The following is a 57,671-nucleotide window of genomic DNA, read 5'->3' on the forward strand; positions in this document are numbered from 1 at the left end:
CGCCACGGGGTCTGCCTTTACCGCCAAAATGCTGGGCCGCGATGACGTCACCGTCTGTTTCTTTGGTGACGGCGCCACCGCACAGGGCCTGATGTACGAGGTCATGAATATGGCGGCCCTCTGGAACCTGCCCGTCATCTATGCCTGTGAAAACAACGGCTATTCCGAATACACCAAAACCGAAGAAATCGCCGCCGGTTCCATCACCGCCCGCGCCGAGGCCTTCGGGATCGAAGCGCATCAGGTGGATGGGCAGGATGTTCTGGCCGTCAACAAGCTGGCCAACGATCTGGTTGCCCGTGCCCGCAAGGGCGAAGGCCCGTTCTTTATCGAACTGATGACCTACCGCTACCACGGCCACCATGTGGGCGACATCAACCGCGAGTATTACCGGTCCAAGGACGAAGAGAAGGACTGGAAAGACAACCGCGACCCAATCATCCGGTTCCGCGCGCATCTGGTCAGCGAAGGCCTTGCCACCGAGGAAGAGATCGACGCGCTCAACGCCGAGATCGCCAAAGACGCCGAAGAGGCCGTCAAATATGCGCTTGATGCGAAATATCCCGATGTCTCCGAAGTCGACATGCACGTCTTTTCCGACATCAAACACGCGCTGGCATAAGGAGAATTTGCGATGCGAGAGATCACCCTATCCCAAGCCGTGAACGAAGCACTGGCCGAAGAAATGCGCCGCGACGAGACCGTGTTCATCATCGGTGAGGACGTGGCCGAAGCCGGCACACCGTTCAAAGTCCTTTCCGGTCTGGTCGAGGAATTCGGCACAGGTCGCGTGGTCGACACCCCGATCGCCGAACCCGGCTTTATGGGGCTTGCCGTCGGCGCGGCTATGACCGGCACGCGCCCTGTGGTCGATCTGATGTTTGGCGATTTCATCTTCCTGATCATGGACCAGCTCTGCAATCAGGCGGCCAAGACGCACTATATGTCCGGTGGCAAACTCAGCGTGCCACTTGTCTTGCGCACCAATATGGGGGCGACGCGCCGCTCTGCGGCACAGCATAGCCAGTCGCTCCATGCGCTTGTTGCCCATATTCCCGGCCTCAAGGTTGCAATGCCGTCTTCAGCCTATGAGGCGAAGGGCCTGATGAAAACCGCGATCCGCGACAATAATCCGGTCGTCATTTTCGAAGACAAGCTGATGTATCAGGATAAGGCCCCAGTGCCCGAAGAAGAATACCTGATCCCCTTTGGCGAGGCGAATATCAAGCGCGAAGGCAGCGACATCACATTGATCGGCACATCTTCTATGGTGCAGGTTTGCGAGAAAGCCGCCGAAATTCTGGCCGCTGAAGGTATCAGCGCCGAGGTGATCGACCCGCGCACGATCGTGCCGCTGGATGAAAAGACCTTGCTGGAATCTGCGCGCAAGACCAGCCGCGTGATCGTGGTGGACGAGGGCCACCAGAGCTTTGGTGTGACCAGCGAAATCGCAAGCCGGATCAATGAAAAGGCGTTCTATCACCTTGATGCCCCTGTGCTCCGCATGGGCGCGATGGATGTGCCGATCCCTTTCAGCCCCACGCTTGAAGACATCACAGTGCCCACGCCCGAAGGTGTCGCCGCCAAGGCGCGGCTGCTGGTCGGCGGGGAGATGATCCATGCCGCTTGACGTCATCATGCCCGCGCTCGGTATGGCCCAGGAAACGGGCCTGATCGTCGCGTGGCACAAACAACCCGGCGATGCGGTCACCAAGGGTGACATTCTGTTCGAGGTCGAAACCGACAAGGCCACGATGGAGATCGAGGCCGCCGCTGACGGTTTTCTAACCGACGTCGCCGCCGGCGAAGGGACCGACGTGCCGGTAGGCAACGTCATCGCAAAAATCTCTGACAGTGCCGAAAGCGCAGCCTCCGCCCCTGCCGAGGAGGCGGCCCCTGCCCCATCAGACGATCTGCCCGAAGGCAAGGAAGTTATCATGCCCACGCTGGGCATGGCGCAGGATTCGGGTCTGCTGGTCGCATGGCATAAAAACCCCGGCGATGCGGTTAGCGTCGATCACATTTTGTTCGAAGTCGAAACCGACAAAAGCGTCAACGAAGTCAACGCAGGCTTTGACGGCTACCTTGGTGCAACACTCGCCGAAGCAGGCGAAGACGTGCCCACCGGCCAGACCATCGCGATCATTACTGCTGAAAAGCCCGCCAACCCTGTCGCACGCAAAAGTGCTGCGGCCCCTGCACCGCAAGCCGCCGTTGTAGAGGAAAAACCCGCACCCGTCGCCAAGGCGCAACCGGCGAAAGTGGCCCCTGCCCCCGCAACCCACGGGCGCATCCTTGCGTCACCCAAACTGCGGCGGCTGGCGCTCGAGCAAGGGCTGGATTTGCAGCGACTGGTCGACGCGGGGCATCCGCAACCGTTCCATGTCAAAGACCTCGACGCGCTACGCGCATTGCCGCAAACCTCTGGCGCAACGCAAACGACCGCAGCGCAGGTCTCTGGCCGTTTGACGGCCGAGATTGCAAGCGAAGGTTTCACCGATTTCGCCGACTGGGCCGCGAAATCCGCACAACTGACCGATACCGCGGCTCTGCTCGCAGGTCTCTGCGCCGCGAGCCACGGCAGCGATACGACAATAGCCGTCGAAAGCTTTGGCATGACCAAGACCTACGCGGCCTCCGCCCAACTCAGCGCCACAGACCCGACCGAGGACGCCGCCCGACTGCGGGTCCGCGACTTGCGCTTCAGCGCGATTACAAGCGTGGCTGTCGGGGCCGAGGACGTGCCGACACTGACGCTCACGCGCACCGGCACTGGCCTCACGATCACGCTTGAATTTGCGCCTGCGCAACTGGCGCCAAGTGACGCGATCACCCTTCTTTCCAACTTCGCAGGCCGGATGGAGCAACCGCTCCGCCACCTGCTCTGACCACATCGGAGACCAAAATGGACTTTACCGATCTTTACATCGACGGCGCATGGCACAAAGGCGCATCTGGGGAACGCTTTGACGTGATCAACCCCGCCACAGAACAGGTGATCGCCTCGGTCGCCTCGGCCGAGATTGCCGACGCTGACGCCGCCCTTGATGCCGCCCAAGCCGCAATGAAGGAATGGGCCGCCAAAACACCGCGCCACCGCTCTGAAGTGCTGCGCAAGGCGTGGGAGTTGATGACAGCGAGGCTCGAAGATTTTGCCCATCTGATCACGCTGGAAAACGGCAAGGCCCGCACCGATGCCATGGGCGAAGCGACCTATGCCGCCGAATTTTTCCGCTGGTTTGCCGAAGAAGCCGTGCGCGCCGACGGGATGCTGACCCATGCCCCCGCATCCGGCGCGCGGATTATGGTGCAGCATAAACCCGCAGGGCTTGCCGTGCTGGTGACCCCGTGGAACTACCCCGCCGCGATGGGGACGCGCAAAATCGCGCCCGCGCTGGCAGCTGGTTGTGCGGTCATCATCAAACCCGCCTCGGAAACGCCGCTGACAATGCTCGCGCTTATGCCACTTCTGGAAGAGGCCGGCGTGCCTAAGGGCCTTGTCAACGTGCTGCCGTCCAAGCGCACCGGTGCTTTGGTCGATCACATGCTGCATGACCCGCGCGTGCGGGTCGTGTCCTTTACCGGATCTACCGGCGTGGGCCGCAAACTGCTGCATTCAGCGGCGGATCAGGTCCTGAAACCTGCGATGGAACTGGGCGGCAACGCACCCTTGCTGGTGTTTGAAGATGCCGATCTTGATGTCGCCGTCGAAGGCGCGATGCTGGCAAAGATGCGCAATCTGGGCGAGGCCTGTACCGCCGCCAACCGCATCTACGTGCACGCGGATGTGGCTGAAGCCTTCACTGCCAAATTCACCGCCGCAATGGCCGCCTTGAAGGTCGGCGACGGCACAGACCCATCCGTTGATGTGGGCCCTTTGGTGAATGCAGACACCCGCGACAAGGTCGCCGCTTTCGTGGCGGATGCCGTCGCCAAGGGTGCCAAAATCGAATGTGGCGGCACCACGCCCAACGGAAAGGGCTTTTTCTACCCGCCGACCGTCATGTCCAATGTCTCGCAGGACGCGGATTGCGTGCATGACGAAATCTTCGGCCCTGTCGCCGCGATCCAGACATTCACCGATCAGGAAGACGTGATCCGCCGCGCCAATGACACCGAATACGGGCTTGTGGCCTATGTCTTTTCCGAAGATATGAAGCGCGCCTTGCAGGTCTGCGAACGGCTGGAATACGGGATGGTCGGCCTGAACCGCGGTTTGGTCTCTGATCCCGCAGCACCCTTTGGCGGCGTGAAACAGTCAGGCCTCGGCCGTGAAGGCGGGCACGAGGGCATGCTCGAATTCATGGAAACGCAATACATCTCGGCCAGCTGGTGAATGTGATGACAGATGTAATCGCCTCTCCTTCCGTCCGCACCCTTGCAGGTCAAAAAGGCATTGATCTGGAAAAACTGGCCCGCGATCTGGGCCGGACCACCATCGCCCGTGAGGATCTGACGGGCGATGCCAAGCCCGGTGCCGCCCCGAGCGACCACAGCAAGTATTGGGACGTCGATCACAGTCAGTTCGGCCCCGTGACCGAAGAACCGCTCAGCCGCTTTGCGCAAGTGGCCGCTGGCAATCTGGGTGCGGCGAACGCAATGATCCCGCAGGTCACCCACCACGACCGCGCCGATGTCTCGGCGATTGAGGCACTGCGCAAAGAGTTGAAACCGGAGGCGCAAGCGCGCGGTGTCAAGCTCACCACGTTGGCGTTTCAGGTCAAGGCGCTGGCACGGGCCCTGCGTGAATTCCCGCGTTTCAATGCGTCGCTGACACCGGATGGCAGGACACTGATCCTCAAGGACTATGTCCATATCGGGATCGCCGTTGATACCGCCCACGGCCTGATGGTGCCCGTGATCCGTGATGCGGACCGCAAGGGGCTTTGGCAGATCGCAAGCGAGATCACCGATCTGGCGGCGCGCGCACAAGCCCGCAAGGTGGGCCCCGATGAAATGGGTGGCGCGTCTATGTCGATCAGTAATCTGGGCGGGATCGGCGGCACAGCCTTCACCCCCATCGTGAACCCGCCCGAGGTGGCAATCCTTGGCCTGACGCGCACCGAAATCACCCCCGTCTGGGATGGCGCGGCCTTTCAGCCCAAACCGATGGTACCGCTTGACCTGAGCTATGATCACCGCGTGATCAATGGGGCCGAGGCCGCACGCTTTGTCAGCTATCTGGCCGGTCTGTTGGGCGATCCCCGCAGGATGATGATCTAACGGACAAGCCACCGATCCTTTAGCCGTCAGGTGCAAGCAAATGATCCCGCTGGTGGCGCAAAGTGGCATTTCCACTTTGATCAAAGCGCTCTAGGGTGCGGCCATGCAGGATCAACTGACACAGATATTTGTACTCCTTGGCATCGTCTTCGCGCTGCTTGTCTGGGGGCGTATCCGATACGATCTGGTCGCGTTCGGCGCTCTGATCATTGGGGCAACAATCGGCCTTGTGCCCACCGAAGATGTCTTTTCGGGGTTCGGGCACGCGGCCGTGGCGATTATTGCCCTGGTTCTGATTGTCAGCCGCGGGCTGTCATCATCCGGGGCGGTGGAACTGATTGCATCGCGGCTGATCAACCCTGACCGGCCCGTCCAGTTGCATATCGCTGTTATCGGCGCGCTGGCTGCGGGATTGTCGGCCATCGTCAATAATGTGGCCGCGCTCGCACTTCTTATGCCGCTTGACGTTGAAGCCGCAAAGAAGGCCAAGCGTGCAGCGGGGCAAACGCTGATGCCGCTGTCTTTTGCGACCATTCTGGGCGGGATGATTACATTGATCGGGACGCCACCCAATATTGTCATATCCGAATACCGGCAAACTGCCTTGGGCGAACCTTACGGGATGTTTGATTTTGCCCCTGTCGGCCTTGCTGTGGCGATAACGGGCATTGCGTTTGTATCGCTGTTCGGGTGGCGGCTCTTGCCGTCGCGTACCTCGGTCATGGACCAGAAAAAGGACGTCGGCCAGGGACGTTATGTGGCGGAACTGCGGATCGGCGAACAATCCTTGGAAGAGGGAATGTTGGTCGCTGATCTTTACCCCAAAGCGAATGACGCTGACGTCAATATTCTTGGCCTGATCCGGCGCGGCAAACGCATCCGCGGTCTTGCGCGACGTGTTGAATTACAGGCGGGTGATTTTCTTGTGGTCGAAGGGGACCCAAAGGCAATCGAGGCCTTCATGGGTCAGGCTGGGCTTGATTTTGCAGGATCCGAAAAGCACGAAGGCGGCGTGGTTGCACCCGGTCTCACGCTGACCGAGGCCATCGTGCCCGAAGGGGCGCGGATTGACGGGCGCACGGCACGCAGCCTGAATTTATTGCAACGTCACGCGGTTACCCTGTTGGGTGTGGCGCGGGGCGGGCGGAATTTTCAGGACCGTGTGCGCCTTTTGCCGATCCGTGCGGGTGATGTGCTGCTGCTTCTGGGGCCACCGGACCGCGTGGCGGACGCCATTGACTGGCTTGGCGTATTCCCTCTTGAAGGACGCCAGACCGAGGTTGTCCAGCGCAGCAAAGCGGGCCTGTCCATTGGGGTCTTTCTGGCCGCTGTCGGATTGGCGGTTTTGGGACTCGTGCCTTTATCGGTCGCGCTGGGGGGCGCTGTGATCGCCTATGTCGCGTTCGGCCTTGTCAGCGCGCGCGAGGTCTATGCGTCGGTCGAGTGGAAAGTCATCGTCCTGCTGGCCAGCCTGATCCCGCTGGCAGAGGCGTTCGACCATTTCGGTGGTGCCGATCTGATCGCAAGAGAGATCGTCAGCCTGAGCGCAGGATACCCCGCGTGGGTGTCGCTTGTCGCGCTGATGATCGTGACCATGACCCTGTCTGATTTCCTGAACAATGTCGCAACCACTTTGATTGCCGCCCCGATCTCGATGTCAATCGCGACGGCGACGGACACAAACCCTGATACATACTTGATGACCGTTGCGGTGGCTGCGTCCTGCGCGTTCCTCACACCCATCGGGCACAAGAACAACACCCTTATTCTGGGCCCGGGCGGGTATCGTTTCGGCGACTACTGGCGCCTCGGCCTGCCGCTGGAAATCATAGTAATCTGCGTTGCGGTGCCGACGATCCTTGTCGTCTGGCCTTTGTGATCAAGGGCAATTTCCGGTCGTGCCGATCACCCTGCTCCCCGCAGGTTCGCGGATCGTTATTGCGCCGACCTAACGCTTGCGGTCCGGACGTTTGGGATCAAGCCGGAAAATTAGCGGAACAATAGCGATGACGCAGACCGCCGCCACAAGGAAGGGCGCACCCGGCAGATAGAGCCCCTCCTCATTGACTGATCGTTCAAACACACCTGTCAGAAACAGCGGCGCCGTGACGGCCGCGACAGATGACAAAGAGGCGATCACACCCTGCACCAGCCCTTGCTGGTCCTCGTCCACCCGATTGGCAGCGAAAGCGGTAATCAAAGGGGGAGCCATATCCGACAAAGCGGCAATGGGCAGGAACAAGAACACAGCCCAGACCGCCGTTGTTGCGCCGAACCCCACCAGTCCGATGATGGCGGCGGCTGTTGCGATCAGCAGTGTCTGGTAGTCACCATAGCGTCCCGTCAGACGCGGCAGAATACCCGCCTGCACGAGTGCGATCAGAATACCATATCCCGACAGCGTCAGCCCGATGGTGAAACCGTCCCAGCTGAACACCTCGCGCCCCCAGAACGCCCAGAGCGTCGGGTAGACCATATTGGCAAACTCGAACACAAAGATACAAACCAGTGGCACGGCGAGCCCCGGAATAAGAAAGGCACGCGTAATGGTGCCGAAGGGGTTCAGATCACGCCGCCCGAAGGGACGCCGGTTTTCGGGCTTGAGCGATTCTGGCAACAGGAAGAACCCAAACGCCACATTGAGTGCCGACAAACCGGCTGCGATCCAGAACGGCGCAGTGATGTGCCACCCCGATGCCAAACCGCCCAGTGCGGGGCCCATGACAAACCCCACACCGAAAGCGGCGCCGATCATCCCAAAGGCCGCCCCCCGCTCCTCGGGTTTTGCAATATCCGCGATATAGGCTGTGGCCGTGATATAGGTCGCACCCGCCATCCCAGCGAGGACACGCCCCACAAGCAAAACCCAATAGGTCCCTGCCAGCGCCATGATCACGTAATCGATGGTCAGCGTCACCAATGCGAAAATCAGGACCGGCCTGCGGCCATAAGCATCTGACAAGCTGCCGACAATGGGGCCGAAAAGAAACATGGCAGCCGCATAGGCCGACATCATGACACCGCCCAATACCGCGCCCTCGGCAGTGCTGGTGGCGCCGACACGGTCCATCAGGTCGGGCAAAATGGGAAAAACGATACCCACCCCGATGGCATCAATCACAAGCGTCATCAGAATGAAAAGAAAGGGGCCGTTCAACTTCATGCCATACCGGACACGTTAAACGCGAGTGAGGCAACCCGTAAAACGTAAATCTGCCAAAAAGAGAGGGATGTTCCGGTCACGCTGTGGCGGGGGACACATCCGAAATCAGGATATACCCTGCGCCATAGATCGTCTTGATGATCTTGGGGTCTTTGGTGCTGTCCTTGAGCTTGGCGCGCAGGCGGGACAGGCGCACATCAATCGCACGGTCAAAGGATTCCGCGTCGCTTTTTTCGTTCAACTCGTCACGCAATTGATCGCGGGTGATTAACCTGTTGGGACGGGTCAGGAAGATGCGTAGCAGCATCGCCTCGCTGGCCGACACCCGCGTGCTGTTGCCGTCTGCGTCGATCAGATTGAATTGCGCAAAATCTATCGTCCAACCTGAAAACGTCAGCTTCTCGGCCTCATTCTTGGCGGTTGTCGGGGCCTTGCGCCGCAAGAGTGCACGCACCCTTGCGATAACTTCACGTATCTCGAAAGGCTTGGCGAGATAATCATCCGCCCCCAGTTCAAGGCCGACGATTTTGTCTTGCAGGGTCGAACGGCCCGAAATCACCAAGGTGGCCGTCGCGCTGTTGGCCAAAGCCGCAACTATGCTCAGGCCATCCTTGTCCGGCAGGCCCAGATCGACGACGCAGACTTCGGGCTGCTTGGTGGCGAGCGCGCGTTCAAAATCCGCAGCGCGGGCAAAGCTTTGTGTGGTGAAACCCGCATCGGTCAACGCCGCCGACAACATATGCCGGATATCGGGGTTGTCGTCGATGATGGCGACATAGCCTTGCGTGCTCATGTACTTGCCCTCAAAAATGCGGCCTCGAATGTGGCGAAATCGAACGGTTTTGGCAGGACGGGATGCGCGGCTTTGGCCTTTTGATGCAGGGCGTCTGACGGCGGCAATCCGGTTACGATCAGCACCGGCACTCCGGACGGCACGGTCGCCGCAACATCAAGCCCTGATCCCTCACCGATCGCAAGGTCGGTCACGACATGTGTCAGACCCTCAAGCGACATCAGCTTTTGCGCCTCTTCCACCGAGGCAGCCTCAACCACCGCATGCCCAGAGCGGCGCAGGAAATTGCGCATGGTCTGGCGCACATCAAGCGTGTCGTCCACCAAAAGCACCAGTCCCGCCTCAACAGTGCGGGCGGGTGTGTAGGGAATCCGCAACGTCACGACAGCGCCACCCGAGGCATGATTGCGCAGGCGCACAGTGCCACCACTCGATTTGGCGAAATCAAATGCGGTTGTCAGACCCAGACCGCGCCCGATCTTGCCGCTTTTGGTGGAATAGAACGGGGCCAGCGCATTGGCGAGCGCGTCTTCGGAAAACCCCGGACCATTATCTGCAACAATGATTTCCAGCATCCCGTCCGCTGCCCGATGCATGCGCGTGGTGATCATCGCGGGCCCATCCTGCGCCTCGGCGGCATTGAGAACAAGGTTCAGAATGGCATCCTGCGCAAAGCCGGGATCAAAGGTCAGGCGCGCATCGGGAATATCATAAGTGATCTTCAGCACCGCATCATCAGGCACGGCCGCGCGTGCCAATTGCAGCACATCAGCGACAAAATCGGCAACCTTGACGGACACCGGATTGAGGCTGCGATGTGCTTCGATCCTTGAGAGATTTTCAATCAACTCACCGCCGCGCTTCGCCGCAGAATTGATCGTCGCAGAGACCTCGGCCAGGGCCGGATGCAGTGACGCCAACTCATCCAGCTTGGCCTGTTGCCCCAGAATGATCGTCAGAAGGTTGGCAAAATCATGGGCCATCCCGCTGGTCAGCTGGGTGGCCAGTTCCTTGCGCCGCGCATGGGCAAGGGCCGCACGGGCCGAGACTTCTTCGGTCACATCAACTGTCAGAATATAGGCCCCCTGAACAGAGCCATCCCCTGCCATGTCGGGGGTCATCGCAAGACGCATGAAACGTCCCGAGGCCTCGTCACGAATTTCCGATGTGGTCGGTTTGCCTTGCAAGACTCGCGCAAATTGCGGGGCAACCTGCGCCCAGACAAAGGGGCCTAGCACATTTTCAAACGACTGCCCGACAATCTTGCGCTCGCCCACAGGCAGGATCGTGGGCAGATTGCCGTTGGAGTGCGTATAGACCCCTGCCGCATTCACATGCGCGATATGGCCCGGTGTCATCGTGTTCATCAGTGCCAGATGTTCGCGACTGTCCGTGACCTCTTGCTTGGCCACTTCCAGCGCATTCACTGTGGCCGACAAGGCCCTGTTGGCCAGCGCAAGATCCTCGGAGCGTTGCAATAGTTTTTCGGAAAGCGTTTCGGTATGTGAGCGAAAGAAATCCTCTTGCCGTTTGGTTTCGGTGATATCCGTGTAGACGGAAATCCAGCCACCCTGCTGGAATGGGCTGCCCTCGACCGAGATGGCCGTGCCGTTTGAACGCGTGCGTTCGAAATAATGCGGCTCGAACGTAAAGGCGAGACGGACCTTCTCATCAACAAAAGCGTCTACATCGTCGACAGTGCCATACTCGCCCTGTTCCGTCAGATACCTGACAATGTCACGAAACTCCGCACCGGGTGCTACGAGGCGATCGGGCAAGGAAAACATCTGCTGAAATCGGCGGTTGGCGACAACAAGGCGCAGTTCCTCGTCATGCAAGGAAATCGCCTGTTTGATCAGGTTCAGCCCCGACAGGATCATGTCGTGGCGCGATATGTCGGTCACTCCCATGGCGGAATTTCTAGCAGCAAAGCCTTGCAATGTGACAGCGGAAAGCGCGCTGTAAGAATTCGTTAGGATTAAGAAGAAAACTAGCAAGGATCACAGATTACCCCTAGTCTCGTCAGAAGGGGGGAATTTCATGACAACAGACGTGTCGCGTGATGCACCACAGTCCGTGCCGGCCTTGCTGGCCCGTAACGTTGCCCGGTTTCCCGACAAACCCGCCTTTCGTGAAAAAGAATTCGGTATCTGGCAAAGCTGGACATGGGCCGAAACAGCTAAAGAAATTGATGCCTTTGCCCTTGGGCTTCTGACCCTAGGGGCCAGCGAGGGTGACCATATCGCCATCGTCGGGCGCAACCGCCCTGCCCTTTACTGGGCGATGGTCGCAGCACAAAAAGTGGGCTGCATTCCTGTTCCCCTCTACCAAGATGCCGCCGCAGAAGAAATCGCCTATGCTCTGAACCACTGCGGCGCGCGCTATGCTGTGGTCGGTGATCAGGAACAGGTGGACAAGATCGCCGATGTCCGCGCCGAGGTGGCAGCGCTTGAGCATGTGATCTATCTCGATGGGCGCGGACTGCGCAAATACGACCACAGCCATATGACATCTTACGCCGAGATTGCCGCCAAAGGCGGTGATCGCGCCGAGATGGCGCGCCGGACAGATGCCCTGACCTACGATCATACCAGCGTGATGCTTTATACCTCTGGCACCACGGGGCGCCCGAAGGGGGTGGTGCTGTCCAATCGCAATGTGATTGAGACCGCCAAGAATTCCTCCGAGTTTGATCATCTCCTGCCCACAGACGAAGTTCTCGCTTATTTACCAATGGCTTGGGTCGGGGATTTCATCTTTTCGGTCGGGCAGGCCATGTGGACCGGTTTCTGCGTCAACTGCCCCGAGAGCGAGCACACCATGCTGACCGATCTGCGCGAAATCGGGCCCACTTATTTCTTTGCTCCGCCCCGTGTGTTCGAGAACCAGCTGACCTCGGTCATGATCCGGATGGAGGACGCGGGCCGGTTCAAAAAGTGGTTGTTTGATCATTTTATGCGCGTTGCGCGGCGGGTTGGGCCCGCCTTGCTGGATGGCAAACCTGTCAGCCTTGCCGACAGGGTCTCCTATGCGCTTGGCAACATTCTGGTCTATGGCCCGCTGAAGAACACGCTGGGTCTGAGCCGTATTCGCATCGGGTATACCGCTGGCGAGGCGATTGGCCCCGAAATTTTCGATTTCTATCGCGCGTTGGGGATCAACCTCAAACAGCTTTACGGCCAGACCGAAGCGACCGTCTATATCACCCAGCAACCCGATGGCGAGGTGCGCTCGGATACCGTTGGCGTGCCCTCACCCGGTGTCGAGTTGAAGATCGCGGACAATGGCGAGGTATTTTACCGCTCACCCGGTGTATTCGTGGAATACTACAAGAACGCGGAAAGCACCGCATCAACCAAAGATGCCGAAGGTTGGGTCGCCACAGGCGATGCGGGCTTTATCGAGGAAGGCACAGGGCATCTGCGCATCATCGACCGCGCCAAGGACGTGGGCAAGATGGCGGATGGATCACTTTTCGCGCCCAAGTATGTTGAAAATAAATTGAAATTCTATCCCAACATCCTTGAAGCCGTGGTCTTTGGCGCTGGCCGCGACCGCTGCTGCGCCTTTATCAACATTGACCTGACGGCGGTCGGCAACTGGGCCGAGCGCAACAATATCGCCTATTCCTCTTATCAGGAATTGTCCCAGCACCCGCGTGTGTTGGAGATGATCGACGGGCACGTGGCCGAGGTGAATGCCTCAGTGGCGCAGGATGAAATGCTGGCAGGTTGCCAGGTTCATCGGTTTTTGGTGCTGCACAAGGAACTGGACGCCGACGATGGCGAAATGACCCGCACCCGCAAAGTGCGCCGTGCCGTTGTGGGGCAGAAATTCGATGATCTTGTGAACGCCCTCTATAGCGATGCCGCCGAGATCTATACCGAGACCGAGGTCACCTATGAGGACGGCCGCAAAGGCAAGATCAAAGCGACGCTGAACATCCGCAATGCCATCGTCGCCCCGACAATGAAGGTGGCAGCGGAATGAAAGATATGCTGACACCTTATGTGACCGAAGATGGCCGCCAGATTGGCGAAACCTTGATGGATATGCGCAATATCACCCTGCGTTTCGGCGGGGTTGAGGCGATAAAAGATATTTCTTTCAATATCCAAGAAGGCGAAATTCGCGCGATTATTGGCCCCAACGGGGCTGGCAAATCATCCATGCTGAATGTGATCTCGGGCTTTTATAACCCGCAGGAAGGCGAGGTATGGTTCCGCGGCAAGAAACGCCCGCCGATGAAACCGTTTCAGGTCGCCCGCCTTGGCATCGCCCGCACCTTCCAGAATATCGCACTGTTCGAGGGCATGTCTGTGCTGGACAACGTGATGACGGGCCGGCTGAACCACATGAACGCGGGCCTGTTTTCGCAGGCGCTCTGGAAGGGCCGCGCGGAACGTGAAGAGACCGAGAACCGCGAAGCCGTGGAACGGGTCATTGATTTTCTGGAAATTCAGGCGATCCGCAAGACACCCGTCGGCCGCCTGCCCTATGGTTTGAAAAAACGGGTCGAACTGGCCCGCGCGCTTGCGGCGGAACCCAAGCTGTTGCTGCTGGATGAGCCGATGGCCGGCATGAACGTTGAGGAAAAAGAAGACATGAGCCGCTTTATTCTGGACGTGAACGATGAATTCGGCACCACGATTGCGCTGATCGAACATGACATGGGTGTTGTGATGGACCTGTCAGACCGCGTCATCGTGATGGATTACGGCCGCAAGATCGGCGACGGCACACCCGACGAGGTGCGCAACAATCAAGAGGTGATTGATGCTTATCTGGGGGTGGCACATGACTAAGGGGGGCGGTCGCGATGTCAGCTGATTTTCTTTACGGCATAGAAGTTATCATCAACGGGCTGATGGCCGGTGTGCTTTATGCGCTGGTGGCGCTCGGCTTCGTTCTGATCTTCAAGGCATCCGGAATTTTCAACTATGCCCAAGGGGTTATGGCGCTTTTCGCAGCGCTCACGCTGGTCGGCATCATGGAAGGCGAAGTGCCTTTTTCGCATCTGATCAACGCAGTCTTTGGCACGGACATTCATCATTTCGGGTGGGAGGTCCCCGCCCTTTTGGCGATCCTGTTGACGCTGGTGGTGATGATCTTCTTTGCCTGGGCTGTGCAGCATTTCGTGTTCCGGCATCTCGTCGGGCAGGAACCGATCATCCTGTTCATGGCAACCATCGGTCTGGCCTATTTCCTTGAAGGTGTGGGCGATCTGATGTGGGGCTCTGACATCAAGACGCTGGCGCTTGGCCTGCCACAGGGCGGATCGCTCTGGGTCGAGGATATGACCTCGGGCCTGGGCGGCGATGATTTCTACGGCTTCTTTATCGACAAGCTCGACATGGTGGCGACGGTCGTGGCGATTGTGCTGGTGACCGGCCTGATCCTCTTTGCGCAATACACCAAACAAGGCCGTGCGATGCGTGCGGTGGCCGATGATCATCAGGCGGCATTGTCGGTGGGCATTTCACTCAACTTCATCTGGGTGCTGGTCTGGTCGCTCGCGGGGCTTGTGGCGCTTGTCGCTGGTGTCATGTGGGGTGCGAAATCCGGCGTGCAGTTCTCGCTGTCCCTGATCGCGCTGAAGGCGCTGCCGGTGCTGATGCTGGGCGGGTTCACCTCGATCCCCGGCGCGATTGTCGGCGGCCTGATTATCGGGGTCGGCGAGAAGCTCTTTGAATACATGATCGGCCCGATGGTGGGTGGTGCGACCGAGAACTGGTTCGCCTACGTGCTTGCGCTGATCTTTCTGGTGTTCCGCCCGCAAGGCCTGTTCGGGGAGAAGATCATTGAGAGGGTTTGATCCACGCATGGCCCACAAGCCAAATTTGACCAAACGGGAGGCCCAGCATGCTTTATCGTGAGGCCGGAGATTTCAAGACGTCCTATCAGGAAGACAGCCAGACCTTCCCGATTGCCTTTGACCGGTACCGGTATTGGGCCGTCTTGGCCTTTGCCTTTCTGGTCGTCCCCTTCGTGATCAACGACTATTGGGCCAATGCCATTCTGGTGCCCTTTCTGATCTACGCGATTGCCGCGATCGGGCTGAATATCCTGACGGGCTATTGCGGACAGGTCAGCCTTGGGACCGGCGGTTTTATGGCCGTGGGGGCCTATGCCTGCTACAAGCTGATGACCTCTTTTCCCGATGTCAGCATCGTCATTCACATCATTCTGTCAGGCGGGATCACCGCGGCGGTCGGTGCGGCCTTTGGCCTGCCCTCTTTGCGGATCAAGGGGTTTTATCTGGCTGTGGCCACGCTCGCGGCACAGTTCTTTCTGGTCTGGCTCTTCAACAAGGTGAGCTGGTTCTACAACTATTCCGCCTCGGGCCAGATCAACGCGCCGGAACGCACCGTCTTTGGCGTGCCTGTCACAGGTCCCAATACCGAAGCCTGGGCGCAATACCTGATCTGTCTGGTTTTCGTGACCGCCTGCGCCATCATCGCACGCAATCTGACACGCGGGTCATTGGGGCGCACATGGATGTCGATCCGCGATATGGATATCGCCGCCGAGATCATCGGGGTGAACCCGCTCAAGGCCAAGCTGACAGCTTTTGCCGTGTCGTCGTTCTTTATCGGGATCGCCGGCGCGCTGTTCTTTGCCGTCTATCTGGGCGCTGTCGAAGTGGGCGAAGCCTTTGGCATCCAGAAATCATTCCTTGTGCTCTTCATGATCATTATCGGCGGTCTTGGGTCAATCTTCGGCAGCTTTGCAGGGGCCGCGTTTCTGGTGGTCCTGCCTGTTGTGCTGAAACTGATCGGTGTCGACCTTTTGGGCTGGCCCACCGATCTGGTGGCGCATTTCCAACTGGTGATCGTGGGCGCGTTGATCATGTTCTTTTTGATCAAGGAACCCCACGGGCTGGCCCAGCTATGGCGGCTGGCCAAAGAGAAACTGCGGCTTTGGCCGTTCCCTTATTAAATGCGGTGCGCGCCCTGCGCGCGCCCAAAGATCGGGGCACACCCCGGCGTGACAATCGGACCAACCATGGGAGGAGAAACCCGATGAAACTGAAACAACTGGCCGTAATGGCCGTGACCGCAACACTCGCCGCAGGCGTGGCCAGCGCGGAACTGGTGATCCCTGATCTGAGCTACCGCACCGGCCCTTATGCGGCAGGTGGTACGCCGTTCTCGGATGGCTATCAGGATTATTTCAACATGCTGAACGCCCGTGACGGCGGGATCGGCGGCGAAAGCATCCGCATTCTCGAATGCGAAACCGGCTATAACACCGAAAAAGGTGTGGAATGCTATGAAGCCACCAAGGGCGAAGGCGCGTTGATCTATCAACCGCTGTCCACTGGTATCACCTATCAGCTGATCCCCAAAGCGACCGCCGACGGCATCCCGATCCACACGATGGGCTATGGCCGCACATCTGCTGCCAATGGTGAGGTGTTCAACTGGGTGTTCAACTACCCTGCGAACTATTGGGATGCCGCATCGGTGATGGTGAACTACCTTCTGGAGGAGAATAGTGGCGATCTGTCGGGCAAAAAGATTGCGCTGATCTACCACAACTCTGCCTACGGCAAGGAACCGATCCGCACACTCGAAGAGCTGTCGGCAATGCACGGCTTTGAATTCACCCAACTGGCTGTTGACCACCCCGGACAAGAGCAGAAATCACAGTGGCTGCAAATCCGCCGTGAACGCCCTGACTATGTCCTGATGTGGGGCTGGGGCGTGATGAACCAGGTTGCCGTGCAGGAAGCCGCCAACATCGGTTTCCCGATGGAAAACTTTATCGGTAACTGGTGGGCCGGTGCTGAACATGACGTTACCCCTGCAGGGGCTGCGGCAAACGGCTATAAGTCACTGAACATGAACCGGATCGACGCCAACCTGCCTGTCTTTGATGACATCCGCACATTGGTCCACGACGCGGGTAATGCGGCCGGTGACGGCTCGAACATGGGATCAGTGCTTTATACGCGGGGCATGTACGCCGCGATGCTGGCCGCCGAAGCCATCGCCAAAGCGCAGGAAATTCACGGCGTGTCCGCTGTGACCCCTGCGATGGTGCGTGACGGGATGGAAGCGCTGGAAATCACCGATGCGCGCATGGAAGAACTGGGCATGGCCCGTGTCGGTCCTGCGTTCAGTGTGAGCTGCCAGAACCATGGCGGGTCCGGTCTGGGGATTGTACAGCAGTGGGATGCAACTGCTGGCAACTGGGTTGCCCTGACCGACTATATCGCGCCCGATATGAGCGTGATCCAGCCTTTGGTTGCCGAAGACTCTGCTGCATTCGCGGCCGAGGCCGGGATCGAGCCGGGCTGCCTCTGAGCCAGAAGAAACCGGGCGGCCCATCTCCGGGCCGCCCGCCACGATGAACACAAACGGAGCCGCGCCCCATGTTGGATGACAAACCGGTTGAGACCCTGCTTGAGGTCAACAACATCGAAGTGATCTACAATCACGTGATCCTTGTGCTGAAAGGCGTGTCCCTGACCGTGCCTAAAGGCGGCATTACGGCCCTTCTGGGCGGCAATGGCGCGGGCAAGACCACAACGCTCAAGGCGATCTCCAACCTGCTGCATTCCGAACGCGGCGAGGTGACCAAAGGCGCAATCACCTATCGCGGTGAACCTGTGCAAGACCTGTCGCCCGAGGCGCTGGTCAAGCGCGGCGTTGTGCAGGTCATGGAAGGCCGCCATTGCTTTGAGCACCTGACCATTGAAGAGAACCTGCTGACGGGCGCCTATACGCGCAGCGATGGCGGTGCGGCCGTGCAGGCCGACCTTGAGATGGTCTACAACTATTTCCCGCGCCTGCGCGAGCGGCGCAAATCACAGGCTGGCTATACCTCGGGTGGTGAACAACAGATGTGCGCGATTGGCCGCGCCCTGATGTCCCGCCCCGAGACGATCCTGCTGGATGAACCCTCAATGGGGCTTGCACCGCAACTGGTCGAAGAGATTTTCGGGATCGTGAAATCCCTCAATGAAAACGAGGGCGTGTCCTTTCTGCTGGCAGAGCAGAACACGAACGTGGCCCTGCGGTTCGCCCATCGCGGCTATATTCTGGAATCCGGGCGCGTTGTGATGGAAGGCCCCGCGGCAGAGTTGCGCGAAAACCCCGACGTGAAAGAGTTTTATCTGGGCCTCTCTGACGAGGGGCGTAAATCATTCCGTGATGTGCGCAGTTACCGGCGGCGCAAAAGGTGGTTGGCATGAGCATGGACGCATTGGAAACCCGCACGCAGGACGCAAGAGAGGCCGCGCAGCTCAAAGCGGCGCAAGAGATTTTTCCGGATGCGGGCCTTACCTCTTTGGCGGATCTGGCGCGTCTGCCGGTCATGCGCAAAGACGCGCTCTGCCGTGGGCAGGCCGAAAACCCGCCTTTCGGCGCAGTCCCTGCCCGCAACGTCAGCCACATCTTCCAGTCCCCGGGGCCGATCTATGAACCGGGCAGCACACGGCCGGATTTCTGGCGCATGGGGCGGTTTTTGGCCGCTATGGGGTTTGATGCATCGGACGTGGCCCAGAACACATTTGCCTATCATTTTACGCCTGCGGGCATGATGTTTGAAAGCGCCGCACGCGCCATCGGCATGGTGGTCTTCCCCGCAGGCCCGGGCCAGACCATGCAACAAGCCGAAGTCGCCGCCGCGATTGGCACGACCGCCTATATCGGGACGCCGGATTATCTGGCCACGATCCTCGCCAAAGGTGACGAGATGGGGCTTGATCTGAGCCGGATCACGAAGGCGGCTGTGTCAGCGGGCCCGCTGTTTCCCCAGATCCGCGCCGCCTATGAAGCGCGCGGCATCCTTTGCCGCCAATGCTATGGCACCGCCGATGCCGGGCTGATCGCCTACGAGTCCGCCGAAAGCACCGATGGCATGATCGTGGACGAAGACGTCATCGTCGAGATCGTCACACCCGGCACCGGTGATCCTGTGGCGACGGGCGAGATTGGCGAAGTTCTGGTCACCGTCCTGAACCCCGATTACCCGCTTTTGCGGTTCGCGACCGGTGATCTCAGCGCAATATTGCCCGGGCAAAGCCCCTGCGGGCGCACCAATACACGCATCGTCGGCTGGCGCGGGCGGGCGGATCAGGCGACCAAAGTCAAAGGCATGTTCATCCGTCCCGAACAGGTGGCGACCCTGGTTGCACGCCATGCAGATGTGGCCAAGGCCCGTGTCGAGGTGCACCGCGGTGCGAGCGGTGACGAGATCACCGTTCAGCTGGAAACCGACGCAACCGATCCGGCCGCATTTCAGGTGTCAGTCTCTGAAATCCTGAAACTGCGCGCCAAAATCGATCTTGTCGCCATCGGTGCCCTGCCCCGCGACGGCGTTGTCGTCTCCGATCAACGCCCCGCACTCGAGCAGGCGGTCGCAGGCGCCTAGGCTGATCCGGGTACAACCGTCACCTGCAAGAGGACAGGCCCGGGTGGTCTGTCCTTGACCATTCATCGGGTCTTTCAAGCCCGCCTGTTTGCGCAGCCAAGTAGGAACAAGAAACCTTGCGCGCGGGCCTGCCCAGATGGCAAAGAACGGTCCTGCAAGTGGCCAGACACGTGCGTACTCAGGCGTTCGGGGTGACTGTTTTGAGGCGGCTTTGGCACGACGGAGACACGGGGTATCGTGCTGCGCTTTGACCAACTCCGCAGATCACGAAGCTCTGAGCGTGTCCCGCGCATACGAGAGCGTTGCAACTCTGAGCCGTCTGGACACCCTTTCTCCATTTTTTGGTTTTAAACTTGAAAGCGTGCAACCTTATTGCGACTGTTCATGCATGAACGCGGGTTCCGATGATGGCGTCCCGAACAGATCACCGCGGTGACCTCTGGTGCGGTAGCCGTGGAAGCACCTGCAAGGCAAGAACTGAGTGATTGGGCGGAATTAGGTTTCCGCATCATGCGCGCACTTCAACCGAACCCCAAGTTGTCCCAGCGCGATCTGGCGCGCGAAGTTGGTATTAGTTTGGGTGGTGTAAATTCCGGCCTCAAAGTTCTGATCGACCGGGGTTGTATCACGGTTGAAACCTTCCGCACCTCAAACAAAACACGCTATGCATATGTGCTCACATCTGAAGGTCTGGCCGAGAAAAGGGGGCTGCAAGATGAAGTGTGTACTGAGAACAGCGATAAACAGCGCTGGTTTGTGTTATCGCGGATTGGGACACTTTTTTGATTGACGGAACGACATACTGCAAGAGACCTGATACCGTCGCACGAGCACGCTGTGACGAAGGGCTTACATGTTGATAAACTATGCATCTTGCGTGGTTGTGCGGCTGCTGATTGCCTGTTGTGAACGTCTCATCCGTTATCCCACTGTAAGGATCAGGGCCTTCGGAATGCACGAAGAGCCCGGCGAGGCGTAAAATGATACGGCGACCCCAAAGTGCCGCGATATTCCCGTTTGCGTTTGCAGCGACGTGAGTTGTTTCGCAAAGTACCTATGACCAATGCGAAAAGCCGTCTGAAATAGCACAGCGATATTAAAAATAGACATGACTTTTTTTATGGAAAAGCAATGAAAGACATCTTCATTTTGCCATCGCTGCGGGAGCTTTATTCTCGGCCATATGATCAGTCCATGAGAGAGTGGCGCCGCCTCGGCGCGATCGACAAAGCCGCCCACATTCTGGATCTCATGTCCCGCAATGATGCGGCAAAGGTTGGCCAAGTTCTGGAAGTTGGGTGTGGCACCGGCGATGTCATGAGGGAACTTGCGCGCCGCGGCTTTGGCCAGGACATTTCAGGCGTTGAGATTGGTAGCGAACGTTCACAGCAGCAATCTGAGAAGATCAACGGACGATCCGTCGCGATTGAAGGATACGATGGGCAAACGCTTCCCTTTACCGCAGGAAGCTTTGACTTTGTTTACGCAACTCAAGTGTTGGAACACGTTCTTCATGAGCGGCAATTTTTGTACGAGCTACGACGCGTCTCCAAAGGGCTCGTCTATGTTGAATTGCCTTTGGAACTTTTCGCGAGAACCAGGATTTCAAACCTCCAGAATTCTCTGAGCCTCGCTGGTCACATCAAAGCGTACTCTCTTGAGTCTTTCTTGCTGAAATTAGAGACATCCGGTCTCAAAGTGCTGCATCACCAGCTGAATGATCATTCACCTGAAATCTTTGCCTTTCAAAACGGATCCATTGTCGCAAAGGTAAAGCGGCGCGTGCGTGGGTTGGCGCTCAAATTCGTGCCCGGTCTGGCCCAACGTCTCTTCACCTACCACTGCGGCGCGCTCTATACTGCAGCGCTCAAGATGAACATCTGCTGACCAGACAGGCGACATATAAAAACGAGGCTGCAGAGATACGAACTATGTTATCAAAAAAAATAAACGCAACCTGCGTGCGATCTATCCAGAGCATCAAGAGACTGTTGCGCCCCCCCTTGCACCGCATAGAATGCGTCATGCCCTTGCGTGTTCTTGGGACAGATTATGGAGGGTGGCCTGTCATTGAAGACAGTCTCTCGTCAGAAAGCTGTGTTTATAGCTTTGGGGTTGGTCAGGACATCAGCTTCGATCTTGCACTGATCGCGGAATACGGCTGCAAGGTTGCGGCCTTTGATCCCACACCGCGATCCATGACCTGGGTTGAGAGCCAAAATACGCCGGAGCTGTTTCAATTTTATCCGGTAGGCCTTTCCGATGCCAATCAGGTTCTGTCGTTCTATGCGCCGATCCAAGAGGATTTCGTATCCTATAGCGTCTCCAAGCGGACAGATAATCAAGAGCGCGTAGAACTTCCTGTCAAACCACTTGATGAGATCATGTCGGACTTGGACGATACGAAAATCGACTTCCTGAAGATGGATATCGAGGGTTCTGAGTATCCTGCAATCACCGATATGATCAACAAACAGATCTTTCCCGCGCAGCTTTGTGTCGAGTTTCATCATGGTATGTTCGGCCACACCAAGGATCAAACCCGAGATGCGGTCACGGCGCTGAAGAACGTCGGCTACCGCATTCACTATGTTTCAAGCGGAGGGCGCGAGTATGGGTTTCATCGTCCCGCTTGATCAACACCTTTACACGGCTTCTATCCAACAGACTGTCTGCCAACTATCTTCAGGTACAAGACAAAATCGCAAATGCACCGCAGGATGACTGGCCGGAAGATGATCCCACGCGTTCCATCAGCATCCGGTGCTATCTCTGCAGCGGTCGTCAGTCAGGCGACCGGAAGTCTGGTCAGTTTCGTCTTTACGTTCCAGCTTCTCCACATCCTGACACCACGTGAATTCGGGCTTTTCGGGATGGGCTTTGCTTTGGTGATGATCATCACCGGGTTCTGGCAAGGGTTCTTTATCACGCAATATATTGTCCTTGCCCCCAAGGAAGGCCCCGCAAAGTTCCCCGGACAGGTCTATGCCACGATGTCGTTGGTTTCACTCGCGACGCTCGCGGCATTTGTTGCCATTGCCGCAGTGCTGCAATCCTTTCTTGGACTGGGGCTGATGGCTTTGGCGATCGGCGTCTCGGCAATCGCCTTTTCGTATAAAGAGTTTCATATCCGCCACGCATTCAGCACAGGACGCGGCAAGCAAGCGATGCTGATCAACGCCGTGATGGGCGCAGGGTTGCTCGGATTTATGGCCTTTCAGGCGATGATCGATGCGGAAATCACCGCTGATCTTGCCTTCGTTGTCTTTGCGGCAATCACCGGTCTCGCAGCGATCGTCGGACACAGCGTCTCTGGTCTTACGCTGTTCAGCCAGACGCGTGGTGACATTATTGAAACGTTCAGAAAGCTGAGCGTCGGTGGAAAATGGGCTGTTGCGACCAACCTGATCGCATCATTTCGCAACAATGCGCACATTATTTTCCTTGCGGGTCTGCTCGGACCTGTCGCCGTGGCGCAGGTGAATGCAGCACGGCTTTTTGTTTCACCGCCCTTGTTGCTCATTGCAGCATTGGCCAACGTGATTTTACCAGATTTTGCGCGCAAGCTTCATGACGCCGGGCCAGCAGAGTTGCTGCGGTCGATTGGCAAAACTGGCACCGCGTTGTTTGCGGTTGTGGTCACCTATGCAGGCGCGCTCGTACTGGCTTGGCCATATTTGGAGCCTGTTCTGGTCGGCGAGCAGTATCAGGGATTGCTCCCCTTGGTGGCAACTTGGTGTGTCTTCGCCGCTATTCTGATGATCCGCAGCGTGCTTGAATGGGGTGTACAAGCCCAGCGCCGCTTTGCCTTCATGACCAAAGTATCCATGGGCCTCACGTTGCTGACACTGCTGACAGCATGGCAACTGACAGTGGCCCTTGGCCCCATCGGAGCCGTTGCTGCGCTCATCCTGACAGAGTTGGTGATGGCGGGTGCATGGTGGTTGAAAACTAAATCTACTTTAGTGTCGAGTACCTAGCATGAAATTGACTTCAGTAGATGGATCAACACGGCAAAACGGGCACTTCAAACTGAAGCTGAAACTCCCCTATATCGTTATCTTCTTTTGTTTCGCGCTACTTGGATTACCAATTTCCGCCACTATCCCTGAACCACCCAGCACTATCCGCGACTTGGTAGTGGAAGAGACAACACCAGAACTGCTTGAGTATCTCGTATGGGGGGCGCTCTACACCTTTTCAGCCATTGTCATCTTGAAATATCTTCGGGCACTACGGACTATTTGGTTCGTCTTCGCACTACTCCCAACATTCTACTATGCGGCATCCATATTTCTGAGTAGCTACGTCAACTCGCCAGCGACAGAAGCGCTCCAATTGTTTGGCTCAACAGCCTTGGCCGCGATCGTCGCAAAAAGCTTAGTGAACAATTTTTCGGCTACAATTCAACTGATCCACCGTGCCACATTTTTGAATTTGTTATTGAATTTGGTGTTTATCGGTCTTGCGCCGGACCAGACCATTGGTGACGATGGTCGTTGGTCGTCGCTTGTGGGAAACCCCAATTATCTTGCTAGTCTTGCGCTCTTGAACGTCTTCCTTCTGATGGTACTCTCGGTTTCCGGGGCGGCCAAAAGCAAATTTACAATTCTCTTTATGATCGTCCCAATTGCGATATTCATCGGAACCAGAAGTGCAACATCTAGCGCTGCACTCATCGTAGTTTTCTCTCTATTTGTGTTCTTCTCGTTAAGGCGCTTTGATCATGCGAGTACAGCAACAATCCAAGGAGGACTGCTCTTGGCGCTCATTCTTGTGATTGTTAGCCTAAACTTTTGGTTCACATTATTTCTAGAGGTTTTGGGTAAGGACATCACCCTAACGGGTAGAACAGCCATTTGGAGCGCCTCTCTCACAACACTACCCGGGCACTTCTTGTTTGGACATGGCGTCAACGTCACAACGTTTGACGTTGGCGTAACGAATTGGCCGACGCATTTCCATAACGGAGCGCTACATCTCATAATGTCTGTTGGCATGGTTGGCTTGATAGTCTTCTTATTACCACTTCTGGCGGGTCTGGTTGCCGCCAAGAACCTGAGAAACAGACCGCAAAGGTTCTTCATTTTGGGAAGCATAATCATCTTCCTTTTATTCAACACGACTGAGGTGAGCATTTTTGCTTGGAGGCATCCAATCTGGCTTCTGTATCTATCTGCAATCCTTTCGATTGCATTTCTCAGGGTCCGTTTGTTGAAATGAACAAAGCCATCACGCCAACAGTCTCGATCATTCAGCGTCGGCTGACCCATTACCGGGTTCCGTTTTTTGTTGCCTTGCGCGAAAGCCTCGCGGAGGCTGGGATCAAGCTCCGCCTGTTGCACGGACAAGGCACGTCGCAAGAGACCGCCAAGGCCGATGAGGGAAATATCTCATGGGCAGAGCCACTGGAGACCCGCTATTTGGCGGGTGAGCGACTTTGTTGGCAGCCCTTTGCAAAGCAGGTCGCCGGGAGTGCCTTGGTGATTGTGACACAGGAAAATGCCCTGCTGGCGAACCATCTCGCGCTTATCAAGCGACCGGCACCCAGATTGGCGTTCTGGGGGCATGGTGCGAATTTTCAGGGAAACAGCCAGTCCCTGCGTGAGCGCTACAAACGGTGGAGCACAGGCCGCGTGGATTGGTACTTTGGATATACGCGCAAGAGTGTCGAACTGGTCAAGGCAGCTGGATTTGACGAGGCGCGCATCACCCAGCTGGATAATGCCGTCGACACAGACGCGCTCAAGCGTGATCTTGCGGCGGTCAAGACAAGCGATATTGATAAGCTGCGGATGCATTTCGGGCTGGAGACCGGACCGACAGCATTGTTCCTGGGATCACTTTACGGGCACAAGAGGCTCGACTTTCTGATCGCCGCCGCCGCAGAGTTGCGTGCGCAAATTCCCGGCTTTCAGCTTCTTATTGCGGGTGACGGGCCGCAGCGCGCAAAGGTCGAAAGTGCTGCATCAAAGTACCACTGGATACACCCGTGTGGCGCCCTGAAAGGCATGGATAAGGCCTGCGTTATGAGGCTTGCAAAGATCAACATGAACCCGGGTCTCGTCGGGTTGGGCCTTCTTGACAGCTTTGCGGCCGCGTTGCCCCTTGTGACGACAGACTGCGGTTTACACAGCCCCGAGATCGCCTATCTGGACGCGCGCAATGGCGTCATCTCACCAGACAATCTGGAGGCCTATGTCGCTGCTTGCAAAGCTCTTTTGACCGATGACGACGCGCATCAGCAATTGGCAAACGGATGCCGGATTGCGGCGGAACGGTACACACTTTCCAACATGGTGCGGAATTTTACGCATGGTGTGGTGCAAGCACTGGAATTACCGCGTTGAAAATCCTCATGGTTCACAACCACTATGGATCGGCCGCCCCATCAGGGGAAAACACTGTCTTTGCGCTTGAACGGGATCTGCTGCGGCGTAACGGCCACGACGTGGAAACGCTAGAGCGCTTCAGCGATACGTTGCGTTCGTGGGGTGCCGCAGGGGCGATTGCAGGCGCTGCAATGACGCCGTGGAACCCGCTTGCCGCGCGGGCCATGGTAAAGGCCATGACGAAATTCCGGCCCGATGTCGTGCACGCTCATAATACATTCCCGATGATTTCACCGTCCGTTTTTGCAGCCGCGAAAGGTGCTGCGCGCGTGCTGACGCTGCACAACTACCGCTTACTGTGCCCTGCCGCGATTCCGATGCGCCAAGGTGAGACCTGTACCGAATGCATTGACCAAAAGAGCGTTGTTCCCGCGATGCGCCATGGTTGCTATCGCGGCAGCCGGCTGGCGACCCTCCCCCTTGCGGCCAATATTGCGCTCAACCGCTGGCGCGGGACATGGCAACGAGATGTTGAGGCATTCATCGCGCTTTCCGATTTCCAACGCAATCTCATGGCGCATGCGGCACTGCCAAAAGAGCGCATTTTCATCAAGCCCAATTTCTATCCCGGAACGCCAGAACCATCCAAGTTTGAAGACAGGCCCCGAAAAGTCGTCTTCGCTGGTCGGCTTAGTCCGGAAAAAGGTGTGCGTGATCTGATCGATGCCTGGCTCGCCTGGGGTGAGGATGCCCCGGAGCTCAGAATTATAGGTCATGGCCCGTTGTGGAGCGAACTTACGGACAGGGCCGCAGGAGCCGGCAATATTTCGTTTCTGGGGCAAGTCGACTCTCAGACAGCAGAAGCAGAGATCGGATCAGCGCGTTTGCTGATCTTGCCATCTCGCTGGTTCGAAGGCTTCCCTCTGGTCTTGCGCGAGGCATTCGCGCTCGGCACGCCAATCGCTGTTTCCAACAAGGGCCCCCTGCCTGAGATTGCCGCTCAGGCTGATGGTCTCGTCTTTGATGCAAACAATCCCAAAGAGCTTTATGAAAAGGTCAGCGCGCGCTGGAGTCAGAGTGATCGCCTTGCTGCGATGGCAAGGTCATCCAGTTTCGCCTATGAGGCAAAATATTCAGAAAGAGAGAACCTAGCGATGCTGATTGATATCTACGAAAAAGCAGTCGGCGCAGCAAAAGCTGGGCAACACTGATGTCGACTGTGGAAATACTCGGCTATCGCGTTCAAGCTTCTGAAGGGGCCGAATGCATACAGGCAATCCGAAAGTTCCTGCCCCTGGATCAACGGGACTGCGTATGGCTGGCGTGCATCAACCCACACTCTTATGCGCTTGCGCGTAAGGATGCCCAATTCCGCAGTGCGCTGCGATCGGCGCAGTGGCTTGTCCCCGACGGCGTTGGCATCGTGATCGCAAGTCGTCTCTTGGGAAGACCCGTTCAAGAGCGAATTACAGGGTTTGAAGTATTCGACAGCGTAATGCGTGAACTGAACCGTCACGGAGGAAGCGTGTTCTTTCTTGGCAGCACCGAAGAAACGCTCAGGCGGATTGCAGATAAATTGCCAAAGGACTATCCGAACGTGCGACTGGCCGGCACGTATTCTCCGCCTTTCAAAGCAGAATTCTCAGCGGCAGAGAATGCAGACATGATTGAAGCGGTGCAGCGTTCTGAAGCCGATGTGCTTTGGGTTGGCATGACCGCGCCGAAACAAGAGTTGTGGCTTGCGAAAAACCAACACTATCTTCCAGTCAAATTTGCCGGGGCTATTGGTGCGGTATTTGACTTTTATACAGGTAATGTAAAACGCTCTCATCCATTTTTTCAGAGGTTTGGTCTGGAATGGCTGCCCCGCCTTCTTCAACAACCAAGACGACTATGGAAGCGAATGTTTATCTCGGCTCCCATATTTCTATTCGACGTTATTCAAGACAAGATCGGATGTCGCAGTCGTAATGACCGGTAATGCGTCACAGGGTCTTGTCCAGACACATGGGCATACGCCAGAATAGAAACGACAACTTGCAAATTTTTGCGTTTTTTAGCTATGCGGTCTTGCATGGCCCCGACCATGATTACCCATCTTTCATCTCGCGCTAATCAAGTATTGCGTCATGAAGTCTTGGACGAAACGTGGCTGTGTCTTGCAACGTTAAAATAGTCTTCATCACCACTGATATTCCTATCTTAACGGGCAAGCTATCCATCACCAGCCACAAGACCAGATCAAACACCGATACCGCGCAGTGGCTTCCCTTCATATCGGTGTTTTCAGATGCTTGACTTTGAGGACCGGTGACCAAGAATAACGCCGAATGATACTGCGAAAAGAAGCAAAGGAAACGTTCTGGCGTATGGTCCGGACAGCATGCTGTACGCCAAAAGGGTCGTCACGACGCAAAATAGGGCTGCAATATATTCATCATTTACGCGCCGGAAATAATCAAAGGCCTTGGCCCATAGCATGACCCCAAACAGCATCACTGCGGTTCCCACAATGACACCAAATCCAAGCCAGAGGTCCAATACGAAGTTGTGCGCGCTGCCGTGTGTTAAGCCCGCCATGCTTTTGTGAGGCAAATACCCATATCCGGTGAATGGGCGCTCTGCTATATATTGAATAACGTTCTGCCAGATGACGGTACGACCCGTGGTCGCGGCGTTGATGCCATCTGCCTCAAGAGTTTGACCAATTCTCGCAAAGATGCCGTATGATTCACCGGGTAGGTACAATAAGTACGAAAGCACAGCGCCTATCACGACAGAGAGAAAAACAGGCAGAATGCGCTTCATATTCTTTTGATTGCAAAAATATAGAATAAGTAGGACAGCTATCAGGAATGAGATCACGCCCCCCCGAGAGCCGCTCCAAAACAGCGTCATTGACGCAATTACAGTCAAAAGTAAGAAGATCGGACTGATGCTTTTGTCCGGCTGCGTCATGACATAAGTCACCAACAACGAGAGAGAAATTGTGGAAACCCAGCCGACAGGTCGCGGATTTTCATAGCCGTAAAGTATCGTATTCGGGCCAAACTCGGCGGACAGCTCGGCGAAGCGTTGAGGATCAATCTGTACGAGCAGCAACGGCACAACAGCAAGCGCGGCTGCAGCGACAAGAACTTGAAATACCTTTTTTGCATTGATGATGCCGTCTCTGGCGGAAACGTAAAACAGCACGGTAACAAGCGTTGTCCCGAAGAGTGAGACCAGTCCGTACATCGGGTAGAACAGATCTTGCGCCGACAATATCGTAAACAAAAATGCGTAAATGAAAAACACAAGTATGCATCGCAGGACAAGTTTCTCATTGCGCGATTTCATCAATAATACAGGCACAATGAGAAAAGGCATGCACGTCAGAATGAAAGCGTAGGCCGTCATTGTGACTGTCCAGCTCGCGCCTCTCGTCTCGCTCGTGAAAAAGTCGAAGACGGGTGAAAAGAGCATGTTGAGCGGGATAAACACAAGCACCAGTAAGCACAGAGGCCCGAGTAGTCTGTGCGGTGTAAAGGTTGTTGAGTTCTTCATAGAAAATAACGAGACTTTCGTGACTGCCTGCATCAAGCGTGCGTGCGCATGTTGCGCAGTCCCCGCTTGCAACTCAACCCCTTGCAATGCCTCGGGCAAATAAATTCCAGCACCGCTCTACGCCATCGCTTTTCGAGAGTGAGTGGTTGTATCCGAACGCATCACCCCGTGATGACGCAAAATCGCGCAGGCGCCCGCCTGTTGGGTCTCAACTGCGGTGGATAGGAAGTTCGCGCGTGATCCACCGGCAACCCTGACACTGTCTTCAGTCACCCTGCTGGTAGCTATAGCGCGCATTGTAAGCGTAGCTGTATCCGCCGCGCCCGCGCGCGCGCTTTGGATCAAAGTCATTGAGGATCGCGCCCGAGAGCTTCACACCTGCATTCTCAAGCATCTTTTTCATAGCCATGACTTCTCCGGGATGCGTCTGACCGAAACGGGTGACAGCAATCACTGCACCAGCGGCGCGGCCGATGACAGCAGGATCTGTAACGGCCAACACAGGTGGCGCATCAATGATGATCAGGTCAAAGTCTCCATCGAGGGTCTTGATCAGATTGGACAGATCCTCCCGCATCAACAATTCGGAGGGATTGGGTGGAAAAGGGCCACTTGAGAGAACTGTGAGGTTTTCCACACGCGTGGCGGTGAGCGCTGACGCGAGATCGACCTCGCCCGAGAGCACGTTGGCAAGACCAGGATGGGCTCTGGAGATATCAAAATACTTTCGCTGCTGACCGCGGCGCATGTCGGCATCAACAAGGCAAACTTTCTGCCCCGACTGTGCAGCGACCACGGCAAAGTTAGCCGAGATGAAGCTCTTTCCAACTCCGGGTGCAGGACCGGTGAAGACAACGGAACGCGTCTCGGCATCAAGCATACCAAAGTGCAATCCCGTCCGCAGAGATCGCAAACCCTCAACAAAGAGGTCCTGTGGCGTGTCGAGCGCAACGAGGGGATGGGTCTTTCTTACCTTCATCGATTTCAGCGCCGATGCTTGTCGGTTGAGTGTTGCAAAAACTGGGAGGCCCATGGCTTCAAGGTCCTGACTGCCATCAACAGTTTTCCGCAGATAGCTTTGTGCCAAGACGTAGCCCGCCCCGACAAGCAGACCAAAGAGGCCGGCAAGCGCAAGAATGATAGCCTTGCGCGGTGCCGCGGGCTCTTGCGGCGCGCGCGCGGTGTCCACAATGCGGACGTTTCCGATATTGCTTGCCCTCAGAACCCGTAATTCCTGCGCGCGATTGCGTAGCTGCACAAAGACTTCCCGCGCAAGTTCGAGATCCTGGGTCAGGTTCAGCACTTCGCGCTGTGTGGCAGGCAATGCGCGCACTTCCTCGCGCAAACTGGAAAGACGCTCTTCGATCCGCGTTCTATTGGCGAGTAGTCTCTGATACTCTGGGTGGTTCGGCGTGTAACGTTCTGCGATTTCTTCTTCCAGACCAGCGAGATCGATAAGCTCGGTTTCAAGGGCACGAATTTGGGTCAGAAGCGCTTCGCCTTCCGCCCCGAGGGCGACTGTTTCTTCTTCCTCACGGAAACTGGCGAGTGCTGCCTCTGCCTCTTCCACGGTCTCGCGTGCGGCGGGCAACTGGCTTTCGACAAACGCGAGGCTGCTTTCGGCCTCTGCAGCACTCCGGTCCGCATTCTGCGCCAGATAAGCTTGTGCAATTGCATCGAGTGTCCGGCGTGCTGTCTCTGGCGACCCGGCTTCGTAGGTCATGCGCAAAATGCCGGAATTGCGACCTTGCTCCGAGATACTAAGACTGTCTGTCACACGTTCGATCGCTTCTAGCTCGGGCAGTTGCTCCAAGACAAAAATGCGCCCTGGCTCTGCCACAAGGGCGCCGACCCGCAGCGAGAACCCGATATCTTCAGCAAGCACAGGCGCGCCAACCTGCCCCTGCAACTCCTGTCCGTTAGGGAGTGTCAGAACAAAGCGGCCCTGCCCCTCCGACATGAGGTAGATCTCCTCCCCTAGCCAAGCGGGAGGAACGTCAAGAAGGTCAAGACGAATAGCGTCGCCCGGACGCGCAAATCGCGTCAGGAAATCCCACCGGGGGATTGGAATATCTTGCGTCGCAAGCAGGTGTCCGACCAGTGGCGCCGGGACTGGTTTGGCGTCCCAATCGAGGTTGAGGCGGGAAATGGCACGACCGACCACCATGCGGGACCTGATGATCTCGATCTCGGTGACGGCGCGCGGGCTGTCCCCTGACAGGTCAGCAAGACCATCGGGCAGACCAAGCGTGTTTGCTTTCTCCTCGAGCTGTAGCAGCCCGTCAGCTTGATACGTCGGCGGTGTGTTGAAGATGTAAAAAAGGCCAGCCAGAGCACCCAAAAGGAAAAAGGCCAGAATCCTGAATTTGCCCGCCCAAAGCCGCCCGAAAAGATCGACAAGGTCAATTTCGTCGTCCCGGTTCGCGTCACTTTGGGTTTGCAGCTGTTCGGTCACCGGTCACTCCACAGTCTTGGGCGACAGGCGTGCCACCCAGGCCGTCGTGGCCTCTTGTATAAGCGCGAAGACAAATTCGTGAAATTCCCTGCTCTTGCGATAGGGATCAGGGATGTCCGCGTCCCCTGTCCAGCGGGTCAGGCGCATGACGCGTCCTGAGAGCTCCGGTGCGATCCGCTCGATCTCGCGCTTGTGACCTGCTTCCAATACCAAGATGAGGTCATGCTGCTCGCCAATTTCACGCGTGAATTGTCGCGCCACATGCGCACCCACGTCAATGCCAGCGGCCTCTGCGATCGCACGCGCCGTGGGGTCAACATCATGTCCAACGACCGCTCCTATTCCGGCAGAGGCAGCGCTGTGATCGGGCAGATGCGCGCGCAAGATCGCTTCTGCGACCGGAGAACGGCAGATATTGCCCACGCAAACAGTCAGAATACTCTTCATTTCGGATCAGAGCCCTTCAACCGTCGTGTTCGTTGTATTGACGGCACCAACCGTCGGCAGCAGCCCCAGTATGGTATCGTTCCAGCGCTGACGCGGTGAGCGGGTCACATACACGACGTCACCGGGCTCCAAGTTGAAACGGGTGCCCAGCAAAAACCCCGTCGGCGACTCCACCGAAAGCTGGAAAACCGTCATATTGTCACTGCCGCTACGGAAGACAAAGATTCCCCGCGCATCAGCGCGCAACTCGTCCAGCCCGCCCTGACGTGCAAGCGCTTGGGTCAGAGAGAGCGCCTCACCCGCGAGGTCGATGCCGGAAGGACGCCCGACCTCACCCAAAACAAAGACCTCTTGGGGGGTTCTTGCCGGCACAAAAACCACATCTCCAGAGCCGAGCATCGGATTGTTCGACACCATCCCGCGCTCCAGAAAGCCCTCGAGGTCAACACGATATGTACGTCCGTTGCGCTGAAGAGTGACACCCGCAGGGTCAGCCTCTGGAACAAGGCCACCTGCCGCATTTACAGCATCGATCAGAGTCAAGGGAACAGTTGTAAGAGGCAGCCTCTGCGGTGCGGCAACGGCACCAGTGATATTAATGGCTTGCGAATTAAAGGCCGCTACGCGGACTTCAAGCTGCGGATCGGCAATGTATTCTGCCAAGCCGACCATAAGGTTTGCACGTATTTGCTCCGGCGCAAGTCCCGCAGCCTGCACCTGCCCCACGAAGGGGTAAAAGAATGTGCCATCCGACTGGACGCGGAAACCAGTCTCGGCAGCGCTACGCTGGGGGCCGGCTGGCATGGTAAGCTCAGGGTGGTTAAAGACCAACACGCTCAGAATATCGCCCGAGCCTACGATGTAGTTCCACTTCGCAGGGCCGGGCAACGTGGTCCTTTGCGGTGGCGATACGTCCCGATTGAAGGCCGAAATATTCTCCGCGTCGAGCCGCACGAGCGACACGCTTTCATCCAGTGTCGCCTGCGTCGCTGATGTGACCGGGAAACTGCTTGAGCCGTCAGCACAGGCCGAAAGCCCAAAAGCACAGATGAAAGCAATCAGCAAACGCATGAAGTCCCCAGTATTTTGTCTTGATGCCTCACTCATTGTGTTTCGACGCACATAGTAAATTTTGCGTTAAATTGAAAAAAGCGTACCCTCCAAGAGCACACTTTCTCCACGACAGAGACTTGCCGTCATGACGTCTCTGCAAAAATTTCGGCAGATATGCGCGGCTCAAAACAGTTGAAACAAGCGAAGCGGGCTTGAGGCAAATTTCGCCATGCGCCTTACCGATGCAGCCTCTTAACTGCCACCACCTGAGTCACCGGCGGCTACTGCGATCAACACAGCAAGGATAGCCAATGGAATCCAAATCGACCCCGAACCGGCAGGTTCGGCGACAACGAGCGGCGCTTGCACATCCTGCTCAACGAGCTCATCCAACAGACCACCGGCGCTGGCAGTAGACGCAGCAGTTGCAATAATCGCAACCGCCGACAAGATTTTAATATTCATCATCCACTTATTCCTCCTGGTTGCATTGCTTATCTTAATACCCCTTTAAAGCAACTTGGACGTTTCCGCAATTATAAGATGCAGACCTCAAAGTCTTTGAATATCCACCATACCGACCCTTGCAGAAATCCATTGCCGCGACTGCCAGATCATTCCTCCGGCGTCGATCCAGTAGAGGTTTCCGAAACCACCCGCATCCCCCATGCAGGTCTCGCTGATCAGACGGGTTTCGTGTTTGCGCTGGAAAATTTCGATCGTTTCATTGCGCAGAGTCGTAGTTTTGCAAGCGTACTCCCGACGCGTGATCTGATCCTCGCCATTGAGGTAGTCGTAGATCCGGACGGTGCTCCCACTACCGCTGACAACACGCTGATAGGTTTGGTTTAAATCCGCGCCCATCAAGTCGTTGCCCAAACCACGCGTTGCGACAACGACCCCGTCCTGCAACGTCAGGCTGATACCTTCATCCGAAACCCAAATGATCAAGTCACTATTCGTTGACCTGCGCGCAAAAACGGATGCCATGTCTTGATTGACAGGTGCGAAGAGCAACAGATCATTTGTGGCTGCTTCAATAATATCCCGCGTTAATACCTCTCTTGGATCTGTCTTCTCCTCCCAGACGTCAGACCCAGCTTCTGCAATTCCCCGCAGAACGCTCACGACGGGCTGCTGCTGCGCAAGGGGGCCGCAAGCAGTGACACCCAAAAGCACCATGATCAGGAATTGCGTTCTCATCGCCAAAACCGCCCCCAGCTGTCCTGCAAAGCAACCACATGGCCGCCGCGCACGGTTTCGTACAAACGGCCATCGACGTTCAGGCGCGCGCCGCCATCACGGCTCAGAGACGACAGGCGGACATCGACTTGGTCACGCGTCGCTGTCCCGATCGCCCAATCAAGTGGGATCGTCAGCTGAACGCCCTTGTCAAAAGACCCTTCGCCAAAATCCTCAAAAGGCACGTCCGTCAGGGTCGCATAGGCCCCGACGCGCCAGCCATTGGCAAATTCGCGGTCCAGCGCAAAGGTGGCACCCCAATCACCGGCCAGATAACGACCGACGTCGATCCTGCCGTGAAAATCGTTTTCGAAGTCATAGTAGACGGATGCATGCCCCGTCACGACATCGTAGACACCGTCGAGTTCAGGGAAATCCTGCGCACCGAAGCCAAGGTCATAATCGCGTTGGACAACGTAGTTGATCTCTGCCCCAAGCGCCACGCGGCTGTCGACGGGTTTCCACAGAAGTTCCGTCGATGCCCCTGCAAACATCTTTTCAAGATATCCCACTGAAACACGGCTATAGAGCGCGCGGCCGGGCCGCGCGTACCAGTGAAGCGCAAGGTCTTCGATCCCGATCTCGCCCGCTTCACCGTAGAGCCCCACATTGCGCCGGACCGGTTGGAGCGTTGACTCCGAGACACGGGCATCCGAGCGGTTCTCGGACATCCGGTAACGCGCGGTCCCTGCGAGGGTGAGGTTGGGCAGCAAGGCGTAGCGCAGATCAGCCTGCAAGCCATATTCGCCACGCAACGGATTTGATCCGTCAAACAACTGTACAGCGTAGTAAGGTGACAGCCCCCACGCGATTGCGCTGGCCTGCGATGCAACCACGGACGGGGGCGTGCCGGCTCCCGCCTCGGTGACGGTCGCACGGTCAAGGATTTGTGCTGCAGCGTTCGGACGGTTTTCAATCGCTTCCATATCGGATCGACGGATCGTGATAGCTGACAGGGGCAGTCCTGCACGGGTCGGCTCAAGCACAAAATTTTCGACGGACAGTGGCATGGTTCTGGTCAGTACACGCGCAACGCGGCCCAGTGCTTGCGCTTCGGCCCGGTATCTCTCGTTCTCGAAACGCACCCGAGCCGTGCGGCCATAGATATCCAGACCTTGCAAAACAATGCCTTCTGCCAAGAGCGCCGTCGCGGTCACATCGCGCGCCACGCGCTCTGACTGCGAAACTGGAACAGTGCGACCACGGACCGCAACAGGCACCGGTGCGGGCTCAGATCCACTGCGCGCGACACGGTCTTTTGGATCAATGATAAGCGTTGCGGAAAAACCGATATCACTGCCCCCTAGGGCGTAAGCGCTCAGGATATAATCTGCGTTCGGCGCATAGCTGAGACCAAAGTTGACAGGTGTCTCGCGCTCTACGATCCCCAGGCTGGTCTCTCGCGCGTAACCGTCACTTGCGTATTCAACAGTCGCGACCCAATCATCGCTTAACTGCCACTCGGCGCCGCCAAAGAAAGCGGCGTCGCCTCGGAAAAACTGATCGAAAGAGGGTTTGCCGCCAAAGCCGAAGTCAAGCGCAGGACGCGCATCAAACGCATCGCTCAAAACTCCAAGCGGGTTGTCAAAACCACCCTCGGTCGCCAGACGCCCCCAACCGAGCCCCAACGTCGCCCGCAGACGCGGCGAGAGTGTCTTGCTCGCCACAAGGTACTCACCGCTATAGACACCGGTTCCCATGAAATCGCGCAAACCAACGGTAACCGCAGGACGCAAGCTGCCCTCGGTCAAAGCCTGATAGTGAAGATCAAAGCTGCGGTCATAGAGATCGCCTGTCCCAGGGCCACCCCATTCCGCGAGCCGCGAGTAGCGAAACGTACCACTGAAACGTGGTGTCACCTGGAAATTGAACGACACCCGTTGCTGGTTTTCAAAACCGCCGAGCGTCATACCGATTTCGGCGTCCGGTCGTACGAACGCCGAGGGCATTTCGATAAGACCCGGGGTGCCGTAAAGCGAGTAACCACTGCGCCAATCTTCTGCGGCTCCATCACTCGCAACGAATGCACAGAAGGCCGCAATCGATAGTTGAAAAGACCTCTTCATCGTTTCGTTTTGCTGCCCCGGAAGTTCCGACATGACCGCATGTCGCATCTGATCTCTTGTCTTGATTTACTTCTACTCAAAGTTGCATTGAATAGCCAACTCTAAACCAACCGCGCCAGTCCGGTGATGTTCGCGGTGCGACACGCGGCACGACATGCACTCAAGGCGCATGTACGAAGAGCCGTTTAACAGGATTGGCAGTGCCGCTCAGGTCTCGCGGAACGCGCGGACAAAATAGTCAGCAAGCGGCTTGATCAGGAATTGCAGCGGGCTGCGATCCAGTGTGCGTGCGAACGCCTGAACGGGCATGCCGGGTATCAGCGTCATTTCCTCGGGCAGTCGGTCGATCTCGCCTGCCGCCAGTTCGATTTCGGCGCGGTAATATGACAGCCCGGAATTCTCATTCTGGAACGCATCGGCCGAGATCAGGGTCACCGTGCCATTCAGTTCAGGTGTGCGGCGCTGGTCAAAAGCCGAGAACCGCAGCGTGACCTCTTGGCCGACATAAATCTGGTCGATGTCCGTTACCTGCACCTGGGTGGCAATCACAAGCGGGCGGTCCTGCGGGATCAGGAACAGCACCGGATCTGCGGCGCGGATCACTGATTGGGGTGCAAAAACCTGCAAACCATACACAATCCCCGAGACCGGTGCACGAATATCCAGACGGTCAAGCTGGCGACGCAGCGTGCGGCGACGCTCGGATAGTTCCAGCTCGTTGAACTCCAGATCACGCAAGCGTGTGATAGCCTCCTCGCGGCGGGTCGATGACAAACCAAGGACCTGAAGCTCGATCTCGGTCATGCGTTCAGCCGCCTGCGCGGCTTGCGCCGTCAATTCACCAACACGACCAAGCAGACTGGCCTCTTCCCGCTGCAGCGCAAGCACGCGGCTTGCTTGCGCCAGCCCCCGGTCCAACAGGCTTTGTTGATCCGCAAGCTCTTTGCCGATCAGATCGCGTTGGGTTGAAAGCGCCTCTTGCTGCGCACTGATCCCTGTCAGTTGGCTGGCAACTTGTGCGCGCTGCTGGCTAAGCTGCTCGATCGCACTCTGATTGGTTTCCAGTCGCGCACGGAACAAGCGCTCCTGCCCATCCATGAGTTTTTGTACCTCCGGCGTTGCAACCTCGGTCAGGATCGGGCTGAATGTAAGATCTGACGCATCATCCCTTTCAGCCTCCAGACGGGCACGGCGCGCCAGAATTTCAAAAAGCTGACCCTCGACAACAGCGAGTTCCGATTGCAGGACCGTCGGATCCAGCCGGAGCAGAAGATCGCCTGCCTGCACCGCATCGCCCTCATCGACGATGATCTCGTCGACAACGCCACCGTCAGGGTGCTGCACGACTTGCCTGTTGCGGTCTACCTCAATTTGACCGGTCGTGATCACGGCACCCGAGATTTGCGCCATGACCGACCATGTCCCGAAACCACCGACAAGGATCAGTAACGCAAGACCACCAATCAAAAGGTGCTTATTTGCTGACCAGCGCTTGGCGACATTCTCAATCATGACACGCCTCCGCCTTTGCCGGTGCTGCGTTGAATTTCGCCATGGTTCTTCACCATCTCAGCCAGAACCGCGTCTTTTGGGCCAAAGGCCCGCCGTGTGCCGTTTTCAAGAACCAGCAAGAGATCACACTCCTGAATGGCAGACGGCCGATGCGCCATAATGAACACCACCTTACCTGCGGCTTTCAATGCTTTGATGGCCTTGTTCAGCGCAAGGGAGCCGTCATTGTCCAGATTTGAGTTGGGTTCGTCCAAAACAACAATCACCGGATCGCCATAGAGCGCCCGCGCAAGGCCAATCCTTTGAATCTGACCGCCTGACAACCGCCCGGTGCTTGATGACACACGGGTATCATAGCCGTCCGGCAATTTGAGGATCATCTCATGGGCATCGGCGGTCTTGGCGGCAACAATGACCTTGGCATCATCAGGTGCCATCGACATCCGCGCAATGTTCTCTTTGATCGTGCCGTCAAAAAGATGGACATGTTGCGGCAGATATCCGACATGCTGCCCAAGCACATCCGGTTCATATTGATCAAGGGCCGCACCATCCAGCCGGATCTTGCCAACCGCAGGCGACCAGACACCGGTGAGAATACGGGCAAGCGTCGACTTGCCTGCACCCGACGGACCGATCACGCCAACGGCCTGCCCCGGCGAAACCGCAAAACTGACATTGCGCAGCGCTGCCTGTTGCTCGCCTGGCGGCACCGCACTGATCTGATCAGCAACAAGCTTCGCCAAAGGCTTGGGAAGTTCGGTACGCTGCCCGTCTGCTGGCACTTGCCCCAGAAGCTCGGACAGATTGCGCCAGCCTTCGCGCCCACGCTGGAACACCGCCCACTGTCCCACGAGCTGTTCAACCGGTGCCAGCGCGCGTCCAAGCAGGATGGACCCCGCAATCATGGCACCGGGTGACAACTCATTGATCAAGACAAGATAAGCTCCGAGACCGAGCATCGCAGATTGTAGGAACAGCCGGAAAGACTTGGTGATGGCCGTGAATGTGCCCGACGTATCTGCGGCATCAATCGCTGTATCCAGAGATTTGCCGCGCGCGAGTTGCCAACGATCAAATGCAGCGCCCCGCATGCCAAGGGAATGCACCATTTCACTCTCACTGCGGATTTGCGTGCCGAGTTGGTTTGACATGAAACTCGCTGCATTCGCAGCTTCCAAAGGTTTGCGCGACATAAATTGGTTCAGCAAAGCCACGATGAGCAGGATCACTGCCCCGACAATCGCCAGAACACCCATCAAAGGGTGAAAGATGAAAATGCCGAAGAAGAAGAGCGGCACCCATGGCAGATCAAACAGCGCCATCAGTGCAGGTGATGTAATCAGGCGCTGAATGGATTCGAGATCACGCAGACCCGTTGCCGCCTCGCGCGGTGCCCTGTTCAGCGTTGTCGCCTTCAATACCGCCCCAAAGACCCGCCGGTCCAGATCGGCCTGAAAACGGGCACCGACACGCCCCATGACACGGCCGCGCACAAAATCCAGAATACCCATCATCGCGTAAAGGAAAGCCACCAAAACGGACAAAGCGAGCAGTGTCTCAAACGACCGCGAGCTGAGCACACGGTCATAAACATTGAGCATATACAGCGGCCCGGTCAGCATGAGAAGATTCACAAAGAAGCTGAAAACTGCGACTGCCCAATACAAAGAACGGCTTTTCTTGCGCGTTTCAGCAAGCTCCGCTCTGCCACGAACTGAGGTTTCAGTAGACATTTGTTATTGATTACCTCGAAGGCCTCTGCCCAAAGGCATCATAAGGCCTTATCGAAGAGGCACAATTGTGAATATTTCGTTCATTCAGCACAGACTTGGGGATAGACCTGCGGGAGGCTGGTTGCAAACACCTCGCTTCAGCTGAGGCCATTGGCCCGTTGTTTTCCCGCACGCAGCTACAGCGACTTAAGTTGATCCGCACTCACTTTGACGCGTGTTTGCCCGCCCATAATGTCCATCAAGACCCAAACCCGCCTGTCGGGTTCAATGGACTGCACCTCTGCCGTGAAATTGGCGAAGGCGCCTTGAGCAAGCGAGACGATTTCCCCCGGCTGCGGTGCTTTTGGTGTTAGGATGGTACCGTCATGGCTGCAGCGCTCCATGAGATGCGCAATAATATCATACGGCACGGCAGCCGGCACGCTGCCAAAGCTGACAAGGCGCGTAATACCAGTCGTCGCATTCACCTTACGCCATTGATTACCTGCAGCGTCGATAGCCACGAAAATATAGCCGGGAAACAGCGGCCGTCTTACCGTTGCGAATTGCCCCCTTCTGTGCACTGTGACGTCCTCCAACGGCAGGAAAGTCCGAAAACCCTGCCGTTGGAGGTTCTTCTGCGCAATATGGCTGCAGTTCGGCTTTAACTGCGCAAGAAACCAGGTAGAGTTTCCGTCGTGAGACGTCATTTTGATCCCCGTTGGTGTCAATGAACCCCCTGGTTTGACCCGAGACTGTTGCGTGCTTCTCCGGCGACCCTATCGCGTGAATTCATGTTTGCATAGAAGACCGCCTCTGCCTGAGTTGGTGTGATGTATCCGATGGGTGCGCGCAGTCGGCGATGATCGCACCCGTCGCCCTATTCGCGCGGTTTCAATCCGACCGCGTCTGCTGATTTTCACATCCCCGATGTGTCAGGATTTCTAAATGGCTCCGGCAAAGCCAAGCATCACCATAAGGTCACGCCATAATGCTGCCGTGCTGCCCCGGTCCGGCAAAGACTTTCCAGAACGCAGAGGATAACTCTGGTCAGCAAGGACTTCAGTAGCATTCATTCAGTCGCATTCATCATTCAGCCGCATTCGTGTTGTATAGAACTGTTGGCATTTCAGCGCATGCGTGGGACAACCTTCATCGACGATCTATTTCTTGGACAAGTACGCAACAAAAATGACAAAAACTGCACTCATCACAGGCATCACCGGACAAGATGGTTCCTACCTTGCTGAATTCTTGCTTGAAAAAGGGTATATGGTGCATGGCATCAAACGCCGTGCATCGTCTTTCAATACCCAGCGGGTCGATCATATCTATGAGGATCCCCATGTCGACAACGCGCGTTTCAAGCTGCACTATGGTGATCTGACCGACACCTCGAACCTGACCCGCATCCTGTCCGAGGTGCAACCCGATGAGGTCTACAACCTTGGTGCGCAATCCCATGTCGCGGTAAGTTTCGAGGCGCCTGAATACACCGCAGACGTCGACGGGATCGGCACTCTGCGGCTGTTGGAAGCCATCCGTTTTCTGGGCCTTGATAAAAAGACCCGTTTCTATCAGGCCTCCACCTCCGAGCTTTACGGCCTTGTCCAAGAGACACCCCAACGCGAAACAACACCCTTCTATCCGCGCTCGCCCTACGCGGTTGCAAAGCTCTATTCCTATTGGATGACGGTCAATTACCGCGAGGCCTACGGGCTTTATGCCTGCAACGGCATCCTGTTTAACCACGAAAGCCCACGCCGCGGCGAAACCTTTGTGACGCGCAAGATTACCCGCGGTCTGGCGCATATCGCCCAAGGGCTGGAGCCCTGTCTTTATATGGGCAACATCGACAGCCTGCGGGACTGGGGCCATGCCAAGGATTACGTGCGCATGCAGTGGATGATGCTGCAGCAGGACCAGCCAGAGGATTTTGTCATCGCCACCGGCAAACAGCACTCTGTGCGTGATTTCATCATCTGGTCCGCAGCGGAACTGGGTTTGACGCTGGAATTCACCGGCGCAGGTGTCGATGAGGTGGCCACGGTCGCCAGCATCACCGGCGATATGGCCCCTGCCCTGAAGGTTGGCGATGTGATCATGCGGATCGACCCGCGCTATTTCCGCCCCGCCGAGGTTGAAACGCTGCTTGGCGATCCTTCCAAGGCCAAGCAGAAACTTGGCTGGGAACCCCGGATCACTGCCCAAGAGATGTGCGCCGAAATGGTGGCCGAAGACCTGAAAACCGCTCGCAGACATGCTTTCCTGAAAGCGAACGGGATGGACGTGCCGGTCGCATACGAAAGCTGAGGTGGCCGCGATGCAAAAGATCTATCTTGCAGGCCATCGCGGCATGGTTGGTGGCGCAATCCTGCGCAAATTGCAGGCCCGTGGAAACGCGCAGATCATCACCCGCACCCATGCGGAACTGGACCTGACAGACCAATCAGCGGTGCGCGATTTCATGCAGGCCGAAAAGCCCGATATCGTGATCCTTGCCGCCGCCAAAGTGGGTGGCATCCATGCCAACAACACCTACCCCGCTGATTTCATCTACGAAAACCTGATGATCGCCAGCAATGTCATCCATCAGGCTTATGCTGCCGGCGTGACACGGCTGCTGCAGCTGGGATCGTCCTGCATTTATCCGCGCGACGCGGCCCAGCCGATGCGGGAAGACGCGCTTTTGACGGGGACGCTCGAACCCACAAACGAGCCCTACGCAGTGGCCAAGATCGCAGGCATCAAGCTTTGCGAAAGCTACAACCGCCAGCACGGGGTGGATTATCGCAGCGTGATGCCGACCAATCTTTACGGCCCCGGTGATAATTTCCACCCAGAAAATAGCCATGTGCTGCCCGCGCTCATGCGCCGCTTCCATGAAGCCGCTCAGCAGAACCGCGATGAGGTTGTCATCTGGGGCAGTGGCACACCACGACGCGAATTCCTGCATGTTGACGATATGGCTACGGCTTCGCTCTTTGTGCTGGACCTGCCGAAGGCCGACTATGACGCGAACACCGATCCGATGCTCAGCCACATCAATGTGGGCACCGGCGCCGATATTTCGATCCTTGAACTGGCGCAGGCCGTCGCAAAGGTCACAGGGTTTCAGGGCCGGATCACGACCGACCCTTCCAAACCTGACGGAACGCTGCGCAAACTGATGGATGTGGGACGTCTGGCCAAAATGGGCTGGCGCGCGCAGATCAACCTTGAGGATGGGATCACGGAAACCTACCAATGGTATCTGGCGAATTTGGAAAACCTGAGGGGTTAAAGGCATATGGCGAACAAGATCAATCCGGTTCTGCTCTGCGGTGGTGCAGGGACACGGCTCTGGCCATTGTCGCGCAAATCCTATCCTAAACAGTTTGTAAAACTGATCGGCGAAGAAAGCCTGTTTCAGGCCTCTGCGCGCAGGTTGACAGGTACGGATTTCACCGCACCTTCGGTTGTGACAGCCGCGGATTTCCGGTTTGTTGTCTTGGAACAATTGGCAGCAGCGGAAATCGCCCCTGCCGATATCCTGATCGAACCTGCTGCCAAAAACACCGCAGCCGCGATTTGTGCTGCCGCATTGGCCCTTGAAGCCCGCACACCCGGCGCGCTGATGTTGATTGCCCCGTCGGACCATGTGATCCCCGACGCAGACCGGTTTCGCGCGACGGTCGCGGCCGCTGTGCCCGCCGCGCTGGATGGGCAACTGGTCACCTTTGGCATCCGGCCAGACCGTCCCGAAACAGGATATGGCTGGCTTGCGCTCTCCAGTGTCCCAACAGCCGAATTTGCACCGACACCACAACCCTTGAAGGGCTTCGTGGAAAAGCCTGATCTTGCGACAGCCGAGGCACTCTTGGCCGGCGGGATGCACCTGTGGAACGCAGGTATTTTCCTGTTCTCGACAACCACGATCCTTGCCGCCTTTGCCGCGCATGCACCCGAGGTTCTCGCCGCGACCCGCGCCGCCTTTGAGGCCGCCGAAGCCGATCTCTCCTTTACACGCCTTGCCCCCGACGCCTGGGCCGATTGCCCCGAAATCTCCATCGACTACGCCGTGATGGAACAGGCCAACAATCTGACTGTCGTGCCCTATGGCGGCGCATGGTCCGACCTTGGCGATTGGCAGGCCGTCTGGCGCGACGGCAAAGCAGACGCGCAGGGTGTTGTTAAATCCGGTCCGGCCACATCCATCGACTGCAAAGACACGCTGCTCCAGGCAACCAGCGGTGCACAACAACTGGTTGGCATCGGGCTGGAAGGGTTGGTGGCCATCGCAATGCCCGATGCTGTTCTGGTCGCGCATAAAGACCGCACGCAAGACGTCAAAGAAGCGGTTATCAAACTCAAGGCCGCCGCTGTCCCCCAAGCCGAGACGCTGCCCCGCGACTACCGCCCTTGGGGGTGGTACGAAAGCCTCGTGGTCGGCACACGTTTTCAAGTGAAACGGATCGTCGTGCATCCGGGTGCGGCACTGTCGCTGCAAAGCCACCATCACCGCGCCGAGCACTGGATTGTTGTGGAAGGGACCGCGAAAGTGACCATCGATGAAACGGTCCAGCTGTTGAGCGAAAACCAGTCTGTTTATATCCCGCTGGGGGCCGTGCACCGCATGGAGAACCCCGGCAAGCTGCCACTGACACTGATCGAGGTGCAGACAGGGGGCTATCTGGGCGAGGATGATATCATCCGCTACGACGATGTTTACGCCCGCGGCCAAGGTGCCAAAGGATGAGCGCACTGACCTGCTTCAAGGCCTATGACATCCGCGGGCGGCTTGGCATCGACCTTGATGCCGAAATCGCCTACCGCATCGGCCGCGCCTTTGCCGAAGCTTTGGGTGCAAGAACCGTCGTCCTCGGGCGCGATGTCAGGGCCTCGTCCGAGGAACTCGCGACAAGTGTCGCGCGTGGCGTGATGGACGCGGGATGTGATGTGCTTGATCTGGGGCTTGCGGGCACGGAAGAGATGTATTTCGCTACAACCCACTTCAACGCGGATGGCGGGATTTGCGTGACGGCCTCGCATAACCCGATGGATTACAACGGGATGAAAATGGTGCGGGCCGGGTCTGCGCCATTGGATGCAGCGAACGGTCTGGCGCGGATCAAAACGCTGGCCGAGAAAAGTGAATTCACGAACTCAGGCACCGCTGGTACGCTGCGCGATATCGCCGCCGAAGCGCGTGTCGCCTATGTCGATTGCATGATGTCTTTCGTTGATCTGGACGCCCTCAAACCGCTCAGGATATTGGTGAATGCCGGTCACGGGACAGCCGGGCCAACCTTTGATGCCATCGCCGCAAAACTTGATGCTCTTGGTGCGCCCCTGACATTTGAACGGCTGTTCCATGCGCCCGACGGCACCTTCCCGCAAGGTATCCCCAACCCGCTCTTGCCCGAGAACCGCCCCGCAACAGCATCGGCTGTCACCCGGTCAGGCGCCGATTTCGGCGTCGCATGGGATGGCGATTTTGACCGCTGTTTCTTCTTTGACCACGCGGGCAACTTTATCGACGGGGAATATGTCGTGGGGCTCTTGGCCGAGGCGTTCTTGGCAAAAGAACCGGGGGCGAAAATCATCCATGATCCCCGGATCATCTGGAACACCCAAGACATCGTCACCAAGGCAGGCGGTCACGCCGTGCAATCGCCCACAGGCCACGCCTTTATCAAACAGGCGATGCGCGATGAGGACGCCATCTACGGTGGCGAAATGTCCGCGCACCACTATTTCCGCGACTTCGTCTACTGCGACAGCGGGATGATCCCCTTGCTCTTGGTGGCCGAACTGGTCAGCCGCAATGGGCCTCTTGCGGATCTCGTGGCGCAGCGCAAGATTGCCTTCCCCTCATCAGGCGAGATCAATTTCTCGCTGGATGATCCAAAGGCGGCAATCGCGCGGGTCCGCGCCGCATATGCCCCGCAGGCCATCGCAATCGACGAGACGGACGGCCTTGGAATGATCATGGGGGACTGGCGTTTCAATCTGCGCAGCTCGAATACCGAGCCGATTGTCCGCTTGAATGTCGAAGCGCGTGGAGATGCCAGTCTGGTCCGAGAAGGTGTCACGCGTTTGACAGGGCTTCTCGTTCTCTGAACATCGAATAGCGATGTGAAAATCGGGGCGGAGGACTAGGCCTCTTGCGGTCTTTGCCGACAGGCACGAATGGCTGGTACGGCCACCAGATAAGACGCAATAAAAACGGCGAGAAACGCCAACACAGTGAAAAACGCAGCGCGGTTGTGATCCCACAAAAGTACCCCGCACACCTGCGGGGCAATCACAAATGGTGCGAGCACAAGTGTCGTCAGCGGATTGGCAATGCGGCGCCGCTTGCGTCCGAGAATGCAAATTTCCAACCCGCGCATCACCAGTTGGTGAAAGTGCAACCGGTCAGGCGCCATCGCATCTTTTTTCGACCTGCTGCGCCGGTATATCGCAAAAACCGTATCCGCGAGCGGCCAGAACAAGGTGAGCAGGATGGCCCAAGCAGACACCTGAGATGAATCGATTAGCACGGCAATGCCAAACCAACTCAGCACAAATCCGATCGTATAGGCACCAGCATCCCCGAGGAAAATAATTCCGAACGGGAAATTCACCAGAAAGAAGCCAAAGATGACGGCAGCAAGCATCATGCTCACCATGGCCATCGTGTCATATCCTGCCTGCAGCGAAATCAACGCGATAGATACCGAAGCGCCGATTGCGGTCAAAGCCGCGAGACCGTTGACGCCATCAATCAGGTTAAACCCGTTCGCAACGCCCGCTGTGATCAGCAACGTGAAAGGAACACCGACAATCCAATACTGCATGAGCAGATCAAAATAAGGCATGCTGATACGCGGCAACCAAACCCCCAACAAGACGATGACCACTAAACTGGCAACGCAAACTGCGAGTAGCCGCCTGCGCGGTGAAACCCGAAACCCCAAGTCTTCGCTTAGCCCTACGAGAAACAGCAGCGTTGTCGCGATGATAACGCCAAGATAGCTCTGCACGATTGTGGTGGGCGCAAAGACCACACCCAGCGCCAGAGTAAAGAAGATCGCGACGCCACCGATACGGGGTGTTGGCCGCGAATGCATTGATTGAACTGCATTTTCGTCATCGCGGCGGCCGCACAACCACGGGAAAACCTGCGCCAAGGCGATGATGCAAAGGCACGCCACGAATGATATGGCCGCAATAAAACCCAGAGAATACCGGAAGAGTTGGGCCACTTCAGAATGCATCAATACCGCCAAATCTTCAATTCTTGATAGATTTCTCGGGCCTCTTATACAGCAACCCTGTCGTCATCAACAGCTATACATTGCAACTCTCGCTGGCAACGCAGCAAGGTTTCGCCTGTGCAGCTTACGCGCCAGATGCGCGCTGGTCAGGACAGGCACGGCAACCTCTGTCCGATCCGCCACAACGCATTCAAGCGGTGCTGACCCTAGAACGGCACGTCATCGGCTTTGTCGGCGCTGACCACATATTGCGCCACGACATGTTTGGAACCGGCTTTGTCAAACTCGATGACAAGCTTGTCACCTTCGATCCCGATCACTTCGCCATAACCGAATTTCTGATGGAACACGCGCTCGCCTTCGGTAAAGGCGCTAACGGCGGTCATATCAATGGTCATATTGCGTGCTTCGGACGGCATTGCCATGCCGCGCTGCTGGCTCCGCGACTGCAACCGCCGCCAGCCAGGAGAGTTGTAGACATCCGCACTATGCGCCTTTTCATGTAGGTCGGAGCCCACCATGCCCGCCATCGCAGGCGATGCGCTTGCCGCCATGCCCGCCGCACCATAGCCTCCGCCATAAAGACCCGGCGGCGTCAGCACCTCGACGTGATCTTCTGGCAGTTCGTCGATAAAGCGGGACGGCATCGCCGATTGCCATTGGCCATAAACACGCCTGTTCGCGGCAAAAGACACGGTGCAGATCTCTTCGGCGCGGGTAATGCCCACATAGGCCAGTCGCCGCTCTTCTTCGAGGCCTTTGACCCCGCTTTCGTCCATCGACCGTTGCGACGGGAACAACCCGTCCTCCCAGCCCGGCAGAAAGACCGCAGGGAACTCAAGGCCCTTGGCCGCATGCAAGGTCATGATGCTCACCTTCTCGCCCTGCTCTTCGGTTTCATTGTCCATGATCAGGCTGACGTGTTCGAGAAACCCTTGCAGGTTCTCGAAATTCTCCAGCGCTTTGACGAGTTCCTTGAGGTTCTCAAGCCGCCCCGGCGCTTCGGGTGTTTTGTCGTTCTGCCAAAAACCGGTATAGCCGCTTTCGTCCAAAATCATCTCGGCCAGTTCAACATGGGTGTCCGCCTCGGCCCGCACCTGCGCATGCCAGCGATCCAAAGAGCCGACCAGAAACGTCAGCTCTTTCAGACCTTTGCCACCCAGGAGTTTGCCCTGACAGACCAGCCGCGCGCCCTCAACCAGCGACACGCCATTGCTGCGCGCCGTGCGCTGGATTGTCTGTATCGCCTTGTCACCCAGACCCCGCTTCGGTGTATTCACGATGCGCTCGAAGGCCAGATCATCCTCGGGGCTTACGGCCAGCCGGAAATAGGCCATCGCGTCGCGGATCTCCATCCGTTCATAGAAACGCGGTCCACCGATCACGCGGTATGGCAGGCCGATGGTCAAAAACCGGTCCTCAAAGGCGCGCATCTGATGGCTGGCGCGCACGAGGATCGCCATGTGATCAAGGCCCAAGGGTGCCATGCCGCGCGTCCCGCGTTGCATCGCTTCAACCTCTTCGCCGATCCAGCGCGCCTCTTCCTCTCCATCCCAATGGCCGATCAGACGAACCTTTTCGCCATCGGTCCGAGACGTGAACAAGGTCTTGCCCAACCGCCCCTTATTGGCAGCAATCACGCCGGATGCCGCCGCCAGAATATGCGGGGTCGAGCGATAATTCTCTTCCAGCCGCACCACATGCGCGCCGGGAAAATCCTTTTCAAACCGCAGGATGTTGCCCACCTCGGCGCCGCGCCAGCCATAGATCGACTGGTCGTCATCGCCCACACAGCAGACATTCTTATGCGAGGCCGCCAAAAGGCGCAGCCACATATATTGGGCGACGTTGGTATCCTGATACTCGTCCACCAGAATATAGCGGAACCAGCGTTGGTATTGATCCAGCACATCTTCGTGCTTTTGGAAAATCGTGACCATGTGCAAAAGGATATCGCCGAAATCGACCGCGTTCAGGTCCAGCAAACGGCGTTGATAGGCGGCGTATAGTTCCACCCCCTTGTGATCAAACGCACCGCTATCGGCGACAGGCACCTTATCGGGTGTCAGCGCCTTGTTCTTCCAGCCATCGATGATCCCCGACAGCATCCGCGCAGGCCAGCGTTTGTGGTCAATGCCTGCGGCCTCGATCAACTGCTTCATCAGGCGGATCTGGTCATCGGTATCCAGAATGGTGAAATTCGACTTGAGCCCAACCAATTCGGCATGACGGCGCAACTGCTTGGCGCAGACCGAATGGAAAGTCCCCAACCAAGGCATCCCCTCGACCGCTTCGCCCATTAACCCGCCGATGCGTGATTTCATCTCGCGCGCGGCTTTGTTGGTAAAGGTCACCGCCAATATCTCATGCGGTCGTGCAGTCCCTGTCGCCAGAAGATGGGTAATGCGGGTGGTCAGCGCCTTGGTCTTGCCGGTTCCGGCGCCCGCCAACATCAAAACAGGCCCGCTCAGGGTCTCGACCGCCTCGCGCTGCGCGGGGTTCAAACCGTCCAGATAGGCCGCACTCGGCCGCGCCATCGCACGCTGGCTCAGTGGCACGGCGGCCGCCTCAAAGGCATCATCTTCGGAAAAACTGCTCATCCCCCACACATAGCGCCAACGGGCGCGGGTGAAAAGCCTTGTTCTACTTCCGTTCTCATCGTTATTATTGGCCCAAAAAATATCCCCGCCGGAGGCTCCGACCCATTGCCAAGCACACCTGAGCCGCAATAGCGTCAGCCCATGACATACCATAGCCGCTACCCCGCCATTTCCGATCTCAAGGCCCGCGCGCGCAGGCGGATGCCGCATTTCGTGTGGGAATACCTCGATAGCGCCACGGGGGTAGAGGCCACACAGAAACGCAACCGCGCGCAGCTGGATCAGGTGTTGTTCAACCCCTCGATCCTGCACGGCGAATTCAAACCCGATCTTTCGACAAGCCTGCTGGGCCACACCCACCCGCTGCCGATTGGCATCGCTCCTGTCGGCATGTCCGGGCTGATCTGGCCCGGCGCGGAACAGATGCTGGCGCGCACAGCCGCCGCCGAAAATATCCCCTACGCCCTGTCCACTGTCGCCAGCCAGCTGCCCGAAGACGTAGGCCCCCATGCAGGCCCGCACGCATGGTTCCAGCTCTATCCGCCGCGCGACCCCGGCATCCGGGATGATCTTCTCAAGCGCGCCCGAGACAGTGGCTTCACCGCCATCGTGCTGACGGTGGATGTTCCCGTTGCATCGCGCCGCGAACGCCAGACCCGCGGGGGGCTGACACAACCGCCGAAACTCACGCCAAGACTGGCAATACAGGCGGCGCAATGCCCCGCATGGCTGAACGGGATCCGCAAGACCGGCATGCCACGGCTGCGGCTGATGGAGAGCTATTCGGATATCAAAGGCACCCTGCCTTCAAACGAACATGTGGGGTATCTTTTGCGCACCTCGCCCGATTGGGACTATTTCAAAGTGCTTCGCGATGCATGGGACGGTCCGCTCATCGTCAAAGGCGTCAGTCTGCCCGAGGATGCCGCGCGCCTGACGGCGGAAGGCGCCGATGTGATCTGGGTCAGCAACCACGCAGGCCGTCAGTTCGACGGTGGCCCATCCACGATCGAAACGCTGCCGCAAGTGCGCGCGGCTACCGATTTGCCCGTCATTTTCGACAGCGGCATCGAAGGTGGATTGGATGTCTTGCGCGCACTCGCATTGGGTGCGGATTTCGTCATGCTTGGTCGTGCCTTCCATTACGGCGTGGCTGCCTTGGGTGAACCGGGGGCCGCCCATGTACTTGATATCCTGCGACAAGACATGATCAGCAATATGGGCCAATTGGGCACACGGACATTGGCCGATGTGCCCGCACGCCTGCGCAAACCACCGCAATCGTCCTAGACGCGCGGCAGATTGCCGCTTAGTAATGCTGCAACTGCAAAGGAACGATCTATGGCTGACTTCAAGAAAATTCTCATCGCGAACCGCGGCGAAATCGCCATTCGCATTATGCGGGCTGCCAATGAAATGGGCAAGAAAACGGTCGCCGTCTTTGCCGAAGAAGACAAGCTGGGCCTGCACCGTTTCAAAGCCGATGAAGCCTACCGGATCGGCGAAGACCTTGGCCCCGTGGCGGCCTACCTGTCGATTGATGAAATCATCCGCGTCGCCAAGATGTCCGGTGCGGATGCGATCCATCCCGGCTATGGCCTTTTGTCCGAAAACCCCGATTTCGTTGATGCCTGCACCGCCAATGGCATCACCTTTATCGGCCCCAAGGCCGAAACCATGCGCCAGTTGGGCGACAAAGCCAGCGCGCGCCGCGTGGCGATTGAAGCCGGCGTGCCCGTCATCCCCGCGACCGAAGTGCTGGGTGACGATATGAAAGCGATCAAGAAAGAGGCGGCCGAGGTCGGCTATCCTTTGATGCTCAAGGCATCCTGGGGCGGTGGTGGACGCGGTATGCGCCCGATTATGTCCGAGGACGAGCTGGAAGAAAAAGTGCTCGAAGGCCGCCGCGAGGCCGAGGCCGCTTTCGGCAATGGCGAGGGCTATCTGGAAAAGATGATCATGCGCGCCCGCCACGTCGAGGTGCAAATTCTGGGCGATAGCCACGGCCAGATTTATCACCTGTGGGAGCGGGATTGTTCCGTCCAGCGTCGCAACCAGAAGGTCGTGGAACGTGCCCCTGCCCCGTACCTGAGCGGCACCCAGCGCGAACAGCTTTGCAATCTGGGCAAGAAAATCTGCCAGCATGTGAATTACGAATGCGCAGGTACGGTCGAATTCCTGATGGATATGGACAGTGGCGAGTTCTATTTCATCGAGGTGAACCCCCGCGTGCAGGTCGAACACACCGTCACCGAAGAGGTGACCGGGATTGACATCGTACGCGCACAAATCCTGATCGCCGAGGGCAAATCACTGGTCGAGGCGACAGGCTGTGCCAGCCAGTATGATGTGAAACTCGACGGTCACGCCCTGCAATGCCGTGTGACGACCGAGGACCCGCAGAACAACTTTATTCCCGATTACGGGCGCATCCAGATGTACCGGTCTGCCACGGGTCCGGGCATCCGTCTGGACGGGGGCACTGCCTATTCCGGTGCTGTCATCACGCGCTATTACGACAGCCTGCTGACCAAAGTAACCGCCCGCGCGCCGACACCTGAAATGGCGATTGCACGCATGGACCGTGCGCTGCGCGAGTTCCGTATTCGCGGGGTGTCGACCAACATCGCTTTCGTGGAAAACCTGCTCAAGCACCCGACATTCCTGAACAATGAATACCATACCAAATTCATTGACGAGACACCGGACCTTTTCAAATTTTCCAAGCGCCGTGACCGTGCGACAAAAATCCTGACCTATATTGCGGATATCACCGTGAACGGACACCCCGAAACCACAGGCCGCCCGCGTCCTGCCGCGGATGTGAAACCACCGCGCCCACCAGTGAAGCCGACCACGGACGTGACCCCCGGCACCCGCAATATCCTTGACGAATTCGGACCAGAGGCGGTCGCCGACTGGATGCGCGATCAAAAACAGCTTTTGATCACCGACACCACGATGCGTGACGGGCACCAGTCTTTGCTGGCAACGCGCATGCGCTCCATTGATATGATCAACGCAGCCCCCGCCTATGCAGCTAAAATGCATCAACTTTTCAGCGTCGAGTGCTGGGGCGGTGCGACCTTTGATGTGGCCTATCGTTTCTTGCAGGAATGTCCGTGGCAGCGGCTGCGCGATATCCGTGCGGTCATGCCCAATATCATGACGCAGATGTTGCTGCGCGCCTCGAACGGCGTGGGCTACACCAACTACCCCGATAATGTGGTGCAAAGCTTTGTGGCGCAGGCGGCAAGTTCTGGTGTCGATGTGTTCCGCGTTTTCGATAGCCTGAACTGGGTCGAAAACATGCGCGTGGCCATGGATGCGGTGATCAAGGCCAATAAGGTTTGTGAAGGGACGATCTGCTACACGGGCGACCTGCTCGACCCGAACCGCGCGAAATACAACCTGAAATACTATGTCGGCATGGCCAAAGAGCTTGAAGCCGCAGGCGCGCATGTGCTGGGTCTGAAAGATATGGCGGGTTTGATGAAACCTGCGGCGGCAACGGCACTTGTTAAAGCGTTGAAAGAAGAGACTAATCTGCCAATCCACTTCCACACCCATGATACGTCCGGTGCGGCGATTGCGACGATCCTTGCAGCCACTGCTGCGGGTGTTGATGCAGTTGACGCAGCGATGGACGCCCTGTCGGGCAACACCTCGCAGCCGACCTTGGGCTCGATCGTCGAGGCGCTGCGCGGTGACGCCCGCGACACCGGTCTCGACATCAAGGCAATCCGCGAGATCAGCAATTATTTTGAACAGGTCCGCGCCCATTATACGGCGTTTGAAAGCGGACTACAGGCGCCGGCATCCGAGGTTTACCTGCACGAAATGCCCGGCGGTCAGTTCACCAACCTCAAAGCACAGGCGCGGTCCTTGGGGCTTGAGGAACGCTGGCACGAGGTCGCACAGACCTATGCCGATGTGAATGCGATGTTTGGTGATATCGTCAAGGTCACACCCTCTTCCAAAGTTGTGGGCGACATGGCCCTGATGATGGTCAGCCAGAACCTGACCCGCGCACAGGTTGAAGACCCTGATGTTGACGTCGTGTTCCCCGACAGCGTGGTCGACATGATGCATGGTGATCTGGGGCAACCGCCGGGTGGGTGGCCTGCGGCAATCCAGAAAAAGATCCTCAAAGGCGAAAAACCGATCACGGACCGCCCCGGCAAGCACCTTGCCCCTGTCGATCTGGAAGTGGCGCGCGCGGATTTGTCGAGCCAGCTTGAAGGCAAGGCGGTGGATGACGAGGACCTCAACGGCTATCTGATGTACCCCAAGGTGTTCCTTGACTACATGGGCCGCCACAGGACCTATGGCCCCGTGCGCACACTGCCAACCAAGACTTTCTTTTACGGGATGGAACCCGGCGAAGAAATCACAGCCGAAATCGACCCGGGCAAGACGCTTGAAATCCGCCTGCAAGCCGTGGCCGATATGAACGAGGACGGGGAGGTCAAAGTGTTCTTTGAACTCAACGGACAACCGCGCACCATCCGTGTCATGAACCGGCTTGCGGCATCAGAAAAAGTGTCGCGCCCCAAGGCCGAAAACGGCAACCCCAACCACATCGGCGCGCCGATGCCGGGGGTTGTTGCGACGGTGGCAGTGGTGGCTGGAAAAACCGTGAAACAGGGCGATCTGCTGCTGACCATTGAGGCGATGAAGATGGAAACAGGGATTCACGCCGAGCGCGACGCCGTGGTCAAAGCCGTGCATGTGCAGGCAGGCAGCCAGATTGATGCCAAAGACCTCTTGGTGGAGTTTGAGTAGATGACGGTATCAAAATCGGTCTTTGCAGGCGTCATCGCCTTGATCTTACTGGGCGGCCCGTTGTCTGCCGAAGGCGACCCAACCTATGGGTTCTCTCCCGACGATCCCGGCATGAACGCGGCGATGGCCGGAGCACGAGACACCCTTGATGCATTTATCGCCAATACGATGGTTGACGGACAATCAGGCGCGCAGACCATGATCAAGGTCGCCATCCCGACCGATGACGGCAATGAAATCATCTGGATAGCTCCATTTGCCCAACTTTCAGCGACCGGATGGGTTGGTATACTGGCCAACCAGCCGCAGATGATCGCAGGTGCTAACGCGGGTGACACCGTTGAATTCGCGGGCGAACAGATCGCGGATTGGGCCCTTTTCGGGGATGATGGGCTCTTGTACGGCGGCTATACGCTGCGCGAGATGGTCGCCAGCGGCGCCGTAACTGAAGATGCGATGCCGCCCATGTCTGGTGATCCTGTACCGCAAGACTGGTGATCACGTTGCCTGACGCAGGTGCCCCAAAAGGGTCTTGGCCACCAAAAGCAGAAAAACACGGATTGGTGTGATTTTGGTCTTGCAGAACGCCGCAACTCTTTATAGATCACGCCTCACGAAACGGATGCGGGCGTAGCTCAGGGGTAGAGCATAACCTTGCCAAGGTTAGGGTCGTGAGTTCGAATCTCATCGCCCGCTCCATTTCGAAAAGCCAAAGGGCCGCAGCGTTTGCTGCGGCCCTTTGGCTTTTCGTGGCAAAAACATTTCGAGACGGTTAGCTCGCTTGTGCGGCCGCAGGCGGTGGCGCTTGTAAAAAATGCGGCAGGGCTGTCTTGCGAAAGAGCGCTGCAACCTCTGCTGGCACAGGATCGTTTGTGTGCTGGAACACCATGCTTCCAGCCGCAACTGCCATTTCGGACAAGGCAGGTGCCGCAATCGCAACATCGGCGTAATCCGGCTCTTCGTTGTCCCATTCATCTGCCACTTCGGTCATCTGTGCATGCAACAAAAGCAAGGGTTCAGGCTGCGGTGTTTCGAACACTTCCGGCACCTCGGCAACGTCCGCTTCCTCAACAAAGACCGGCAGGGGCATCGGCGCACTGACCGCAGAGAGTGCCAGCTTTCCCAAGATTCGCGCGGTCGTATCATGCCCGACCAGCCCATAAAGGCTCGGGATCAGCTCAAACAGGTCATCGGTTTGTTCTGCTGTCCGGTCTGTCACAAGAATCGCGCTGAGATGCGGGTTTCTCCGCTCGGCGGAAAGAGCGATCGCGTGGGTCAGCTGCCCCTCCACCCGTTCATCCATGATCAGCAGATCAATGGTATCCAGACGGATCAGCGCATGGGCAAGCGCCTGCGTATCAACCGACAGGATCTGGAACCCCTTGTCGATCAGCGCGTGGGCTGTGGAAAGGGATGCGGCGGCATCGTTGCGTAGTATGAGGGCTTTCATCGGATTCTCCTGATCAATGACTTTCCACCTGACCATACGAATCGAACCTTTAAATTTTGTTGAAAATGCCACAGCAGAATGTGTCAGGCTTGGCCCCTGCCCCAGTTCCGCCTATAGAGCAGAGGCAACACCAAAGGACGCGACACCATGCGGACAGCTACTATCACCCGCCAAACGGCAGAAACCGATATTTCGGTGACGATCAACCTTGATGGCACAGGCGTTTATGACAACCAGACCGGCGTGGGCTTTTTCGACCACATGCTGGACCAGCTGTCGCGCCATGCGCTGATCGACATGACGATCCGCGCCAAAGGTGATCTGCACATCGACGATCACCACACGGTCGAGGACGTGGGCATTGCTTTGGGTCAGGCCCTCACACAGGCACTCGGCGATAAACGCGGCATCCGCCGCTACGGCAGCTGCCTCCTCGCGATGGATGACGCACAAGTCCGCTGTGCGCTTGATCTCTCGGCGCGCCCATACCTGATTTGCAACCTTGATCTGCCTTTCGGCAAAATCGGCACGTTCGATACCGAACTGGTACGCGAGTTCTTTCAGGCGCTCAGCACCCACGGCGGTATCACACTGCACATCGACAAATTGCACGGCTTTAACGCACACCACATCGCCGAGGCCGCTTTCAAAGCTGTCGCGCGCGCTTTGCGTGAAGCAGTAGAAACCGATCCGCGCAAAGCCGATGCTATTCCATCGACCAAGGGCAGCCTATGACAACCGCACTCGTCGATTATGACAGCGGCAACCTGCACTCGGCGCAAAAGGCGTTCGAGCGTATGGCGGCCGAGGTCGGGTCGGGGTCCATCATCGTGACCTCTGATCCGGATGTTGTCGCCAAGGCGGACCGGATCGTGCTGCCCGGTGATGGTGCCTTTCCGCATTGCCGGGGTGAACTCTTTGCGCGCAGCGGTCTGGCCGAAGCAATTGTCGAGGCTGTGACAACCCGTGCGCGCCCTTTCTTTGGCATTTGTGTCGGCATGCAGATGATGGCGACCACCGGCCATGAATACGAAGACACACCCGGCTTTGATTGGGTGGCGGGTGATATCCGCAAGATCACGCCAGCTGATCCCAAGCTGAAGGTCCCGCACATGGGTTGGAACGATCTGGTGATCGACCATCCGCATCCGGTGCTGGAAGGCATTGAAACGGGCGATCACGCCTATTTCGTCCATTCCTATGCGATGGATGTAACCCACCCTTCCGAGCGTCTGGCGCATGTGGACTATGGTGGCGACGTCACGGCAATTATTGGACGTGACACCATGATCGGGACGCAATTCCACCCCGAGAAAAGCCAAGCGGCAGGGTTGCGCATGATCGGCAACTTCTTACGCTGGCAACCCTGACGCGGATGGATCTGGCCCGCATTGTCGCCGACATCGGTGCGGAAATGGCCGCTGCCCCTGACCGTGGCGCGGTGGCGGATTATATCCCCGAACTTGGCGCGGTTGATCCCGCGCATTTCGGCATGGCGATTGTGACAGCCGACGGGGCGGAGGTGCATACAGGTGATGCGGCGACGCCCTTCTCGATCCAGAGCATTTCCAAGGTTTTTACACTGGCGCTGGCCTTGGGCCGCTTGGGGGACCAGCTTTGGGCGCGTGTGGGGCGTGAACCCTCAGGCCTTGCGTTCAATTCGATCCT

At 57.4% G+C, this 57,671-nt stretch carries 47 protein-coding genes and 1 tRNA gene (2 of these 48 only partly in view); 32 read left to right on the top strand and 16 right to left on the bottom strand.

The genetic code is table 11. The features are described from left to right. From B0B09_RS06165 to B0B09_RS06190, 6 genes are all read left to right on the top strand, one after another. Nucleotides 1-622: the 3' portion of a thiamine pyrophosphate-dependent dehydrogenase E1 component subunit alpha gene (locus tag B0B09_RS06165; protein WP_076658808.1), read on the top strand. It extends 374 nt beyond the left edge of the window; 622 of the gene's 996 nt are visible here — the last part of the coding sequence; its start codon lies beyond the left edge, outside the window; it ends in the stop codon at nt 620-622. A 12-nt stretch (nt 623-634) separates the two neighbouring features. After that, entirely contained in the window at nt 635-1,630 is a 996-nt protein-coding gene (locus tag B0B09_RS06170; RefSeq protein WP_076658809.1) for an alpha-ketoacid dehydrogenase subunit beta, read from the top strand. After that, nucleotides 1,620-2,888, top strand: a complete 1,269-nt coding sequence (locus B0B09_RS06175; protein ID WP_076658812.1) for a biotin/lipoyl-containing protein — start codon at nt 1,620-1,622, stop codon at nt 2,886-2,888. Before B0B09_RS06170 ends, B0B09_RS06175 begins: the two co-directional genes overlap by 11 nt. 17 nt (nt 2,889-2,905) lie before the next feature. After that, on the top strand, nt 2,906-4,336 hold the full coding sequence (locus tag B0B09_RS06180; protein ID WP_076658814.1) for an NAD-dependent succinate-semialdehyde dehydrogenase: 1,431 nt from the start codon (nt 2,906-2,908) through the stop codon (nt 4,334-4,336). Between the two features lie 5 nt (nt 4,337-4,341). Continuing rightward, a complete protein-coding gene (locus B0B09_RS06185; protein WP_076659824.1) occupies nt 4,342-5,223 on the top strand; it encodes a 2-oxo acid dehydrogenase subunit E2 in 882 nt (293 codons plus the stop codon). Nucleotides 5,224-5,326: 103 nt separating this feature from the next. Continuing rightward, complete coding sequence (locus B0B09_RS06190; protein WP_076658816.1) at nt 5,327-7,102, top strand: SLC13 family permease; 1,776 nt, start codon at nt 5,327-5,329, stop codon at nt 7,100-7,102. A 69-nt stretch (nt 7,103-7,171) separates the two neighbouring features. Here the strand turns inward: B0B09_RS06190 and B0B09_RS06195 are convergent, their stop codons facing one another. The 3 genes from B0B09_RS06195 to B0B09_RS06205 form a co-directional block, all read right to left on the bottom strand. Next, entirely contained in the window at nt 7,172-8,386 is a 1,215-nt protein-coding gene (locus B0B09_RS06195; protein ID WP_076658819.1) for an MFS transporter, read from the bottom strand. A gap of 76 nt (nt 8,387-8,462) precedes the next feature. After that, nucleotides 8,463-9,179 carry a response regulator transcription factor gene (locus B0B09_RS06200; protein WP_055293207.1) on the bottom strand — a complete coding sequence of 239 codons (717 nt, stop codon included), beginning with the start codon at nt 9,177-9,179 and terminating at the stop codon, nt 8,463-8,465. Then, entirely contained in the window at nt 9,176-11,089 is a 1,914-nt protein-coding gene (locus tag B0B09_RS06205) for a PAS-domain containing protein (RefSeq protein WP_076658822.1), read from the bottom strand. Before B0B09_RS06205 ends, B0B09_RS06200 begins: the two co-directional genes overlap by 4 nt. A gap of 130 nt (nt 11,090-11,219) precedes the next feature. On the opposite strand from B0B09_RS06205, the gene B0B09_RS06210 reads away from it, so the two are divergent. From B0B09_RS06210 to B0B09_RS06280, 15 genes are all read left to right on the top strand, one after another. Then, entirely contained in the window at nt 11,220-13,169 is a 1,950-nt protein-coding gene (locus B0B09_RS06210; protein ID WP_076658824.1) for an AMP-binding protein, read from the top strand. Continuing rightward, nucleotides 13,166-13,984, top strand: a complete 819-nt coding sequence (locus tag B0B09_RS06215) for an ABC transporter ATP-binding protein (protein ID WP_055293213.1) — start codon at nt 13,166-13,168, stop codon at nt 13,982-13,984. Before B0B09_RS06210 ends, B0B09_RS06215 begins: the two co-directional genes overlap by 4 nt. Before the next feature lie 14 nt (nt 13,985-13,998). Further along, nucleotides 13,999-14,994, top strand: coding sequence for a branched-chain amino acid ABC transporter permease (locus tag B0B09_RS06220; RefSeq protein WP_055293215.1), 996 nt, complete (start codon nt 13,999-14,001; stop codon nt 14,992-14,994). A 47-nt stretch (nt 14,995-15,041) separates the two neighbouring features. Beyond that, complete coding sequence (locus B0B09_RS06225; protein ID WP_055293217.1) at nt 15,042-16,118, top strand: branched-chain amino acid ABC transporter permease; 1,077 nt, start codon at nt 15,042-15,044, stop codon at nt 16,116-16,118. 83 nt (nt 16,119-16,201) lie between these two features. Next, nucleotides 16,202-17,488: an ABC transporter substrate-binding protein gene (locus B0B09_RS06230; RefSeq protein WP_076658826.1), complete on the top strand. Its 1,287-nt coding sequence runs from the start codon at nt 16,202-16,204 to the stop codon at nt 17,486-17,488. A 68-nt stretch (nt 17,489-17,556) separates the two neighbouring features. Next, complete coding sequence (locus tag B0B09_RS06235; protein ID WP_055293221.1) at nt 17,557-18,378, top strand: ABC transporter ATP-binding protein; 822 nt, start codon at nt 17,557-17,559, stop codon at nt 18,376-18,378. Further along, nucleotides 18,375-19,559 carry a phenylacetate--CoA ligase family protein gene (locus tag B0B09_RS06240; protein ID WP_076658828.1) on the top strand — a complete coding sequence of 395 codons (1,185 nt, stop codon included), beginning with the start codon at nt 18,375-18,377 and terminating at the stop codon, nt 19,557-19,559. Before B0B09_RS06235 ends, B0B09_RS06240 begins: the two co-directional genes overlap by 4 nt. 453 nt (nt 19,560-20,012) lie before the next feature. Then, on the top strand, nt 20,013-20,345 hold the full coding sequence (locus tag B0B09_RS06245) for a winged helix-turn-helix transcriptional regulator (RefSeq protein WP_242654352.1): 333 nt from the start codon (nt 20,013-20,015) through the stop codon (nt 20,343-20,345). Nucleotides 20,346-20,690: 345 nt separating this feature from the next. Next, nucleotides 20,691-21,446, top strand: a complete 756-nt coding sequence (locus B0B09_RS06250) for a class I SAM-dependent methyltransferase (RefSeq protein ID WP_076658833.1) — start codon at nt 20,691-20,693, stop codon at nt 21,444-21,446. 44 nt (nt 21,447-21,490) lie between these two features. Next, nucleotides 21,491-22,195: an FkbM family methyltransferase gene (locus B0B09_RS06255; protein WP_084190737.1), complete on the top strand. Its 705-nt coding sequence runs from the start codon at nt 21,491-21,493 to the stop codon at nt 22,193-22,195. Nucleotides 22,196-22,294: 99 nt separating this feature from the next. Then, entirely contained in the window at nt 22,295-23,539 is a 1,245-nt protein-coding gene (locus B0B09_RS06260; protein WP_131825003.1) for a lipopolysaccharide biosynthesis protein, read from the top strand. Between the two features lies 1 nt (nt 23,540). Continuing rightward, entirely contained in the window at nt 23,541-24,782 is a 1,242-nt protein-coding gene (locus B0B09_RS06265; RefSeq protein WP_076658841.1) for an O-antigen ligase family protein, read from the top strand. After that, nucleotides 24,779-25,909, top strand: a complete 1,131-nt coding sequence (locus B0B09_RS17780; RefSeq protein ID WP_084190738.1) for a glycosyltransferase family 4 protein — start codon at nt 24,779-24,781, stop codon at nt 25,907-25,909. The genes B0B09_RS06265 and B0B09_RS17780 overlap by 4 nt, the downstream gene beginning before the upstream one ends. Nucleotides 25,910-25,917: 8 nt before the next feature. Then, complete coding sequence (locus B0B09_RS06275) at nt 25,918-27,102, top strand: glycosyltransferase family 4 protein (RefSeq protein WP_076658844.1); 1,185 nt, start codon at nt 25,918-25,920, stop codon at nt 27,100-27,102. After that, complete coding sequence (locus B0B09_RS06280) at nt 27,102-27,872, top strand: WecB/TagA/CpsF family glycosyltransferase (protein ID WP_076658846.1); 771 nt, start codon at nt 27,102-27,104, stop codon at nt 27,870-27,872. Before B0B09_RS06275 ends, B0B09_RS06280 begins: the two co-directional genes overlap by 1 nt. Before the next feature lie 305 nt (nt 27,873-28,177). Here B0B09_RS06280 and B0B09_RS06285 read toward each other — a convergent pair whose 3' ends face one another. The 10 genes from B0B09_RS06285 to nusG all read right to left on the bottom strand — a co-directional run bounded on the left by B0B09_RS06285 (nt 28,178) and on the right by nusG (nt 40,637). Beyond that, nucleotides 28,178-29,437: an O-antigen ligase family protein gene (locus B0B09_RS06285; protein ID WP_165689298.1), complete on the bottom strand. Its 1,260-nt coding sequence runs from the start codon at nt 29,435-29,437 to the stop codon at nt 28,178-28,180. A 265-nt stretch (nt 29,438-29,702) separates the two neighbouring features. Next, a complete protein-coding gene (locus B0B09_RS06290; RefSeq protein WP_076658851.1) occupies nt 29,703-31,892 on the bottom strand; it encodes a polysaccharide biosynthesis tyrosine autokinase in 2,190 nt (729 codons plus the stop codon). A gap of 3 nt (nt 31,893-31,895) precedes the next feature. After that, nucleotides 31,896-32,339, bottom strand: a complete 444-nt coding sequence (locus B0B09_RS06295) for a low molecular weight protein-tyrosine-phosphatase (RefSeq protein ID WP_076658853.1) — start codon at nt 32,337-32,339, stop codon at nt 31,896-31,898. Nucleotides 32,340-32,345: 6 nt separating this feature from the next. After that, nucleotides 32,346-33,410, bottom strand: a complete 1,065-nt coding sequence (locus B0B09_RS06300; protein WP_076658856.1) for a polysaccharide biosynthesis/export family protein — start codon at nt 33,408-33,410, stop codon at nt 32,346-32,348. 234 nt (nt 33,411-33,644) lie between these two features. After that, on the bottom strand, nt 33,645-33,860 hold the full coding sequence (locus tag B0B09_RS06305) for a hypothetical protein (RefSeq protein ID WP_076658858.1): 216 nt from the start codon (nt 33,858-33,860) through the stop codon (nt 33,645-33,647). An 84-nt stretch (nt 33,861-33,944) separates the two neighbouring features. Continuing rightward, nucleotides 33,945-34,574, bottom strand: coding sequence for a YjbF family lipoprotein (locus B0B09_RS06310; RefSeq protein ID WP_165689299.1), 630 nt, complete (start codon nt 34,572-34,574; stop codon nt 33,945-33,947). A gap of 17 nt (nt 34,575-34,591) precedes the next feature. Then, the gene (locus tag B0B09_RS06315; protein ID WP_242654353.1) at nt 34,592-36,748 is read right to left on the bottom strand and encodes a YjbH domain-containing protein; all 2,157 of its coding nucleotides are present in this window, start codon (nt 36,746-36,748) and stop codon (nt 34,592-34,594) included. 159 nt (nt 36,749-36,907) lie between these two features. Continuing rightward, nucleotides 36,908-38,212, bottom strand: a complete 1,305-nt coding sequence (locus tag B0B09_RS06320) for an HlyD family type I secretion periplasmic adaptor subunit (RefSeq protein WP_076658862.1) — start codon at nt 38,210-38,212, stop codon at nt 36,908-36,910. After that, nucleotides 38,209-39,948, bottom strand: coding sequence for a type I secretion system permease/ATPase (locus B0B09_RS06325; RefSeq protein ID WP_076658865.1), 1,740 nt, complete (start codon nt 39,946-39,948; stop codon nt 38,209-38,211). The genes B0B09_RS06320 and B0B09_RS06325 overlap by 4 nt, the downstream gene beginning before the upstream one ends. A 176-nt stretch (nt 39,949-40,124) precedes the next feature. Then, nucleotides 40,125-40,637: a transcription termination/antitermination protein NusG gene (gene nusG, locus B0B09_RS06330; RefSeq protein WP_076658868.1), complete on the bottom strand. Its 513-nt coding sequence runs from the start codon at nt 40,635-40,637 to the stop codon at nt 40,125-40,127. 481 nt (nt 40,638-41,118) lie between these two features. On the opposite strand from nusG, the gene gmd reads away from it, so the two are divergent. The 4 genes from gmd to B0B09_RS06350 are packed head-to-tail and all read left to right on the top strand — an operon-like array spanning nt 41,119 to nt 46,029. Further along, nucleotides 41,119-42,240, top strand: a complete 1,122-nt coding sequence (gene gmd, locus B0B09_RS06335) for a GDP-mannose 4,6-dehydratase (RefSeq protein ID WP_076658871.1) — start codon at nt 41,119-41,121, stop codon at nt 42,238-42,240. A gap of 10 nt (nt 42,241-42,250) precedes the next feature. Further along, nucleotides 42,251-43,210, top strand: a complete 960-nt coding sequence (gene fcl / locus B0B09_RS06340; protein ID WP_076659827.1) for a GDP-L-fucose synthase — start codon at nt 42,251-42,253, stop codon at nt 43,208-43,210. A gap of 6 nt (nt 43,211-43,216) precedes the next feature. Beyond that, complete coding sequence (locus B0B09_RS06345; protein ID WP_076658874.1) at nt 43,217-44,665, top strand: mannose-1-phosphate guanylyltransferase/mannose-6-phosphate isomerase; 1,449 nt, start codon at nt 43,217-43,219, stop codon at nt 44,663-44,665. Then, nucleotides 44,662-46,029, top strand: a complete 1,368-nt coding sequence (locus tag B0B09_RS06350; RefSeq protein ID WP_076658877.1) for a phosphohexomutase domain-containing protein — start codon at nt 44,662-44,664, stop codon at nt 46,027-46,029. Before B0B09_RS06345 ends, B0B09_RS06350 begins: the two co-directional genes overlap by 4 nt. Nucleotides 46,030-46,064: 35 nt before the next feature. Here the strand turns inward: B0B09_RS06350 and B0B09_RS06355 are convergent, their stop codons facing one another. Both B0B09_RS06355 and B0B09_RS06360 read right to left on the bottom strand, forming a co-directional pair. Further along, nucleotides 46,065-47,021 carry an MraY family glycosyltransferase gene (locus B0B09_RS06355; RefSeq protein ID WP_165689300.1) on the bottom strand — a complete coding sequence of 319 codons (957 nt, stop codon included), beginning with the start codon at nt 47,019-47,021 and terminating at the stop codon, nt 46,065-46,067. A gap of 353 nt (nt 47,022-47,374) precedes the next feature. Further along, entirely contained in the window at nt 47,375-49,768 is a 2,394-nt protein-coding gene (locus B0B09_RS06360) for an ATP-dependent helicase (protein WP_076659828.1), read from the bottom strand. A 141-nt stretch (nt 49,769-49,909) separates the two neighbouring features. On the opposite strand from B0B09_RS06360, the gene B0B09_RS06365 reads away from it, so the two are divergent. The 4 genes from B0B09_RS06365 (at nt 49,910) to B0B09_RS06380 (ending at nt 55,252) form a co-directional block, all read left to right on the top strand. After that, the gene (locus B0B09_RS06365) at nt 49,910-51,058 is read left to right on the top strand and encodes an alpha-hydroxy acid oxidase (protein WP_076658880.1); all 1,149 of its coding nucleotides are present in this window, start codon (nt 49,910-49,912) and stop codon (nt 51,056-51,058) included. 51 nt (nt 51,059-51,109) lie between these two features. Continuing rightward, entirely contained in the window at nt 51,110-54,553 is a 3,444-nt protein-coding gene (locus B0B09_RS06370) for a pyruvate carboxylase (RefSeq protein ID WP_076658881.1), read from the top strand. Next, nucleotides 54,554-55,051, top strand: a complete 498-nt coding sequence (locus B0B09_RS06375; protein WP_076658882.1) for a DUF2314 domain-containing protein — start codon at nt 54,554-54,556, stop codon at nt 55,049-55,051. It abuts the gene before it with no gap. Nucleotides 55,052-55,177: 126 nt separating this feature from the next. Further along, nucleotides 55,178-55,252, top strand: a tRNA-Gly gene (locus B0B09_RS06380). A 73-nt stretch (nt 55,253-55,325) separates the two neighbouring features. On the opposite strand, the gene B0B09_RS06385 is transcribed toward B0B09_RS06380, so the two are convergent. Then, complete coding sequence (locus B0B09_RS06385) at nt 55,326-56,003, bottom strand: imidazoleglycerol-phosphate dehydratase (RefSeq protein ID WP_131825004.1); 678 nt, start codon at nt 56,001-56,003, stop codon at nt 55,326-55,328. A gap of 147 nt (nt 56,004-56,150) precedes the next feature. On the opposite strand from B0B09_RS06385, the gene hisB reads away from it, so the two are divergent. The 3 genes in view from hisB to B0B09_RS06400 are tightly spaced (at most 5 nt apart) and all read left to right on the top strand, a layout consistent with a single transcriptional unit that may run on beyond the window. Next, nucleotides 56,151-56,738 (top strand): imidazoleglycerol-phosphate dehydratase HisB, encoded by a 588-nt coding sequence (gene hisB / locus B0B09_RS06390; RefSeq protein ID WP_076658884.1) that lies wholly within the window; start codon nt 56,151-56,153, stop codon nt 56,736-56,738. Continuing rightward, nucleotides 56,735-57,373 carry an imidazole glycerol phosphate synthase subunit HisH gene (hisH, locus tag B0B09_RS06395; RefSeq protein WP_076658885.1) on the top strand — a complete coding sequence of 213 codons (639 nt, stop codon included), beginning with the start codon at nt 56,735-56,737 and terminating at the stop codon, nt 57,371-57,373. The genes hisB and hisH overlap by 4 nt, the downstream gene beginning before the upstream one ends. Nucleotides 57,374-57,378: 5 nt before the next feature. Next, a protein-coding gene (locus tag B0B09_RS06400) for a glutaminase (RefSeq protein WP_076658886.1) crosses the window boundary here: on the top strand, nt 57,379-57,671 show its beginning. 619 nt of this gene lie beyond the right edge of the window; only the first 293 of its 912 coding nucleotides appear in the window; its start codon is at nt 57,379-57,381; its stop codon lies beyond the right edge, outside the window.

Origin of the sequence: Yoonia rosea (assembly GCF_900156505.1) — a bacterium.
Classification (GTDB): domain Bacteria; phylum Pseudomonadota; class Alphaproteobacteria; order Rhodobacterales; family Rhodobacteraceae; genus Yoonia; species Yoonia rosea.

Coding starts and splice junctions, on each gene's coding strand:
- B0B09_RS06170 (WP_076658809.1), top strand. CDS start 635: ATGCGAGAGATCACCCTATCCCAAGCCGTGAACGAAGCACTGGCCGAA.
- B0B09_RS06175 (WP_076658812.1), top strand. CDS start 1,620: ATGCCGCTTGACGTCATCATGCCCGCGCTCGGTATGGCCCAGGAAACG.
- B0B09_RS06180 (WP_076658814.1), top strand. CDS start 2,906: ATGGACTTTACCGATCTTTACATCGACGGCGCATGGCACAAAGGCGCA.
- B0B09_RS06185 (WP_076659824.1), top strand. CDS start 4,342: ATGACAGATGTAATCGCCTCTCCTTCCGTCCGCACCCTTGCAGGTCAA.
- B0B09_RS06190 (WP_076658816.1), top strand. CDS start 5,327: ATGCAGGATCAACTGACACAGATATTTGTACTCCTTGGCATCGTCTTC.
- B0B09_RS06195 (WP_076658819.1), bottom strand. CDS start 8,386: ATGAAGTTGAACGGCCCCTTTCTTTTCATTCTGATGACGCTTGTGATT.
- B0B09_RS06200 (WP_055293207.1), bottom strand. CDS start 9,179: ATGAGCACGCAAGGCTATGTCGCCATCATCGACGACAACCCCGATATC.
- B0B09_RS06205 (WP_076658822.1), bottom strand. CDS start 11,089: ATGGGAGTGACCGACATATCGCGCCACGACATGATCCTGTCGGGGCTG.
- B0B09_RS06210 (WP_076658824.1), top strand. CDS start 11,220: ATGACAACAGACGTGTCGCGTGATGCACCACAGTCCGTGCCGGCCTTG.
- B0B09_RS06215 (WP_055293213.1), top strand. CDS start 13,166: ATGAAAGATATGCTGACACCTTATGTGACCGAAGATGGCCGCCAGATT.
- B0B09_RS06220 (WP_055293215.1), top strand. CDS start 13,999: ATGTCAGCTGATTTTCTTTACGGCATAGAAGTTATCATCAACGGGCTG.
- B0B09_RS06225 (WP_055293217.1), top strand. CDS start 15,042: ATGCTTTATCGTGAGGCCGGAGATTTCAAGACGTCCTATCAGGAAGAC.
- B0B09_RS06230 (WP_076658826.1), top strand. CDS start 16,202: ATGAAACTGAAACAACTGGCCGTAATGGCCGTGACCGCAACACTCGCC.
- B0B09_RS06235 (WP_055293221.1), top strand. CDS start 17,557: ATGTTGGATGACAAACCGGTTGAGACCCTGCTTGAGGTCAACAACATC.
- B0B09_RS06240 (WP_076658828.1), top strand. CDS start 18,375: ATGAGCATGGACGCATTGGAAACCCGCACGCAGGACGCAAGAGAGGCC.
- B0B09_RS06250 (WP_076658833.1), top strand. CDS start 20,691: ATGAAAGACATCTTCATTTTGCCATCGCTGCGGGAGCTTTATTCTCGG.
- B0B09_RS06255 (WP_084190737.1), top strand. CDS start 21,491: ATGTTATCAAAAAAAATAAACGCAACCTGCGTGCGATCTATCCAGAGC.
- B0B09_RS06260 (WP_131825003.1), top strand. CDS start 22,295: ATGATCCCACGCGTTCCATCAGCATCCGGTGCTATCTCTGCAGCGGTC.
- B0B09_RS06265 (WP_076658841.1), top strand. CDS start 23,541: ATGAAATTGACTTCAGTAGATGGATCAACACGGCAAAACGGGCACTTC.
- B0B09_RS17780 (WP_084190738.1), top strand. CDS start 24,779: ATGAACAAAGCCATCACGCCAACAGTCTCGATCATTCAGCGTCGGCTG.
- B0B09_RS06275 (WP_076658844.1), top strand. CDS start 25,918: ATGGTTCACAACCACTATGGATCGGCCGCCCCATCAGGGGAAAACACT.
- B0B09_RS06280 (WP_076658846.1), top strand. CDS start 27,102: ATGTCGACTGTGGAAATACTCGGCTATCGCGTTCAAGCTTCTGAAGGG.
- B0B09_RS06285 (WP_165689298.1), bottom strand. CDS start 29,437: ATGAAGAACTCAACAACCTTTACACCGCACAGACTACTCGGGCCTCTG.
- B0B09_RS06295 (WP_076658853.1), bottom strand. CDS start 32,339: ATGAAGAGTATTCTGACTGTTTGCGTGGGCAATATCTGCCGTTCTCCG.
- B0B09_RS06300 (WP_076658856.1), bottom strand. CDS start 33,410: ATGCGTTTGCTGATTGCTTTCATCTGTGCTTTTGGGCTTTCGGCCTGT.
- B0B09_RS06305 (WP_076658858.1), bottom strand. CDS start 33,860: ATGATGAATATTAAAATCTTGTCGGCGGTTGCGATTATTGCAACTGCT.
- B0B09_RS06310 (WP_165689299.1), bottom strand. CDS start 34,574: ATGGTGCTTTTGGGTGTCACTGCTTGCGGCCCCCTTGCGCAGCAGCAG.
- B0B09_RS06315 (WP_242654353.1), bottom strand. CDS start 36,748: ATGCGACATGCGGTCATGTCGGAACTTCCGGGGCAGCAAAACGAAACG.
- B0B09_RS06320 (WP_076658862.1), bottom strand. CDS start 38,212: ATGATTGAGAATGTCGCCAAGCGCTGGTCAGCAAATAAGCACCTTTTG.
- B0B09_RS06325 (WP_076658865.1), bottom strand. CDS start 39,948: ATGTCTACTGAAACCTCAGTTCGTGGCAGAGCGGAGCTTGCTGAAACG.
- nusG (WP_076658868.1), bottom strand. CDS start 40,637: ATGACGTCTCACGACGGAAACTCTACCTGGTTTCTTGCGCAGTTAAAG.
- gmd (WP_076658871.1), top strand. CDS start 41,119: ATGACAAAAACTGCACTCATCACAGGCATCACCGGACAAGATGGTTCC.
- fcl (WP_076659827.1), top strand. CDS start 42,251: ATGCAAAAGATCTATCTTGCAGGCCATCGCGGCATGGTTGGTGGCGCA.
- B0B09_RS06345 (WP_076658874.1), top strand. CDS start 43,217: ATGGCGAACAAGATCAATCCGGTTCTGCTCTGCGGTGGTGCAGGGACA.
- B0B09_RS06350 (WP_076658877.1), top strand. CDS start 44,662: ATGAGCGCACTGACCTGCTTCAAGGCCTATGACATCCGCGGGCGGCTT.
- B0B09_RS06355 (WP_165689300.1), bottom strand. CDS start 47,021: ATGCATTCGCGGCCAACACCCCGTATCGGTGGCGTCGCGATCTTCTTT.
- B0B09_RS06360 (WP_076659828.1), bottom strand. CDS start 49,768: ATGAGCAGTTTTTCCGAAGATGATGCCTTTGAGGCGGCCGCCGTGCCA.
- B0B09_RS06365 (WP_076658880.1), top strand. CDS start 49,910: ATGACATACCATAGCCGCTACCCCGCCATTTCCGATCTCAAGGCCCGC.
- B0B09_RS06370 (WP_076658881.1), top strand. CDS start 51,110: ATGGCTGACTTCAAGAAAATTCTCATCGCGAACCGCGGCGAAATCGCC.
- B0B09_RS06375 (WP_076658882.1), top strand. CDS start 54,554: ATGACGGTATCAAAATCGGTCTTTGCAGGCGTCATCGCCTTGATCTTA.
- B0B09_RS06385 (WP_131825004.1), bottom strand. CDS start 56,003: ATGAAAGCCCTCATACTACGCAACGATGCCGCCGCATCCCTTTCCACA.
- hisB (WP_076658884.1), top strand. CDS start 56,151: ATGCGGACAGCTACTATCACCCGCCAAACGGCAGAAACCGATATTTCG.
- hisH (WP_076658885.1), top strand. CDS start 56,735: ATGACAACCGCACTCGTCGATTATGACAGCGGCAACCTGCACTCGGCG.